At 63.6% G+C, this 57,671-nt stretch carries 35 protein-coding genes (2 of these 35 cut by a window edge); 16 read left to right on the plus strand and 19 right to left on the minus strand.

Annotation, left to right across the window (positions count from 1 at the left end; translation table 11 throughout):
- The 3 genes in view from JM946_RS16385 to JM946_RS16395 are tightly spaced (each overlapping or abutting the next) and all read right to left on the minus strand, a layout consistent with a single transcriptional unit that may run on beyond the window.
- Nucleotides 1-1,090, minus strand: the 5' portion of a protein-coding gene (locus tag JM946_RS16385) for a TRAP transporter large permease (protein WP_203168417.1). The gene continues 203 nt to the left of window position 1, outside the view; only the first 1,090 of its 1,293 coding nucleotides appear in the window; the start codon lies at nt 1,088-1,090; the stop codon falls past the left edge of the window.
- A complete protein-coding gene (locus JM946_RS16390; protein WP_203168418.1) occupies nt 1,087-1,572 on the minus strand; it encodes a TRAP transporter small permease in 486 nt (161 codons plus the stop codon). Before JM946_RS16390 ends, JM946_RS16385 begins: the two co-directional genes overlap by 4 nt.
- Nucleotides 1,560-2,678: a CapA family protein gene (locus JM946_RS16395; protein WP_203168419.1), complete on the minus strand. Its 1,119-nt coding sequence runs from the start codon at nt 2,676-2,678 to the stop codon at nt 1,560-1,562. The genes JM946_RS16390 and JM946_RS16395 overlap by 13 nt, the downstream gene beginning before the upstream one ends.
- Before the next feature lie 78 nt (nt 2,679-2,756).
- On the opposite strand from JM946_RS16395, the gene JM946_RS16400 reads away from it, so the two are divergent.
- Nucleotides 2,757-3,458 (plus strand): GntR family transcriptional regulator, encoded by a 702-nt coding sequence (locus JM946_RS16400; RefSeq protein WP_203168420.1) that lies wholly within the window; start codon nt 2,757-2,759, stop codon nt 3,456-3,458.
- 2 nt (nt 3,459-3,460) lie between these two features.
- On the opposite strand, the gene JM946_RS16405 is transcribed toward JM946_RS16400, so the two are convergent.
- Together JM946_RS16405 and JM946_RS16410 are read right to left on the minus strand one after the other, a co-directional pair.
- On the minus strand, nt 3,461-5,272 hold the full coding sequence (locus JM946_RS16405) for a CocE/NonD family hydrolase (protein WP_203168421.1): 1,812 nt from the start codon (nt 5,270-5,272) through the stop codon (nt 3,461-3,463).
- Nucleotides 5,273-5,276: 4 nt separating this feature from the next.
- Nucleotides 5,277-7,946 (minus strand): TonB-dependent receptor domain-containing protein, encoded by a 2,670-nt coding sequence (locus tag JM946_RS16410; RefSeq protein ID WP_203168422.1) that lies wholly within the window; start codon nt 7,944-7,946, stop codon nt 5,277-5,279.
- A gap of 546 nt (nt 7,947-8,492) precedes the next feature.
- Here JM946_RS16410 and JM946_RS16415 point away from each other — a divergent pair.
- The 4 genes from JM946_RS16415 (at nt 8,493) to JM946_RS16430 (ending at nt 12,161) form a co-directional block, all read left to right on the plus strand.
- Nucleotides 8,493-9,488 carry a sugar phosphate nucleotidyltransferase gene (locus JM946_RS16415; protein ID WP_203168423.1) on the plus strand — a complete coding sequence of 332 codons (996 nt, stop codon included), beginning with the start codon at nt 8,493-8,495 and terminating at the stop codon, nt 9,486-9,488.
- Nucleotides 9,489-9,712: 224 nt separating this feature from the next.
- Complete coding sequence (locus JM946_RS16420; protein ID WP_203168424.1) at nt 9,713-10,252, plus strand: DUF2087 domain-containing protein; 540 nt, start codon at nt 9,713-9,715, stop codon at nt 10,250-10,252.
- 62 nt (nt 10,253-10,314) lie between these two features.
- Entirely contained in the window at nt 10,315-11,313 is a 999-nt protein-coding gene (locus tag JM946_RS16425; protein WP_230979742.1) for an NAD(P)H-quinone oxidoreductase, read from the plus strand.
- Nucleotides 11,314-11,387: 74 nt separating this feature from the next.
- Nucleotides 11,388-12,161, plus strand: a complete 774-nt coding sequence (locus JM946_RS16430) for a type 1 glutamine amidotransferase domain-containing protein (protein ID WP_203168425.1) — start codon at nt 11,388-11,390, stop codon at nt 12,159-12,161.
- Here the strand turns inward: JM946_RS16430 and JM946_RS16435 are convergent.
- Entirely contained in the window at nt 12,158-12,562 is a 405-nt protein-coding gene (locus tag JM946_RS16435) for a YciI family protein (RefSeq protein WP_203168426.1), read from the minus strand. The two genes, JM946_RS16430 and JM946_RS16435, sit on opposite strands and share 4 nt — an antisense overlap.
- Nucleotides 12,563-12,826: 264 nt before the next feature.
- Here JM946_RS16435 and JM946_RS16440 point away from each other — a divergent pair, with 264 nt between their 5' ends.
- Entirely contained in the window at nt 12,827-14,185 is a 1,359-nt protein-coding gene (locus tag JM946_RS16440) for a DUF4403 family protein (RefSeq protein ID WP_218042900.1), read from the plus strand.
- On the opposite strand, the gene JM946_RS16445 is transcribed toward JM946_RS16440, so the two are convergent.
- From JM946_RS16445 to JM946_RS16455, 3 genes are all read right to left on the minus strand, one after another.
- A complete protein-coding gene (locus JM946_RS16445; RefSeq protein WP_203168428.1) occupies nt 14,118-15,233 on the minus strand; it encodes a glycoside hydrolase family 43 protein in 1,116 nt (371 codons plus the stop codon). The genes JM946_RS16440 and JM946_RS16445 overlap by 68 nt on opposite strands.
- Before the next feature lie 364 nt (nt 15,234-15,597).
- On the minus strand, nt 15,598-16,710 hold the full coding sequence (locus JM946_RS16450; RefSeq protein ID WP_203168429.1) for a YdcF family protein: 1,113 nt from the start codon (nt 16,708-16,710) through the stop codon (nt 15,598-15,600).
- The gene (locus tag JM946_RS16455) at nt 16,707-19,184 is read right to left on the minus strand and encodes a TonB-dependent receptor (protein WP_203168430.1); all 2,478 of its coding nucleotides are present in this window, start codon (nt 19,182-19,184) and stop codon (nt 16,707-16,709) included. The genes JM946_RS16450 and JM946_RS16455 overlap by 4 nt, the downstream gene beginning before the upstream one ends.
- Nucleotides 19,185-19,346: 162 nt before the next feature.
- On the opposite strand from JM946_RS16455, the gene JM946_RS16460 reads away from it, so the two are divergent.
- Nucleotides 19,347-20,138 (plus strand): response regulator, encoded by a 792-nt coding sequence (locus JM946_RS16460; protein WP_203168431.1) that lies wholly within the window; start codon nt 19,347-19,349, stop codon nt 20,136-20,138.
- A 14-nt stretch (nt 20,139-20,152) separates the two neighbouring features.
- Here the strand turns inward: JM946_RS16460 and JM946_RS16465 are convergent, their stop codons facing one another.
- Complete coding sequence (locus JM946_RS16465) at nt 20,153-21,391, minus strand: DUF445 domain-containing protein (RefSeq protein WP_203168432.1); 1,239 nt, start codon at nt 21,389-21,391, stop codon at nt 20,153-20,155.
- 162 nt (nt 21,392-21,553) lie between these two features.
- Here JM946_RS16465 and JM946_RS16470 point away from each other — a divergent pair, with 162 nt between their 5' ends.
- Complete coding sequence (locus JM946_RS16470) at nt 21,554-23,200, plus strand: SulP family inorganic anion transporter (RefSeq protein WP_203168433.1); 1,647 nt, start codon at nt 21,554-21,556, stop codon at nt 23,198-23,200.
- A gap of 19 nt (nt 23,201-23,219) precedes the next feature.
- On the opposite strand, the gene JM946_RS16475 is transcribed toward JM946_RS16470, so the two are convergent.
- Both JM946_RS16475 and JM946_RS16480 read right to left on the minus strand, forming a co-directional pair.
- A complete protein-coding gene (locus JM946_RS16475; RefSeq protein WP_203168434.1) occupies nt 23,220-24,248 on the minus strand; it encodes an FkbM family methyltransferase in 1,029 nt (342 codons plus the stop codon).
- A 1-nt stretch (nt 24,249) separates the two neighbouring features.
- The gene (locus JM946_RS16480; RefSeq protein ID WP_203168435.1) at nt 24,250-25,365 is read right to left on the minus strand and encodes a radical SAM protein; all 1,116 of its coding nucleotides are present in this window, start codon (nt 25,363-25,365) and stop codon (nt 24,250-24,252) included.
- On the opposite strand from JM946_RS16480, the gene JM946_RS16485 reads away from it, so the two are divergent.
- The gene (locus JM946_RS16485; protein WP_203168436.1) at nt 25,364-26,653 is read left to right on the plus strand and encodes a glycosyltransferase family 4 protein; all 1,290 of its coding nucleotides are present in this window, start codon (nt 25,364-25,366) and stop codon (nt 26,651-26,653) included. The genes JM946_RS16480 and JM946_RS16485 overlap by 2 nt on opposite strands.
- 123 nt (nt 26,654-26,776) lie before the next feature.
- A complete protein-coding gene (locus JM946_RS16490) occupies nt 26,777-28,186 on the plus strand; it encodes a lipopolysaccharide biosynthesis protein (protein WP_322110949.1) in 1,410 nt (469 codons plus the stop codon).
- A 101-nt stretch (nt 28,187-28,287) separates the two neighbouring features.
- On the opposite strand, the gene JM946_RS16495 is transcribed toward JM946_RS16490, so the two are convergent.
- The 4 genes from JM946_RS16495 to JM946_RS16510 form a co-directional block, all read right to left on the minus strand.
- Nucleotides 28,288-32,337, minus strand: a complete 4,050-nt coding sequence (locus tag JM946_RS16495) for a hybrid sensor histidine kinase/response regulator (protein ID WP_203168438.1) — start codon at nt 32,335-32,337, stop codon at nt 28,288-28,290.
- Between the two features lie 107 nt (nt 32,338-32,444).
- Nucleotides 32,445-34,313 (minus strand): S8 family peptidase, encoded by a 1,869-nt coding sequence (locus tag JM946_RS16500; RefSeq protein WP_203168439.1) that lies wholly within the window; start codon nt 34,311-34,313, stop codon nt 32,445-32,447.
- 182 nt (nt 34,314-34,495) lie between these two features.
- Nucleotides 34,496-34,714 carry a hypothetical protein gene (locus JM946_RS16505; protein WP_203168440.1) on the minus strand — a complete coding sequence of 73 codons (219 nt, stop codon included), beginning with the start codon at nt 34,712-34,714 and terminating at the stop codon, nt 34,496-34,498.
- 194 nt (nt 34,715-34,908) lie between these two features.
- Complete coding sequence (locus JM946_RS16510; RefSeq protein ID WP_203168441.1) at nt 34,909-35,814, minus strand: response regulator; 906 nt, start codon at nt 35,812-35,814, stop codon at nt 34,909-34,911.
- A gap of 169 nt (nt 35,815-35,983) precedes the next feature.
- Between JM946_RS16510 and JM946_RS16515 the strand changes: the two genes are divergently transcribed.
- Nucleotides 35,984-36,415 (plus strand): Hpt domain-containing protein, encoded by a 432-nt coding sequence (locus JM946_RS16515; RefSeq protein ID WP_203168442.1) that lies wholly within the window; start codon nt 35,984-35,986, stop codon nt 36,413-36,415.
- 78 nt (nt 36,416-36,493) lie between these two features.
- Here the strand turns inward: JM946_RS16515 and aqpZ are convergent, their stop codons facing one another.
- A complete protein-coding gene (gene aqpZ / locus JM946_RS16520) occupies nt 36,494-37,219 on the minus strand; it encodes an aquaporin Z (protein WP_203168443.1) in 726 nt (241 codons plus the stop codon).
- 220 nt (nt 37,220-37,439) lie between these two features.
- Between aqpZ and JM946_RS16525 the strand changes: the two genes are divergently transcribed.
- Nucleotides 37,440-38,525, plus strand: a complete 1,086-nt coding sequence (locus JM946_RS16525) for an OmpA family protein (RefSeq protein WP_203168444.1) — start codon at nt 37,440-37,442, stop codon at nt 38,523-38,525.
- Nucleotides 38,526-38,671: 146 nt separating this feature from the next.
- Here JM946_RS16525 and JM946_RS16530 read toward each other — a convergent pair whose 3' ends face one another.
- The gene (locus tag JM946_RS16530) at nt 38,672-39,841 is read right to left on the minus strand and encodes an OmpA family protein (protein ID WP_203168445.1); all 1,170 of its coding nucleotides are present in this window, start codon (nt 39,839-39,841) and stop codon (nt 38,672-38,674) included.
- Nucleotides 39,842-39,872: 31 nt separating this feature from the next.
- Nucleotides 39,873-41,387 (minus strand): sulfotransferase family protein, encoded by a 1,515-nt coding sequence (locus tag JM946_RS16535; protein WP_203168446.1) that lies wholly within the window; start codon nt 41,385-41,387, stop codon nt 39,873-39,875.
- Nucleotides 41,388-41,818: 431 nt separating this feature from the next.
- Between JM946_RS16535 and JM946_RS16540 the strand changes: the two genes are divergently transcribed.
- The 4 genes from JM946_RS16540 to JM946_RS16555 form a co-directional block, all read left to right on the plus strand.
- Complete coding sequence (locus tag JM946_RS16540) at nt 41,819-52,243, plus strand: autotransporter outer membrane beta-barrel domain-containing protein (RefSeq protein WP_203168447.1); 10,425 nt, start codon at nt 41,819-41,821, stop codon at nt 52,241-52,243.
- Nucleotides 52,244-52,319: 76 nt separating this feature from the next.
- The gene (locus JM946_RS16545; protein ID WP_203168448.1) at nt 52,320-53,153 is read left to right on the plus strand and encodes a response regulator; all 834 of its coding nucleotides are present in this window, start codon (nt 52,320-52,322) and stop codon (nt 53,151-53,153) included.
- 54 nt (nt 53,154-53,207) lie between these two features.
- Nucleotides 53,208-54,077 carry a mechanosensitive ion channel family protein gene (locus JM946_RS16550; protein ID WP_203168449.1) on the plus strand — a complete coding sequence of 290 codons (870 nt, stop codon included), beginning with the start codon at nt 53,208-53,210 and terminating at the stop codon, nt 54,075-54,077.
- Nucleotides 54,078-54,270: 193 nt separating this feature from the next.
- A protein-coding gene (locus tag JM946_RS16555) for an autotransporter domain-containing protein (protein ID WP_203168450.1) crosses the window boundary here: on the plus strand, nt 54,271-57,671 show its 5' portion. Its footprint extends 1,492 nt past the window's final position; 3,401 of the gene's 4,893 nt are visible here — the first part of the coding sequence; it begins with the start codon at nt 54,271-54,273; the stop codon falls past the right edge of the window.

The following is a 57,671-nucleotide window of genomic DNA, read 5'->3' on the forward strand; positions in this document are numbered from 1 at the left end:
GATAGATGCCGAACCAGATCGGCGACAACCCCAGATTGGTCACGATGGGCAGCAGAATGGGCGTGGTGAGCAGCATCAGCGCCAGCCCGTCGAGCACCGAGCCGAGCAGCAACAACAGCACGGTCATGATGACGATGGCCAGCAACTGCCCGCCTGGCAGTCCCTCCATGAAGGCGGCCACCTGATCCGCAAGCCCGGTGTAACTCATGAAGACGGCGAAGATCAGCGCGCCGATGACCACGACATAGATCATGCCGGTCGTGCGCAGCGTCTGCGCCAGCGCTTCCTGCAGCGAGGCGCGATTCAACTTCCGCCGCCAAGCACACAATAGAAGCGCCCCGGTCGCACCGACGGATGCCGCCTCGGTCGGCGTGAACCAGCCGAATGCGATGCCGCCCAACACCACCAGGATCAGCCCGCCAAGATCGAGAATTCGAAACAACGCCTCGCGCCGCTCGGGCCAGGGCGCGCGCGCCGTCGCCGGTCCGATGGATGGACGCCATCGGCACAACAGCACGATGGTGATGACGTAGAACAGCGCCTGCGACAATCCCGGGATGATCGCCGCCGTGAACAGCTTGCCGATGGATTGCTCAGCAAGAATGCCGAACACGATCAGCGCGCCTGAGGGCGGAATGATGGATCCCAGCGTGCCGCCGGCGGCGATCGCTCCCGTCGCCAACGCATCGGAATAGCCGCGCTTGCGCATCTCCGGCAAGCCGATCAATCCGATCGTGGCCGCGGTCGCAAGGCTCGATCCACTGATCGCGCCGAAGCCGGCGCAACCGGCGACGGACGCAATCGCCAGTCCACCGCGACGATGTCCGACCATGCGAGCCGCCGCTTCGAAGAAGTCGCGACTTGCGCCGGCCGCGAAGCACAGGTGCGCCATGAATAGAAACATCGGCAGCACGCCGAGCTCATAGCGCGTGATCGTCTCGAACAGCACCACGCCAGATTTGATGATGGCCGGCTCCGGCCCGAGCAGCAGGATCAGGCCCACCATTCCGACCACGCCCATGGCGACGCCAATGGGCACGCCCAGCGTCAGCAGGACGAGTAGGGCGAGGACGCCGAGCACGCCGTTCATGCGCGACCCCGCAGCGAGCGCCACATGTCACGCAGAAACACGAATGCGATGGCGACCGCGGCGAGAAACGACACGATGCGCAACGGACGAAAGGGGATGTGCAACAGCTCGCTTTGCTCGTAGTCGTTCCATGTCTCGAGGAGAAGCCACAGCGCGCCTGCGCTCAGGCCGATAAAGAACAACGCGGACAACAGATGGGCGAACGCGTGCAGATACTGACGGGCCCGCTCGCTGACGCGCGTCGTCAGCAACGTCACGGTCGCGTGGCCGTTATTCATGGTGGCGGACAGCATGGCAGCCGAGGCCATCAACAGGATGCAGGCCTGAATGAGTTCCAATGCGCCGAGCAGCGGGATGCCTGCATGACGGCCCAGCACCGCGAGCGTCTCGACGCCCATTGCCAATACCAGGCCCGCGGCGCCGATGTAGAACAACGGGCCACGCGTCTGGCCCTTGCCGGAAGCGTCGTTCAGCTCAGCCACACGCCCTCGCTTGTGATTTGCATGGTCAGTGGCGGCAAGCCTGCCTCGACGCCAATGGCTTGAACGTAGTCGGCGATACGCTGAGCGGCGTCGGGTGCGATCCGCGGCCGGCCGGGAGGATCGACGTGTACAGGAATGAATCCCGCTCGAACATTGCCGTGCGCATCGATTTGCAGTCGACCGAGTAGCGCGTTAACCGCTTCGGGATGGAATGGCGCGAGCACATACGCAGGATCCGGCTCGAAGCCAAACAACTCCTTGCGCTTGCGAGCCCAGGCGGCGCGCTCCGGGGATGCCTGATCCGGGCTCAAGGCACTTGTGACGACGCAACCATTTCCTAGTCCGTGGAAAATAGGAACGCCTCGATGGAACTCGATGCCTCGAATGATGTGGGCATGATGACCTACGACCACATCGCAGCCGGCGTCGACGGCTGCGTGCGCGAGTGGACGTTCATACGGCGCGAGCCTGGCGCGGGTGTGCACGATCCCTTTGTGGAATGCAACGACGACGAGATCGGCGCGCGCCTTCGCGGCCTGGATATCTTCTGCAAGCATTGTGAGCGAGGCCGGATCGATGCGCTCGAGCGCAGCCGCGGGGCGGATGGGGCCGCCGTCCACAGGCTCGACGCGAATATATGCACATCCGGCGTGATCCGTGCCTGCCCACGAACTTTCCGGCCCCACACAGTTGTAGCTCAGAATGGCGATGCGCTTGCCGCCGGAATTTACGATCGCAGGCTTACGCGCTTCTGCGAGCGTCGCGCCCGCGCCGGTGTATGCGATCCCCGCATCCCTCAATCCGGCGACGGTGTCCGCGATGCCGGTCGCCCCCAGATCCGCAATGTGATTTCCCGCCAGCGTCACGGCCCCAATGCCGGCCCGCGCAAGTGCCGGCAGATGCGCCGGATCGGCCCCGGGCGCAGGCACGTCATCGCGAACCTCTTCGACATGCGCGGTGTGGGGCACTTCCAGATGACCGATGGCGAGATCGGCGCTGCGCAGCGCCGGGGCGATGCCAGCGAGCCAGTGGTCTGGCTGCGGCTCATCGAGAATCAGGTCGCCGGTGAAGATCAGCTCCATGCCGCGCCCCCGGGCATCGCCCATCCGTAACACACTCGTTGATTGTCGACCAAACTATCGATCATATTGTCACCCACGCCGCCGCCGCGGCAGTGAGCCTTCATGCCAGCCAAGACTGACAGCCGACCCGTAACCAAAGCACGCGCCGCCGCTCGAGCCGAGCCGCTGGCCGCGACCGAAGTGATGGACTGGATCCGAGAACGGATTCGCCGTGGCAGCTTCGTGCCTGGCCAACGCCTGGTGGAGGCGGACATCATGCGCGAGCTGCCGACCGCCACGCGCAGTCGCGTGCGCGAGGCGTTACAGCGGTTGGCGAGCGAAGGGCTGGTCACCATCGAGGAATTCCGGGGCGCGTCAGTCAAACGTTTCACTCACGATGACTTGCGGCAGATGTATCGCGCGCGCATGGCGCTGGAAGGCATGGCTGCGGCGGACTTCGCGGCCGCCGACAAGCCCGAGCTGAAGCGGCGCCTGCAGAAAATCCAGACTGAATTGAACGGCATCGAGAACAGCGTCGACCACGAGCGCTTTGCGCGCCTCAATGAAGAATGGCATCGGCTGATCATCGAGGGCTCGGGCAACGAGTTCATTCGCATGTTTCTGGAGCGGCTGCGCATCCCCATCTACCGGCTGCTGATCGCGACCTTCTACAGCGCGCGGCGCATCGACAACGCAAACGCCGGCCATCGCAAGATCACCGAAGCCATCGTCAACGGCCGCGCCAGGGACGCCGAGCGGCTGATGCGCGAACATATCGCTGAAGGCCTGGAAACGCTGTCGGCGATGGATCTGGATATCAAATAGCCTCACTCGCCGCGCGCTCCTTCGGCAAATCGGCCGACGATGGGCAACGTCAGCTGGGAGGCGTGCTCTCGATCGAAATGGATGCTGAGGGTGGGCGGCGGATCGAACGTCACATTGCGCGAGCGCTGGCGCGGATCTGCTCCGGCCACCGTCAAGCGCAGGCGATGGCCGGCCTTGATGATAGTGGAGGTCGGCAACAGATCCAGTCGCATCCTGGACGGCTCGCCCGGCACGAGCGGTTGTGCATCGGCTCGCTCGCCGCGGTGATAGGGCAGGCCCATGTAGTTGCGGTACGGTGGTCGCTGCTCGCTTCGATGCGAAGCGCGCAGACGACCGTGAGTCACGATGCTCACTGCGCCGCTTGGATCGATGTCTTCGAGGTACACGAACAGGTCGGCGTCGTTGCGATCGGCGGAGATCCAGAGATCCGCGATGGGATGGCCGGCGATGTGCGTGTCAGCGCCCAGCGGAGCGGTGGCGTAGCTGAGCCCGTGCTTGTCCACCACGCAGGGCCACATCAGGAAGTAAAGATCGGTCTGCCGACTGCACTTTGGATCGTAGTCGACCACGAACCGATCGGGTGAGGTGGACTTGCCATCACGCTTGCTGCTGAGCTGTCCTGCAACGCCGGGCGCCGCGCCGCCTCCCAGGTGCAATGTTTGATTTCGAGCGCTGGCCGGCGGCCAACGATCAGTGCTGCTCCACTCCTGACCGGCGGAGGCATTGAGGGTGCGATAGTAGATGGGCGCTTCACGCTGCCAGCCATTGTCGATCTTTTTCAGGAAATGATCGAAGAAGCGCAGCAGCTCGGTGGCCATGGGGAAGTCGCCCACCTCACAATGTCCCCATTCGCCCATCCACAGCTTGCGGGGATTGCTCAGGTTGTTATATGCGAGCGTGGCCTCGAAGCTGCCTTCGTCCATCCAGTTGCCCCAGATGAAGATGCCCACGCCGGAGCGCTCGATCTGCCTCGCGTAGGTTGCGACGCTGGCCTCCTGCCAGAAAGGCACGCCGAGCAGCGGAGACACATCGTCGCGGTAGCGCATGCCTGCCCACAGCTCGGCCATCGGCGTGCCTTTGGCGTGCTCGGCGATTGCGGCCTGCGCAAGCTTGCCGTCGGTGTCCGACTCGACCGGGACGACGCCCTGGCCGAAATCCTGACCGGGATTTTCCGGTCGCGTGTTGAATTGCGCAGTGATGCCGCCGCGACTGACGAAGCCATATTTGTCGAAATCGGTGCAGCCGGGCGCGATGGCCTTCAGATGCGGCGACATCATGGTGGCGGCATGCCACGTCGTGCCGCCCAGATAGGAACATCCGGCTACCCCGATCGCACCCGTGCTCCAGGGCTGCCTGGCGAACCATTCGGTCATCTCATATGCATCGCGCGCTTCGGTGCGGTCCTGGAAGCCGCGGCGCGCGCCGAACGAGGCGCCTCGTCCACGCGTGTCGACGGCGGCGAGCACGTAGCCGTGTTCGAGCAGCGGCATGAGATTCAGCCGCTCCAGCGGATTGACGATGTGGCCCTTCGAATCCGTGTAGGCGCGGCGATACGGCGTATGGATCCAGACGACCGGCAGTTTCTCATCGACGGCGCGGCCGTTGACCGAAGGGCGATAGATATCCACCGCAAGCTTCACGCCGTCGGACATCGCAACGTATTGCGAGGCCTTTTGCCACTCGCTGAAACGCGCTTCAGAGTAGCCCCGGTACACGCCGGGGCGCGACTCTTTGGCTTCGGCGGCGATGCCTGGCTGCAGGGGCAACAGGCACAGGCTGGTCGCCAACGTTGCACGGATGAGCGAGGTCAGCACCGAATCACCACCGTTTGGAAACCACGAAAGAAACGAACCGGCCGAGCGGCGAGACGTTCTGATTGTCCCAGGACACCATGCCGTTCAACACCACCGGCGGATCCTCATCGAGCAGGTTCTGGCCATTGATCGACAGGCTGACGCCGCTCAGCGCGCCGCGTTCGTCACCGAAATCGTAGGTGACGGCCGCGTCCACTGTTTTGTAATCGTCCACCTCCACGTTGGGCGTCACCGCCGTATTGCGATAGCTGTCGATGTAGTTCAGATACAGATTCGCGGCCCAGCCGTTCATGCGCCAACCCGCCGAGGCGCGGGCGCGCAGGTCCACCGGATTGGAGAAGGTATCCAGCACATCGACGAAGGGCAGACCAGGTGCGATGGAGCGCGTCAGGTCGAGGATTTTCGCGACATCGAGACCGACGCGCCAGTCGCCCAACGAAGTGGGAACGCTGTAGCCCAGGTTCAGATCGACGCCCTGTTGTTTCATGCTGCCGAGATTGGCGCGGCGGCCGTCGATGATGGCGTTGATGTTGGTGACTGGCTCGGCCGGGCTCTGCAGATCCGGATTCGCCAGGAACTCCGCAACCAGCGCATTGAAGGCCGCTGTGCCCGCGACATCGCTGGCGGGTGGCCGGCGAATCACATAGGGGCCGTACACCGATGCGTTGGTGAGCGCCGTGTTGAGCACCACGTCGATGCGATCGGAGTAGTCGACATCGTAGTAGGTGACCGACGCCGTCAGGCCCTGCAGCGCGCCCATCGGGCGCCAGTCGAGGCCGACCGACCAGGTGGTCGCTTCTTCGGGCTGCAAAGTGGCGCGGCCGCCGTTGTGATAGATGCCGCGAGTCACGCCGCCCGGCCCGTTCGGATCGGTCAGGTTCTGGATGAAGATGTTGTGGATCTGCTCGCTGGTGTCGACCAGCGAGGGCGCGCGGAACGAGGTGCCATACGTGGCGCGTGCGGTCAGCGATTCGATCGGTCGCCAGATCAGGCCGATCTTCGGATCGGTGGTCGAGCCGAAGTCGGAATATTCCTCGCGCCGCGCCGCCACCGACAGGCTGAGGCTGTGTATGCCCGGCACGGCTTGCTCCTCGCTCACGATGGGCACGAACACTTCGCCAAACAACGAGGTGTTGTGGCGGCGGTTCAAGATGTTCTTGGTGGTGATCTCGCCCGAGGGCAGAACGTTGTTCGCCTTGAGCGTCTGGCGGAACTCGTTGTCGTGCCGCTCCACGCCGATGGCCACTCGCAGGTCGCCGCCCGGCAGTTGCCACAGCGGACCGTCGGCCTTCAACGCCAGATCGCGCGCTTCGCTGGTGCCCCAGGTGTCGCGGTTGGCGATGATGAGATCGACCAGCGCGGGATTGTTGGTGACATTGAAGCTGCCGTCGCCGAATGGATTGAAAGCGGTGGCCGGGTCGCTGCTGGCGAGCGCCGCGTTCAGCGCGGCGCCATTGGTGATCGCGCCTCGGCGCTGGAAGCCGCGGTTCTTGCTGAGGTTGGCATACCCTTCGATGCGCCAGTCGTTCCCCATGTCGAAGCCGGCGCCGATGGCATTCTGTTGCGCATTTTCATAGCCCTCCAGACGCGGGTCTGCGTCTTCGGCGAGGAAACGATATTCCACGTTGACGAAGGTCGCCGAGGGCAGCGCCGCCGGCGCCACGAACCAGGGATTCGTGTTCGGCACACGCAATTGCCCGGACGCCGGCGCCACGCGCTCATCGAACTCGCGCTCCGAATACCAGCCTTGATACCAGACGTCGAAGCGGCCGAACTCCTGGCGCGCGTCCACGAAGAAGCTGTCGCGCTCCTGATTGGGTAGCAGATCGGCAAACCTTCCTTCATCGAATCGGTTCGCGGCGCCCGCAGTGAGTTGGTCAGGGCTGAGTCCGGTGCCCGGACCGGCAGGCAGGGGATAGCGCGTGGTCCCAGAAACAATGTTGCCCGGGCTGGCGAGGTTCGGTCGTGCGTCGGATCCGCCTCGCGCGCGACGGTCCTGCGAGGCGAAGGCTCGATCGGCGCCGGACAGGTTGTCGCGCTCATTGTGCTCATATGCGGCGAACACACTGCCGCTGTCCCAGGTGAACCCGAAGTTCTGACTGATGATCTTCTGGCTCGTGCCATCCGCCACGCCATAGCGCGCCAGGGTCTCCGCGCCATCGAAGTCATTGCGGGTGATGATATTGACGACGCCCGCCACCGCGTCGGAGCCGTAAATGGCGGAGGCGCCATCCACGACGACCTCCAATCGCTCGATGGCGGCCGAGGCAATCACGTTCGGATCGTAGAGCGACTTGATGATGCCGGCAGGGGCAAGGCGTCGACCGTTGATGAGCAGCAGAGTAGCTTCGTTGCCAATGCCTCGCAGATTGATGCCCGAGACGCGCGTCGCATTGGCCGCGCCATCCTGCGCGCCGCCGAGGCGGCTTTCATCGGCGCCGAGGTTCAACACCTGCGGCAAAGCGCGAGCCAGATCGCTGCTGGTGGCGAGGCCGGTCGAGACGAGCTCCTCGCGATCCATCGCAATCACCGGCGCTCCCGCGCTCGCCACGCCACGGATGCTCGTGCCCGTGACGACCACCTGTTCCACGACTTGCTCGGTATTTACTTCCTGCGCCGTCGCCGTACTCACCGCGACCAATGCACAAGCGCCAAATAAACCTGGACGACGCATGGATCCCCCCCTTGCAGTCCCGCACCCGGGCGCAGCCGGGCTGTTATGGTGTGGCGGCAGACTAGGAAGTGCTGACGAAATTGTCAACAATCCGCGCGGGCGAATTTCGCCTTTATATGCAATGAGTTTGGGGCCATAAGGCGCGGATATGCCGCTTGCACGCGGGGCGAGCCGCGGGCACGAAGGTCGGGTTCGTGGTGCCGCCAGCGTCAGAGATCGAGTACAAGCGAACGCCACCTTGGATCGAGTCCACCTCGGCATCTTCGTCGCTGCACTCAGCGAGCGTCACGAAACACGGCCGCCATTTTTTTCGTCGGTCGCATGCAGTCGTGGACGGCGTGCGTATCGATCACGAGTGAGAATTGAAAACTAACATTTGTTAGCGAGCTATCGCGGTCGCGGTGATCGATCCACACCACGACTGAAAACAGGTCCGAAGAATCTCCGTTTTTCTACGTAAATCTCCGGGGGCAATCACATCTATTCAAGCTTCGGGACAGTGGACAGTCTATGCCGACCAGCAACGCAGCCGGAGGGGACCGACTCATGTTTCACGATCAGCAGCCCGTAGGAATGTTGTCGAACGCAGGCCACGACTGGTCGCTGGTTCTGGCCGGAGGAGAGGGAAGCAGGCTGCAGTCGCTGACCATGACGGCCGCGGGCGTGTCCGTGCCCAAACAGTTTTGTTCTTTCGGCGGCGATGTGTCGTTACTGCATGACGCGCTGACCCGCGCGAAAAGTGTGACAAAGGCCGAGCGCACCTGCGTCGTGGTCTCCGAGCACCACCGTATGTGGTGGCAGGCGCTGGACCTGCGCATTCCGGACCAGAACGTCATACGCCAGCCACGCAATCGTGGTACGGCCACCGGCATTCTGCTGCCGCTACTGCAGATACTGCATCGAGATCCGAAGGCGGGCGTGCTGGTGCTGCCGTCCGATCATTTCGTGCGGAACGAGGCAGCGCTGGCGGCGAGTCTGCGGGCCGCGATGCGGATCGTGCGACGGCATACCGATCGGATCGTGATTCTCGGCATCTCGCCAGACGAGGCGGACCCGGAGCTGGGCTACATCGTGGCCGAGACCGATGGCAATCCGGATCTGCGAGTGGTGACCGAGTTCGTGGAGAAGCCGAGTGTGGCGGTCGCACGTTCGTTGATCGCTCGCGGCGGAGTATGGAACTCTTTCATCTTCGCGGCGCCTGGCGCCACGTTGTTGCGAGCGTTCGAACAGCGTTGTCCCCGTCTCGTGACCGAGATGCGACACATCATCGCCACCTCCCGGCCGTCCGTGCAGTACGACCTGCTCACAGAACTGTACGAGCACGCGCCGGATCTGGATTTCTCACGCGACATTCTGCAGCGCTCGCCATCGATGTTGCGTGTCCTCACCGTGCCGCCATGCGGCTGGAGCGATCTCGGCACGCCGCGTCGACTCACCGAGGCGCTGATTCATGTCGCGCCGAGGTCGGAACATTCCGGACGGCGGCGTGCGCCGTTTGTCGATCTTACCCAGCTCAATCCACCCAAGTACGCGGCCGGCTGAGGCTCATCCAGAGCCCGCCCAACAGCACCGGCGCCGAGGCGGATATCGCCTTGGCGTCGCGTTGCCGCTATGATCGCGGCACGGTCTGCAGTTCACCGAGGCGTCGCCGCCCCGTCAGGGGAGCTAAACCTGCCCATTTCCCAATGACACGCACTTGTCCCGTGCCGTGGTCGAAAGTCGGCGACCATCGACGCTCCAAGAGAACGGCGCGAAAAGGATGAGTCATGTCCAGAGTCGCCCTGTCGTTACAAATTCCCGATCTGTCGGGCTTCGCCAGATCCCTGCGTGAGCAACTCGGCAAGCGGCCCGAGCCGCCCGGGCATGTCGAGATGCTCAACCTGCTGTGCCGCTCCGCCGGTTTCAGGAACTATCAGCACTGCAAGGGTGTGATGGAGGCCCGGCAGCGACTGGATGCGCCCGTGCAGGCGGAACCGACCGTCGACTACGAGTTGCTTGAAAAAGCGGTGCGTCTGTTCGATGCGCAAGGCCGACTGTTGCGATGGCCTACGCGCGCCGGTCTGCAGGATCTGTGTCTGTGGGTGATGTGGTCCCGAGTGCCGAGTCGGACCGGCCTCACGGAAAAACAGATCAGCGAGCTGATCAAACGCTGGCATGCGTTTGGCGATCACGCCCTGTTGCGACGTGCGCTGATCGGCTGGCGCCTGGTGCACAGAACCGTGGACGGCAGCGAATACCGGCGCATCGAGCAGAAGCCGCCGGCAGAATTGAGTCCGTTGCTGGCCCGGCTGTCCGGCCGGGCGTAGTTTCTGCACACGCAGACCCTGGGTAAGATCCAGCCTGGCATACAGGCTGGACGATTCGTTTCATGGCAGATAACACCATTCCTTCCACCATGCGCGCGATTGAGATCCGCGGCGGTAAAGGTGGCCCCGATGCGTTGGCGATCGAGCACATCCCGACGCCGACCGTGGTCCAAGGGCAGATCCTGATTCGTGTGCGAGGCGCGGGGGTGAATCGGCCGGACATCGTGCAGCGTCAGGGCTTCTATCCTCCGCCGGCCGGCGCATCTCACATCCTGGGGCTCGAAGTGGCGGGTGAAGTCGCGGCGATTGGCGGCGGCGTCACGAGGTGGACAGTAGGTGATCCGGTGGCGGCGCTGCTGCCCGGCGGCGGGTATGCAGAGTTCGCGGTGGTCGATGCTCGACATGCATTGCCGATCCCGAAGGGCCTCACCATGGTTCAGGCCGCAGCTTTGCCGGAAACGGTGTTTACGGTGTGGAGCAACGTGTTCGAACGCGGCCGATTGGTCGCCGGAGAAACGGTGCTGATCCACGGTGCGAACAGCGGCATCGGCGTCACCGCGATTCAGATGGCGAAGGCTTGCGGAGCGCGCGTGTTTGCAACGGCCCGAGGCGCTGAGAAAGCCGCGCGAGCCAAGCAGACGGGCGCGGACATCGCGATCGACGCCAGCGCCGGTGACTGGGTCGAGCCCGTGAAAGCTGCGGGCGGCGCCGATCTCGTGCTCGATATGGTCGGCCGGGATTACTTCGAGGGCAACATCGAAGTGCTGAAGCCGGAAGGGCGGCTGAGCGTGATCGCCACACTGACCGGTCATCGCGTCGAGCTCGACCTGCGCAAGGTCATGCTCAAACGGTTAACATTGACCGCCTCCACCTTGCGCGCCCGTGAAGCAGACGAGAAGGCCCGGCTCGCTCGCGCCATCGAAGAGCGCGTCTGGCCCTGGATCGAAGCGGGCAAGGTGTCACCGCTGATCGACAAAACGTTACCGCTGGCTGAGGCGGGGGCCGCGCATGCCTGGCTCGAAAGCGGCTCTCATTTCGGCAAGGTGGTGCTGACGCCCTGAGCGCATTCAAACCGTTTGCTCCTCGGGCGCATCCGAAGGTGGCCGACCGCTACGGTCGTTCACAAGGAGCTCGAATGACCACCGTGCGCGCGTGGCTGATTCTCGGCTTGCTCGTCAGCCCGCTGGCCTGGGCCGCGGAACACAAAGCCAGGGTGCTGATGATTCTCTCGAATGGAGCGACTCGAGGAGAGTTCTCGGCGAGAAACAATCTGTGGGAGTACGCCGAGCCGCATCACGTGTTCGTCATGCATGGCTACGAGGTGGACTTCGTTTCTCCCAAGGGAGGCGCGGTGCCGTTCTCGCTGGATGCCGATGAGACGGATCCGCCCGGCATGGTCTACTACACGCTCAGGTACGAGGGCTTTCGGCACAAAGCGGAGCGCACCCACAAACCGGAACAGATCGACCCTGACGACTACAGCGCCGCGTTCATCGGTGGCGGCGCCGGCAGCCTGTTCGATGTCGCCGAGGACGCGCGGCTGCTGTCCATCATCGCTCGGATCTACGAGAACCAGGGTGTCGTCGGAGGCGGTGGCCACGGGCCCGGCAGTTTCGCCAACGTGAAACTCTCGGACGGACGTTATCTGGTGACCGGCAAACGCGTCACGGGCTTTCCCAATTCCACCGAGGTCAAAAGCAAGTGGACCCGGGGCGGTGCGCTGCTGCCGTTCCTGGTCGAAGATCGGTTGCGTGCTCGCGGAGCGGAGTTCCTGGGCAAGAGCGATCTGCCTGACAAGCACGACCCGGTCATCGACCAAAGAATCGTCACCGCGATGTTCCTGCCGTCCTCAGCCATCGTCGCTCAGGAGATGGTCAATCTCCTGAAGCGACGCCGCCCGAGTCACTAGCGCGACGCTCTACGGCTCGCCGGTGTTTCGTTGGTCTGCTCGTACGCGGAGCATCTCTCGGGCTCGAGCGGACGCACTTCGTAGCTCAGGCCGCAGGCGAGGCAGGGGTTCTGCGCGGCGAGCGCGACGGCTTCTTCGAAACTGTCCGCGTAAAAAAACCAATAGCCGCCGATCACCTCCTTGGTCTCGGCGAACGGCCCGTCGGTGACGCCGTGCTTGGACACCAACGCGGTCGCTTGCTGAAGGCGCGAGCCCGACTTCATCTTGCCCTCGCTCACCAGCTTGTCGTGCCAGACATAGAACGCATCGATGGCCTGCTGGATCTCTGCTGGGGATTTGTCCTCGTCCCATTGGCCGCGGGACAGAACCAGATAGGCGGACCGGGTGCTGGGTTGGCTCATTGCTTTGTTCCATCAGCTCACTGTACGGATACACAGAATATCAGAGATGGATGGGAATGCCTGCAGCGCGCGAGGATGCCGCAACCAGTGAGACGCCCGGTGAGAGGTTGCTGCGAATGCTGACAGATAGCGGGGAGTCGTCCGTGAGTCATTCATCAGTGAGCGTGCTGCATGAAGCCTGCCCTCATTGTTTTATGTTCGACGCTCTCGCTCTGCGCGAGCGTCGGGCGCGGCAACGCACTCTCTGGTGGCGCTCCGCCTTCGATGATTTCGGTGCCGATCGCGATCAATCTCGCGGCCATCGAACGACAGCTGAACGAACGCATCCCTCAGCACCTCGAGACGATCGATCGCCGCGGCGAAGTCTGTATGGCGGCAAACTCGCTCGAGACCAGGCGCTCGCCGGAAATCAAATGTGACTTGCGCGGCTGGCTCAAGCGCGACGGCCGCATCACGCTGCGTGGCTCGGGATCGCAGCTCACGCTGAGCGTTCCGCTGGAAGCCGAGGTCACCGCGCAGGGGCGGGGCGAGATCGGCAAGAACGTCACGCAGACCTTGCGAGGCGGCGCCGTGATCAGCGCCGATGTCACTCCGGACATCACGCCGGACTGGCAGCCGATCATGGACATCGACACGCGCTTGCGCTGGACGCATCGGCCCGAGTTCAAGCTGTTCGATCTCATTCCCGTGACGGTGGGCGGCCAGGCGGAGCCCGAGTTGCGCCGGATGCTCGACGATCTGGAAGCGAGCATCCCGGGCTGGCTGGCCGAGGCCAGGATCAAGGAGCAGGTGGCGAAGGTCTGGCGCCAGGTGCAGACGCCGTTCGAGATCGATCCCGAGCGCAACATGTGGGCGAGATTCACGCCGACGAGCATCGGTTTCAGCGGTATCGAGACCACAGCCAACATCGCCAAGGCCTCGTTTGTGATTTCAGGAGTGCCGCAGCTGGGATTGGGCGAAACACACATGCAGGGGCGGCCGACGCCGCTGCCTGCGCTCGCGCGCATCGCCCGTGAGCGACCTCGATTCGAGGTCGAGCTGCCGGTGGATGTGCCGCTGGCTCGGCTGCAGAGGTTTGCTGAAGATCGGATCGAGACGCTGTCGCCCATTGCAATCAACATCGACGGCGACAGAGCCACGCTCGAGCTGTCCAGCCTCGAGCTCGCTTCGTCGGGACCGGGCTTGCGTGTGGCCCTCGATCTTGCGTTGGACAGCAACCGGGGTTTCTGGAATCGGATCGACCTCTTCGGTTGGCTGGATGTGAAGGGCCGGGTGACTTTCACGACGGCGCCGCTCGTGGTGGACGCAAACAACGTCATCAGCTTGAGCGCGCTCGACTTCGATCCCGCGACCAACGGCCGACTCGCCGACAGTCTCATCGACGTGGCGCAGCAGCCTGCAATACGTGAGCTCATTCGCACAGCCATCCGCTGTGACTTCACGCAAAACATTGCGAAGGTCCGCGCCGCGATGGGCAAGGAACTGAACCGGGAGCTGTCGGGCGATGTACGCCTGCTCGGGCGCATCGATCAGCTCTCCGTGCACGAGCCGCAAGTCAGCGGATCGGTGGTTCGCTTGTCGGTGCTGCTGCAGGGATCTGCCGAGGTGATGGTCGGCGGTTGAGCTCAGATCGCCGCGTGCCCGAGGGCACCGGCAAGGGCGTCGCTTCGGCCACGGGCTCACCGAAGGCTGGCCAGCCTTCGTCGGTCCAGCCGAAGCGCTGGATGTGCGGAGCGCGCTTCGACGTGCACTTCATGCCGGGGCCGGAATTGGCGTGATAGATGATCCAGTTTTCCTCGCCATCGGGCGACACGAAGAAGCCGTTGTGGCCGGTGGCGTAGACGCCGTTGGCGCTCTTCAATACGGGCTGCGGTGATTTGCTCCATGCAGCGGCATCGAGCGGATCGGCGCCAGGCGCGGCGTGCAACAGGCCTAGCGAATAATCGTCCGACCAGCACGCGCTGGCGGAATACGTTAGAAACAAATCGCCGTTGGGGCCGAGCAAGAATTCCGGGCCTTCGACGATCTGTCGGCCGCCTTGTTGCTCCCAGGGCCGATCGGGGCGGGCAATGATGGTTTCGCGACCCGCGAGCGTCCACGGATTTGCCATCTCCGCGATCGCCAGCGACGTGTCCGTGTCGGTGTACGGCGAATAAACGAAATATCGCTTGCCGCCATGACTGAAGACGGTGCCGTCGATGCCTGCGTAAGCAGTGTTGATGCGGCCGCGGTCGATCCATTGCGTGTTCATGGGATCAGCGGACGCATTCTCCAGTACGAACACGGCGCGATGCGCGTCATCCGTGAAGCCGCTCGCGGTCGCCGTGTAATACAGAAACCATTTGCCGTCGAGGCGATGCAGCTCCGGAGCCCAGATGGAATGCGCGTTGAGCCCGTTCTCGGGAGGAGTCCACACCACCAACGGCTCTGCCTCGGATAGCGTCGCGATATCGACCGTACGCCATAGAGCGATGCGATTGCCCAGCGTGTGCGTGTAGTAATAGACGCCGTCGACCTGGGTGATCCAGGGATCGGGACCCGAGGGCAGCAGCGGATTGGTGTAAGTCGCGCGTGGCGCCGCCATCGAATCGGCGCCGAGCCGTGCGCACGCCGCCAGCAGTGCGGTCAAAGCGACGGCCCAGGCCACCTTGTATGCGTTCCGCCATGTCATCCGAGATTGTCCTGCGGGATCTGTAAACCCGATTTATCTTATAATTCAGACAAGATGTGCAAGGGTAGCGTGATCGACCGCGGGCGATGCTGAGAAGGGCTGGAACGACAATCACAGGACTGCGCAGCTTGCGGGCGTGGTGCTGTCTGGTGCTCGCAAGCTGTGCGACGTCGCATTCGCCGTCGGGAGCGCAGTGAGAATGCGCGTTTGCCGGGAACCGGCCGGTCATCACACCGGCGCGCGAGGCCGAGCAGATCGGCGACGGCGCGGAGTACCGGGTGGACCGCCCATCCCCGTGATGCGGATCTACGCGAACACAATCACCCGTTTCAGCCCCGTGTGAGCGAGCTTCAAACTTCGTGAATCAGGGATCCAGAGGATCCAGCGGATCCACTCGCGCTGAATCCTGTGACGGCCGGAAAGTGACATCGAAGGGTGAAGTCCGCCGGCCGAGCTTGCCTGGCTGATAGCCCAGCTCGTTCTGGTTGCGCGTGGCGAACTCGGCGCTTTGCACATAGTCGATGTGCCGAGGGTTGCTCAGCACCAGCGCGTCACGATCCATCGGCGCATCCAAGGCCATCAGCAGTCGCGTGGCGTTTCGCAGGTTCGTCGTGGTATGCCGTGCGTAGGGCTCGATCACGATGGCCTGAGCCGGCACGTTGAACCGTTCGATCAACGCATGGCGCATCTGGACCGCTTCGACATAGCTCGTATCACGCGGATGTACGGCGCCGCCGCTCAGGATGATGAAGGGCGCCTGCCCATCGAAGTAGCGTCTCGCGGCGAGCTTGATGTGCAACTTGCCGCGCGCGCTGAGCGGCGTCAGCAGATCTTCCGGTCCTGCGCCGAGCACGATGATGGCGGTGTAGGGATAGCGTGACCAGTTCAGTGTTCGCGCGTGCTGAAATGCATCGGCATTGAGTCCGCCATCGATTGGCTCGAAGGCGATGGCGTCGAGATGATCGTTTACATCCAGAAGCGCGAGCGCAAAGCCGATGCTCGGATCCAGCGCGGCGACCGCTTCATCGCGGCCCACCTCGCTCATGAGTGCCGCCACAGCCACATCGTTGGCCAATCGCTCGCTGCCTGCTTTTGCGATGGGGCCGTCGATCTTCGGATAGCGCGCAACGCCACCCTTGCCGTAGACATCGAGGATGGCGTTCAGACCCGTCAGTTCGCGGCGGATGGCCTCACTGCGCTCGCGAGCCGTGGCCATTCCTGCCACGAGGCTGATTTCATCTGCGCTCCATCGCGATGCATCCAGCCTGCAAGGCGCATCCTCCGCGCATTCGGAGAGCCGACGATCCCGTTCGGTGAACATCGAGCGCACCTTTGTCGTCGTGTCGGCTCGATGCATTGACGAAACAACCGGAAACAGGCGCTGGCCGAGCGCCGCAATGACGCCGTCCTCCACGGTGGCCGCAAGGCTCGGCTGGAAAGCGGCGAGGGCGGCGCATACCCACAGCGCGCCTCTCATTCCCAGTCCCGCTGCACGACCAGACGGAAATTGCGGCCAAACAACGGACGGCCATAGATGGCCTCGCTCGAGCCTTGGCCGGCAAGCGCGTCGGTGCGCGTGTTGCCCTCGGTCAAGCCTTTCTCTTCGGTCAGGTTGTCGCCCACCAGTTGCAGGCCCCACAGTCCGCGCTTCCACGAGACGCCGAAGCCCAGCGTCTGGTACGAGGGCAGCGCCGTCTGGTTGAACAGGTCGACATAGGATTTGCCGACGAAGTCATAGCGCAGGTAAGCCTCGATCTGCGCGTCCCCCACGTCGAAGGCGAAGGTCGGGCGGACGTTCCCATAGAGCTTCGGCTCACGGACGATCTGGTTGCCGTTGACCGCGCTGGGGTCCGCACCGGCGCTGTTTTGCAGATCGTTGTACTCGGGATCGCTGAGCGTCACCGAGGTGGCCAGCCAGAACCAGTTCGTCGGCGCGTACAGGCCGTCGAGCTCGATGCCCTTGGAGACCGCCGTGCCGATGAACGGCACCGACTGGTCGTTGCGTCCGGTGGTGGGATTGAACGCCACGAACGACGCGTTCAGCGGATCGAACTTGGTATAGAACGCCGTCAGATACAGATAGGAGTTGTCGAGCGTAGCCTTCACGCCGAGCTCGTATTGATCGAGCTTGGTTTCGACGATGGTGGGATTGATGCTGCGGGCGATGCCGGACTGGGGCGCGATCTCCACGTGCGAGGCGCGGCTGTAGACGCCGAGATTGTCCAAGAAGTCGTAATTCAGTCCGACCGTCCAGTTGGTGATCGAGGGCTGGAGGTTGCGTGTCTGAGTGCCGCCGCTGAAGCGCTGCGTGGTGTTGTCGGCGAGCGTCGCGGCATCCCCGAGATTGGCGCTCTCGGTCTGCTCGGCGAAGCCGTCGTAATCATATCGTTCGTGGCGAACGCCTGCGTCCACACGAAACCGGTCGGTGAGCTCCCAGGTGTCGTTGGCGTAGAGCGCGAGCACCTTCGCATCGACTTCACCGGCGTTGAGCGTGGTCGTATAGCGCAGCACGCCGTTGTCCGTCACGGAGCCGAGCACCGCGCCGTCCGCCGAATAGGCCACCAGATCCAGCGTTCGAGGTTTGCCGGCGACTTCCAGCAGCATGTCCTGATAGGCGGTGAACGCCGTCGTTCCATAGAACGAGGTGTAAACGCCGAAGTTCACGTCGTGCGCGCCAAGACCGGTCTGGAATCGGCGCGCCGCGCTCAGGTCCGCCTGCGCCGAATAGAACTCCGATTCGATCGCGCGGTATTGGCCGGAGATCACCAGGCCGGAAGCCGAGTAGGGGTCGTAAGCGGTCGCGCCATCGGTGCCTGCCAATGCATAGCGCAGCGATGAGACGCCGGGGCCGAACGCGTTGCGCGCGGCAGTCATGAAGCCGTTCGCGAAGACATTGCCGTCCACTGGATTGGTCGTCGAGTACAGCGCATCGAAGCTGAGCTTGCCCTGCGTGTAGCCCGACTTGAACGACACGGTCCAGTCGCTCGCCTCGTTCTGGTACTGCAAGCCGACATTCTGGAAGCGCATGTGGCGGCCGTCGCCCAGGTCCCGGTGCAGGCTTTGCAGCGTGCCGGCGGAGTCGAGATATTTGAGCGTCACGTTGCGCAAGGAGGGCGAGTTCATCGTGCCCTCGAAGTAATCGATGTAAGGATCCAGGCTCACGGAAGGGTTGCGAGGATCGGCGACCGGAATCGGCAGATAGAAAACATTGTGGTCCTCGACGAAAGTGCCGCTGAGCTTCACCCAGCCGCTATCGAGCTGGTGCTTGATGTTGGCGCGCAGCTGACCGCCCTTGTCGTTGGGAAAGCCGTTGTCGCGATAGCCGTCGTGCTGGCGCATGAATCCGCCCACGGCATAGTAGGTGCGATCGGAAAGCGCGCCCGACTGGAAAGCTTCGGCGCGATACAGCCCGGTGTCCCCGATGGTCAACTGGCTTCTGCCTTCGGTTTGCTCGCCGCCTTCGCGCATGATGTTGTTGACGATGGCCGCGCCGCCGCTGGCGTAGATGGGCGCCGGACCGCCGCGCACGACTTCGACACGCTCGTTCATGACATCGAAGCGGTGCATGCCTTCGCCGGAATTGAAAAAGTGGCCGTCGATCTCGTGGAACAGCGGCAGGCCATCCTGCTGGAAGATGATGTAGCCGCGATCGGTCGGGATGCCACGCAGGCGAGTGATGTTCTGCACTTCGCCGCCGGTGGACTCGACGTGAATGCCCGGAACGTTGGCCAGCAGATCCGCGAAGCTCTTGGGCGCCAGCTTCTGCACGTCCTCCGCCGCCAGAGAATTGGCCGCGTAGGAGGCATCGAAGCGACGTTGCGCGCGCGCCGAGCCAGTCACCACGACCGAATCGATGACCTCTGTCGACTCCTGCGCAGTCGATAGCGCAGGCGTGCTCAACACGAGGGCAATGGCGGGCAGGGCGATGGAACGCTTGTACAAATACAGCATGATCAGAATCGTGAATCGCTACGACGGAGCAGGATATTCTGCGACAGGTTTGTTACAGAATATGGATAGGCGCGGGCAGCGAGCGGGATGGAAAAATTGCGAGCGTCATTCGTCTATACAGTGAGATGCAGATCGGCTGCCAGATGACGTATGAACGATGCAATGGATGATCGAACGGATTCGAGTGGCGCGACCCGCGGGGTGAGCGCCAAGGAAAGCATGGGATCGTCCAGCCTCGGGCTGCTGGGCGCAGAGGTCCTCATCGCCGACGCTGACGCCGCGCATCGCGGCACGCTGAGCTTGCTGCTGCGACAAAACGGTTGGCGTTGCCGGGAGGCGCACGATGCCGACGCTGCTCGCGATCGTCTGAGGCAGGCGAGTCCCAGCCTGATTCTGCTCGACTGGCAATTGCCGCATGTGACCGGGCTCGGCTATCTGCACCAGCTCAAGCGCGACCGCAGGACCTCCGGGATCCCCGTCATCATCATGAGCGCGCGGGCAAGCGAGCAGGACAAAGTGACCGGCCTGGATAGCGGCGCGGATGACTACATCACCAAGCCCATACCGTTACGCGAGCTGGTCGCACGCATGCAGGCGATATTGCGTCGGGTCGGCAGAATGGGCGACACACGCTGCGCGCTGTCGCTTGCCGGGCTCACGCTGGATCCGACCAGTCATCGGGTGCTCGCCAATGGCCTCAACTGCGCCCTCGGCCCGACCGAATTCAAGCTGCTGGAATGTTTCATGAGCCAGATCGGCCGTGTGCATAGCCGGCAACAGTTGCGCCGTCTGGTGTGGGCCCAACCCGAGTCGATCCAAGAGCGCACCGTGGACGTGTATGTTCGCCGGCTTCGGCACGCGCTGCACCCCTTCGGCTACGATCGCTTCGTGCAAACAGTCCACGGCGCCGGCTACCGCTTTTGTGAAACAGAGCGTCCCGGCCGGAGCGCTTAGCTGATCGGAACCGCTCACAGCAGGGTGGTGGTCACGATGTGAATGACCAGGCCGACCAGCCCGCCGATCAGGGTGCCATTCACGCGGATGTACTGGAGGTCGGGGCCGATGGCGTTCTCCATGCGGCTGGCGAGTGTGTCTGCATCCCACTGTTTCACCGTGTCGGCGATCAGGTGTGCGACCTGCATCCGTTGCAACTCGAACAGCCGGATCAACGTCGAGCGCGCCATGGAGTTCAATTCGGCGCGCAGCGACTCATCGGTCAGCACGGTCTGCGCCGTGTCGTGCAGCCAACGAGCCACCGAGGCGCTCGCCGCAGAGCCGTCCGTTGCGCTGGATGTGAGTCGATCGAGGAAGTCCCGGGCCGTCCGCCGCAAGTAATCGTCGAACGCGGCGTGTTCGAACAGCTGCTTCTTGAAGCGCTCGCCTTCGGCCAGGAATTGCGGCGACAGCATCAGCTGCTGACACAGCCTGTCGAGCGCCTCGTCGATCCGCAGGCGCAGCGTGTGATTCGGATCGTCGGCCGCCGTTCGAAATGTTTCATCGAGGGCGCTCAGCATGCTGTCGGCGATGCGTTGGTCCATCGAGAAGCGCCGCCATAGCCAGGAAGTTCGATCGCGCACCGCATCTCGCAACTGCGGCTCATACTCTCGAATCCAGTCGGCCGATCTGCGCAGCAGGGCGGCCACGACCGGTTTGTGTCCTTGTTCGGTCATGAGCACGGCCAGCATCTTGCCGAACAGCGGCGCCAGCTCGCGCCGCTCGACTGGTGTGAGCAGGTGTTTGCGGATGAGCCGGGCAAGGTCCTCGTCGGTGAGCGAATGGGCGACGACCGAGAGTGCCCGCATCACGCCCGCCGCGGCCATGCCGCTGTTGTCGGGCGTAGTCATCCAGCGCGCCAGACTGCCGGCAAGATCGGTGCTCCGGATCTTCTCGGCGACGATCTGGGGCGCGAGGAAGTTCTCCTCGACGAAGCGCCCGAGGCCCTCGCCGATGCGGTCCTTGCTTCTCGGGATGACCGCCGTATGCGGAATGGGGATGCCGAGCGGGTGACGAAACAGGGCGGTCACCGCGAACCAGTCGGCCAGCGCACCTACCATGGCGGCTTCGGCAAAGGCGCGAACGAAGGCGGCCCATGGGTGGGTCCGCTCCATGAGATGCGCGATCACATACAGAATGCTCACCGCGATGAGCAGCCCGGTCGCGACTCTGCGCATGGCGCGCAAACCTCCGGCGGTCGGGTTACGACTCATCGCATGCCTCTCGAGCGTCGCGAAGCCAGGTGCTTCGACGCGGAATCATAGGCCATGCGGCGGAGGCTGCGGGGCTGGCAGGCCGCGCGCCCGCGACGTTACGGTCAGCGCTCGTGATGGCGTATTCTTCAGGCGGTTCAAGGCAACGTCTTACCTCCCTCGATGATCGCCATACTTGAGGCACATCGCGCCGGATTGCTGGCGCGCGCGCATTGGGCCCGAAACATCGTTTCGGGGGTGATCGTCGGCGTGGTGGCGCTGCCGCTCGCCATGGCGTTCGCGATCGCCTCGGGCGCGAAGCCCGAGCAGGGGTTGTACACGGCGATCGTCGCCGGCCTGCTGGTGTCCCTGTTCGGCGGCAGCCGCTTGCAGATCGCAGGTCCCACCGGCGCGTTCATCGTCATTCTGGCCGGCATCACCGCCGAGCATGGCATCGAGGGCTTGCAGATAGCGACGTTGCTGGCGGGCGTGATGTTGCTGCTGCTCGGCGTGGCGCGGCTCGGCGCCATCATCAAATTCATTCCCGACCCGGTGATTCTCGGCTTCACCGCCGGTATCGCGGTGGTGATCTGGACGGGACAGTGGCGCGACTTTTTCGGGCTGCCGGCCGTGAGCGGGGAGCACTTCCACGAGAAACTCTGGCATACGTTGCAGGTACTGCCGCAGGCTCACCCCACCACGACGGCACTGGCGATGGCGACCCTGGCGATCGTGGTGTTCGCGCCGCGTGTGAGCTTTCTCAAGCGTGTGCCCGGCCCCTTGTTGGGGCTGCTGTTCGCCGCCATCGTCCAGGCGCTGTTTCATCTCGACGGCGTCGCGACCATCGGCTCAGCTTTCGGCGGCATTCCTCGCGGGCTGCCGACCTTTGAGCTGCCGAACATCACCGCCGACCGGGTGATCGAGCTGATCGGGCCGGCGTTCACCATCGCCATGCTCGGCGCGATCGAATCGTTGCTGTCCGCCGTGGTCGCCGACGGCATGGCGGGCACCCGGCATGACTCGAATCAGGAGCTGATCGGGCAGGGTATCGCCAACATCGCCGCGCCGCTATTCGGCGGATTCGCCGCGACCGGCGCGCTGGCGAGAACCGCGACCAACGTTCGCAATGGCGGATCGAGCCCGCTCGCCGGCATCGTGCATGCGGTGACCCTGGTGCTGGTCGTGCTGGCGCTGGCGCCATTGGCCGTGAATATTCCTTTGGCGGCGCTTGCGGCCATCCTGTTCGTGGTGGCCTGGAACATGAGCGAGGCGTTCCATGTCGTGAGGATGGTGCGCCGGGCGCCGCCTGCCGACGTGGTGGTGCTGCTGGTGACCTTCGCTCTGACGGTATTCGTCGATCTGGTGGTGGCCGTCAATATCGGTGTGATCATCGCGACGCTGCACTTCCTGCGCCGGATGGCGAGCAGCGTGGAAGTGCAACAGCAGACGCATCAGGAGTTGAGCCGCGAGTTCGCCCACCGTGGTCTCACGTTTCCGCCGGGCGTGCTGGCGTTCGCCGTCGAGGGGCCGTTCTTTTTCGGCGCCGTCGAGAACTTCGAGCGAGCCCTCGCCAGTACGCGCACCGATCCGGAAGTGCTGATCATCCGGCTCCGATGGGTGCCGTTCATCGATATCACAGGCCTGCAGACCTTGGAGGAGGTCATACGCGACCTGCACAAGCGCAAGGTGCGTGTGATGTTGACCGGCGCCAACGAGCGCGTGAAAGGCAAGTTGCAGCGAGCGGGCATTGGCGAGCTGATCGGCCCCGAGAATCTTTGTGAGAATCTCGAGCAGGCGCTGGCTCGACTCAATGCGCCGGCCACTTCGTGAGCTGCGTCCGAGGTTCCGACTATCTCACGTCCTCTGGCGTCATCAGCGCCGCGTGCACGCACTCACTGGTGCACACGAGATCGATCGCATCCTCGGTGCGCACGTTTGTATAGATCGCACGACTGCCAACGTCACGAACGATGTGTCGTTCGGTATAGCCATGGCGCGCGAACACGTCGCGTCCGCATTCGACGTCGGCGTTTCGGCGCGAGCCGTGCTGGAAATCGGAGATGAGGTATTCGAATCCGTAACCATGCGTAACGCACAGCTGCTCGAGCGCCCCACGCATGTCGTTGGCGGTGCAGTCGTAGAACTCAGGATGCGTCTCGAACAGTATCTTCATCCTGTGCCTGTGCCCCCGGGGCAGCTCGCTCAGGCTCGTGAGAATCTGGACTTCATAGCCTTCCAGATCCATGCGTAGCAGATCGATCGATTGTTTATCGGCAAGATAGCTGCGCAGCGAGCGCGTTCGCACCGGCATCGAGCCGACCATGGTGCGTGCGTATTTCGCCAGCCACGGAATGCTCGCGTTCAGTCGCGGCGCATGCAGGCTGTGCCAGTTCGATTTTCGGGCGAGTTGCAGTTGCGCTTCGCCGTCCTCGGCGCCGATCGCGATGTTATCGGTCGATACGTTATCGAGCTCATTACGCCGTACGTTCTCTTCGAGCAAGTCATAGCTTTGCGGGAAAGGCTCGACCGCGTAAACACGCCCGCCGGCGCCGACGAGCTTCGCCATCATGATGGTGTAGTAACCGACATTCGCGCCGAGATCGAACGCCACCTTCCCAGGTGCCAGCGTGCGCTCGACGATGAAGGCCTGCTCGGGCTCGCGACCTGCGCGGGTGAGAAGCTGTCGGCCGATGCCAGGATCGTCGGCGTCGAGCAGCAGCCGGTAGTCATGAATGCGCTTTTCGATGAAGCGCCGGCCCAGCAGGTGCCTTTGCAGCGCCAGTGAGCTCGTCTGCGCGCCGCGTTGTGCGATCGTCGCCAGCAACTGCCAGGCGCCGTGCTCATGCAGCGCCGCCGAGAGTCGTTGCGTCACGCTCATGTTATGCCGTCATATATTTCTGCCGCGTGGGCGCGTGGCCGCTCACCCTGTTGCCGTACGCGCAATGGCAGTTCGGGCAGTTGAGCTTGAACGCGTCGCGTGCGGCGTCGATATGCGTCTGAGTGAACAGCATGTCCTTCAGTCGCTTCTCGTGCAGGTTGCCGAGCTTGAATGTCACGTAGCACATCTGCACCGTGCCGTCGGCACCCACCCAGATGAGACGATGCCGATCGCACGGCACGCGCATGTTCGGCCCTTTGATCAGCCAGTCCGGAATCGAGCGCAAGATTGCCGGCGTCGACTGCAGCAGGTGCGGATCGCGGTGCTGAAGTCGCATGAATTCCTCGACGACGGCGTCGAGCGCCGGCCGGTCCGCTTCCGAGAACGCAAGCTCGCGATCCTGGCCTTCGGTGAAGTAGGGCAGCGAGTGATGTATGAGGTTGATGCAGATGGGGGCGTTGTAGCGCGTGGCGAACGCCCACGTCTCGCGCACGGTATCGATGCTGCAGGTGGGCTTCATCAGCAACCAGTTGAGCGTCAGCCGCACCTCGTTGCCATAGCGCTCGCGCACGTAGGCGATGTTTTCTTCGAGCTGATCGAACCGATCCTTACGTTGCACGTACTGGTTGTAGTCTTCGCCGATGCCGTACATTCCGACCTGCACGACGCGCAGCCCCGCGGCAAACAGATCGTCGATCTTTTTCCTGAGCAGCAGGCCGTTGGTGGTCAGATAGGTGCGCAAGCGCAGTTTCGTGCAGTATTCGACGATCTCGGCGATTTGTTTGTGCAGTAGCGGCTCGCCGCCGTAAAGGCGCACGACCTCGAAGTTCAGTGCCTTGACGTCATCGAGCAGATCGCGCACCACCGGCAGGGCGAGCTGCTGCCCGGGCATGAAGTCGCGGCCGTAGCGGCAGGCCTTGCAGCGCAGGTTGCAGTTGGCGGTGAGCACCAGATAGATGTGCTCCGGATGCGGATAGATCAGTTGTGGGAACCGTTCCCAGGCGCTGGTGCGCAGGCGGTTGAGCTGCGCCTGAGCGGCGCGCAATTGCTCCTTGAGCGATGGCCGGTCCCGGTATACCGGCTCGAGCAACTCTCGTAGTATCGAATGTGTGCTCATGAACGTCCCCCTTTATTGTTACGGCACCCGCATGGCGCATGAGGATCGTATGCAAGATGCGTGCATGGGCGCAGGTGCGGCGGCTCCGTGCCGAGTCACTTTTGTGGCCGCGGGCCTGCGCTGTGGCGGCATCGAGCGTGCGCTGGTGTCGCTCGCCGGCGCCATGCTGGAGCGCGGCCACCAGGTCACGGTCATCACATTCGCCCCCGAAAGCACGGATTTCTTCCGGCTGGCGCCAGACGCCCCGCGTGTATCGCTGAATATTCGCCTCGGTGCGCCGACGCCTTTGTTACAACTGTGGTCGACCACGCGGGCCAGACTACAGGCGCTGCGGGCAGCCATCGATGCGAGCCAGCCGGACGTTGTGATATCGCATGCGCCGCAGATCAACGTGCCGACCCTGCTTGCGATGCGAGGCTCTGTGGTCCCGGTGATCGTCACCGAGCATGGTGACGTCCCGGTGCGGCCCGAAGCGGACCGGCCATGGCTTTGGAAGAAATGGATCTGGTATCGGCTGCGTCGGTATTGCTATCCGAGTGCGTTCAGAATCGTCAGCGTGAGCAGGGCGATCGATCGCAGCTTTGCGTGGCTTCCAGCAGAACGCCGGGCGGTCATCCACAATCCTGCGCCATCCATTCCCGCGCATGCCTCGACGCACTCGGCGCTGCCGGTCGGGCTCGATCCGCATCGGCCGTGGATGATCAGCATGGGGCGGCTGTCGCACGCGAAAGGCCATGATCTGCTGCTTACGGCGTTTGCTCGTATCGCGCCGCAGTTCCCGCAATGGCAGCTAGTGATCATCGGCGACGGCGAGTTGCGTGAGTCGCTGCATCGCCTCGCAGACGAGTTGGTACATAAGAATCAGGTGGTCTTCACCGGTGCGCTCGCATCCCCGTTCGCGCTGCTGGGGCGCGCGCAGTTTTTCGTTCTGGCCTCGCGTTACGAAGGCTTCCCGATGGCCGTTGCCGAAGCGCTCGCATGCGGTCTGCCGGTGATCGCCACCGACTGTCCGAGTCGGCCGCGCAAGTTCGGCGAGCGGGGCCGGGTGGCGGGCGGCATCCGCGAGTTGGTCCGGGATGGCGTCGATGGGTTTCTGGTTCCACCCGAGGATCCGGACGCACTGGCGGATGCGATGGCGCGCTGGATGCAAAGTCCGCAGGAGCGAAGCCAAATGGCGCAGCAGACAGCGTCCGGAACGACGCGGTTCTCGCGCGAGCGCGTTATCGAAGACTGGGAGCGTCTACTGGAGCAGGCAATGGCGGGGCAGCGGCGGGGCATCGCGTGCTAGTAATTTCTACATCGCATTGCTGTAGTTTGTGTAATTTGGTGACTGGAAGCGCCGGCCCCACGTCCGCCGGGCCCACCTCAGCGGAGTAGCGCCATTCGCGGTCTCGGCAGCCGCGCAGCGGTCATATCTATCACGCGACTGCTCAATCACGGGCTGATGCTGATCAGCCCGGTGGTGCTGGTGCGCCTGCTTTCGGTGCAGGACTTCGGGCGCTACCGCGAATTCCTGCTGTACACCACCGTGCTGTTGAGCTTCGCCGCGCTGGGCATCAGTCACAGCCTGCTGCGCTTCATTCCCAGCCGGCCGGAGCTGAAGTGGCGTTACGTCGAGCAGACCGTCGCACTGACGTTTGCGAGCAGCGTGCTGGTCACGGGCGTGGCGCTGCTGCTGGATACGGTGCTTGAAGGCAGGGTGTTGGGCGAGTTCGCCTGGCCTGCCGCCCTCTATGTGCTGCTGTTCGTGAACTTGGATTTCTGGGAGGCGCTTTGGCTGGCGGAGCGGCGCAGCTTCGCCGTGCTCGGCTACACCACCGGGCGACTGATTGCGCGCATGCTGACGGTGATCACCGCGGCGGCGTTGAGCGGGCAGGTGAGAGTGATCGTGTGGTCGCTGGTCTGCATGGAAGCCGTGCGGCTTACGATTTCGTTCATCAGCTGGCGTCGTCGCGTGCAGCCTGTGACTGCCGATACCACCGGCGCGCTACGCGAACAGTTGTCGTACTGCCTGCCGTTCGGCGGCTCGATGGTGATTGCTTCATTCAACCGTTCCATCGGCAGTCTGTTCGTCGCCAAGATGATGGGCCCGGTGGCGCTGGCGCATTATGCGATCGGCACGTATCTACAGCCGGTGATCACGGTGTTGAGGAATTCACTATCGGATGTGCTGCTGCCCGAGATGGTCGCGCGTCATCGCGAGCCGGACGAGGACAGGCTACTGCTGTTCCGGCGTACCACCGTTGTGATCGCGATCCTGCTCATCGGCGCGGCGATCTTGCTCGCGCGCTTTGCGGAGATCCTGGTGATCACGCTGTTCTCCGAGGAGTACCGGCCGGCGGTCGCCATCCTGCAGATCTATGTGCTGGTGTTCGCGCGTGAGAGTTTGGATTTCGGCGTGCCGCTGCGGGCGATCAATCGCACGACGCCGATCCTGCGGAGCAATGTGGTTGCAATCATCCTCAACGTGGGATTGGTGCTATTGCTCCTGCCGCTGTGGGGATTGATGGGTGCGGTGATCGCATTCGTGCTGTCGCGGCTCATTGAGGGCGCGTATCTCGGATGGCAGACCATGCGCGCTTATCAAGTGCCGCTGAGCCAGCTCGCGCCTTGGAAGGATCTCGGCAAAGTCGTGATCGCCGCCGCGCTGGCTGCCGTTGTTCTTTACGGCGATCTCTGGACCGAATGGCTCGGCTTGCTCGGCGCGCTGCTCGGCGGCGCGACCTTCATCGTTGCGTTTGCCACGATGTTGTTGCTGTTTCGAGTGCCGGAAGCGATGGAGTTACTGAGACGTATACGGTCGCCGTCGGCTGAGTCTTGAAGCGGGAACAAAAAGCGGACGCTGCCTGGCGCCGGCCGCTGACGGTGCTGCAGTTGTGACATTCGACAACACAGGGACGGCGCGATCGGCCGAGGACCGATTCAAATTGAATGTAGCGCGGCGGCTTCGTCGTGCGAGGACGCCGAGACACGAGCACGCGACAGCCACGGCTCGATGGCGGCATGCAGGCTCGCGCGGTTGAAGGGCTTGCCCAAGTAGTCGTCCATGCCAGCGTCGAGACATGCCTGACGCACGCTGCTGGTGGCGTCGGCGGTGAGCGCGATGATGGGAACGCGGCTGTGCGGAGCTTCGCGCCGGCGCCATTCGGCAGCCGCGGTAAAGCCATCCATCACAGGCATCTGGCAATCCATCAGCACTATGTCATAGGAGTTCACGGCAAGCATCTCGAGCGCCTGCTGTCCGTCGGCGGCCCCCTCGACCTGCAGGCCGATCGCTTTGAGCATGCCTTCGGCCACTTCTCTGTTCAGCGGCTGATCTTCGACCACCAGCACGCGCCCGTGCATGCGCGTCAACTGCTTCGCCTGCGTCTCGGGTGCGGGACGTCGATTCGCCTCGCCGACACTTCCTATCAGCGCTTCGTGCAATTGTCCGATGCGTAACGGCTTGGTGAGCTGCGCGTCCACAAGCCGCTCCTCGAGCACCTGTTTCGCCACACTCGCGAAGCTGGTCAGAAGGATCACGCGCGGTTTGGCAGGCCGAGCCGCAAGCAAGGCTGCCAGCGGTTGCGCATTCCATCCATCCAGAGTCGACTCGTCGATGAGGACACAGTTGTATGGAGCTGCGCGCAGTTTCTCGAGCGCTTCCGACGCCTGTGCCACGCCGGTGGGGATCGCACCCCATTGCGAGAGAGCGTTGACAATGAGAGCACGAGCAGCGTCGTTGTCATCCAGCACGAGCACGTCGAGGCCGTAGAGTTGCGGCAGGAGAGTCGGTCTTTGCGCCTGCCGATCGGCCAAAGGCAGCGACAGCTCGAAGAAGAACGTGGAGCCCACGCCCGGCGCACTCACCAGGTTCAGCGTCCCTCCCATCAGCTCGACCAGCTGGCGCGCAATCGCAAGGCCCAGGCCGGTGCCGCCGAAGCGTCGTGTGGTCGAGTCGTCCGCTTGCGAGAACTCATCGAAGATGCGCGACTGATTCTCCGGCTCGATGCCGATCCCGGTGTCGATCACCTCGATGCGCACGCGTAGCGCATCCGCTTCGCTGCGCAGCGGCGCCACTCGCAATGTGACTTCGCCGCGATTGGTGAACTTCACGGCGTTGCCGCCGAGATTCACCAATATCTGACGTAGCCGGACCGCGTCCGCAAGTACCAGCGGCATCGGCTCGGGCGGGCAATCGCAGATCAGCTCGATGCGTTTGGTCGCGGCTCGCGACGCCAGCATCTCGGCGGTTTGTTCCATGAGTTCGGCGAGGTCGCACTCGGCGGCCACGAGCTGCAGCCGGCCCGCTTCGATCTTGGAGAAGTCGAGCACGTCATCCACGATTGCCAGCAGCGAATCGGCCGAGCGATGAATGCCTTCGACGAACCGACGCTGAGTCGGATCCATGCGTGTATCGAGCAGCAGCTCGCTCATGCCGAGCACGCCATTCATTGGCGTGCGCAGCTCATGGCTCATCCGTGCGACGAAGTCACTCTTGGCGCGACTGAGGACCTGCAGTTGTTCATTGCGCTCCTGGAGCTGCGCGGTGCGCAGGCCGATCAAATTCTCGAGCGCGCGATGATGCCTCAGCCGGCTCTGACGGAGCCGGTGCTGACTGCGCAACACATACACCAGAACGCACAGAGCGAGCAGGGCGTAGCCGACGTGCGCCGCTCGCGTGTTCCACGGGGCCGGTGCGACACGCACCGGCACTTCCAGAGCCACGGTACTCCAGACGCCATTCGCGTTCGCGGCGCGCACTTTGAAAACATAGTCCCCAGCAGTGAGGTTGGTGTACGTCGCACGCGGCGAACCTTTCGCCTCGACCCAGCGAGCGTCGAAACCCTCGAGCCGGTACGAATAGCGATTGGCAGCTGGCGAAGCGTAATCCAGCGCGGCAAACCCGAAGGTCACGAGCTTGTCTTGATGCGACAACTGCAAGGGGCGCTCGGGCCCGGGGAGCTCGCCGAAACCCAGCGTCCGGTCGAGAATCGTCACGGCCGTCAGCGCCACGCGAGGAGGCCTCGAGCGAGCTGCCGTCGCCTGCGGCTCGAAGACATTGAAACCGTTGTTGCCGCCGAAATAGAGCTTGCCGTCACGCCCTCGGTAGTGCGCGTTGAAGTTGAATTCTTCCTCTTGCAGCCCGTGCGCCGCGTGAAACACCTTGAACGAGCGATCACGCGTGTGGAAGCGTACCAGACCGTTGTTCGTGCTGAGCCAGAGCGTGCCCTCGGGCCCTGATTCGATCCCATAGACCACTTCGTTTACGGAGGCGTCTCGCAACTGGCTCTCGAAGCGAATCGACTCGGGGCGCTCTGAGGAGCCCACCATGAGATCGAGTCCGCCGCCGGCGGTGCCGACCCACAGCTTGCCGGAGCCGTCGACGTGCAATGCATAGATGGTGTCGTCGCTGACGCTGTTGCGATCGTTGTCGTCCCGTCGGAACTGATGGAAACGACCGCTCGAGCGCTCGAGCAGATTCAGGCCGCCGCCGATCGTGCCGATCCAAAGATTGCCGTGCCCGTCCTCGACGATCGCGCTCGCCCGTGGACTGCTCAGTCCGCCTTGCTCACTGTGCGGATAGCGATGCAGCTCGCCGGTCGCACGTTCGATGCGTGCGACGCCGCCACCGAACGTTCCAATCCATACATCGCCGCCACGATCCTCGTACAAAGCCATGATGCCATCGGCAGGCAGCGAGTGTGGATCCTCGGCAGAGTGTCGAAACGAGCGCAGCGCGTTACGGGCAGGATCGAAACGGGCGAGTCCGCCGGACATCGTGCCGACCCATAGCGCACCATCGCGGTCATACAGCAGCGCCATGACACGATCGTCGGGAAGGCGGGGAAATGTGTCCGCTGAGGTTCCGTATCGCCGCTCGCGGCCGGTACTCGTTTCAATCTCGACGAGCCCCTCGGCGGTGCCGACCCACACCGTGCCGTTGCCATCATCGGCGAACGCATTCACCGCTTTGTTACGAATCGAGGCGCTGAGATAATGACCGAACGCCCAGCCGTGCGGGTTCCAGTGACTGGCGCCACCAGCGCGCGTGCCGACCCACAGCACGCTCCCGCGATCCTGATACAACGACATGATGTCGTCGTCACGCAAGCTGTGCGCGCTGTCTGCATCGCGTCCGTAGCGTACAAAGGTTTCCGAAGCACGGTCGAACAAGCCGAGCCCGCCGGACGTGGCGATCCAAAGCCGGCGCTCATCGTCTTCCAGTATCGCAAGCACCCGATCGGCGGGCAGCGAGCTGGCATCGCCAGGCACGTGGCGAAACGAGACCACGCGGCCGGTATCCGGATGGAACCGATTGACACCGCCGCCCAGCGTGCCGATCCACAGCGCGCCGGTATGGTCTTCCTCGATGGCGCGGACTCTTACGTCGCTGAGCTCGGCGCCGCTGCCCGCCAGACCATAGTTGACGAACCGGCCCGTCGCAGCGTCGTACCGGCCGAGGCCGCCATCGCTGCCCACCCAGAGTCGACCGGCACGATCCAGATACAGTGCGAACACCGAGTCCGATGCGAGTGAACCGGGATCGTCCGGATGGTGGCGAAAGTGACGTACGCGGCCGGTGCGTGGATCGAGCACATCCAGGCCGTGCTGCTGAGTTCCCACCCAGATCTGGCCTGTCGCGTCGATGAGCAGGGTACGGGTGGCATCGCTCGCAAGCGTATTCGGGTCAGCGGGATTGTGTCGGTACTGCTGGAAACGATCGCTGTCGCGATCCCACCGTGCGATACCGCCGCCCACCGTCGCCAGCCACAGGTCGCCCTCGCGATCCTCCGCGATCTTCCAAATGTAGTCGCTTGCAAGCGCCTGTGGATTCGCTCGCTCGCGGCGGTACTCATGGATCGATGAGCCGTCGTACCGGTTCAGGCCACTCTCGGTGCCAAGCCACAGGTAACCGCGCGAGTCCTGCAGGATGGTCATCACCGTGCTCTGCGAAAGCCCTTCGCGCATCGTCAGATGCTCGAAGAACATGGGGCGTGGTTCGGATGCCTGCACCTCGAGGAAGCCCGCTGCAAACGCCGCGAACCAAGCCAGAAAACAAGAGAAGGCGCGCACGCGCCTGCGCGTAGCCAGTCTGCTTACTCCTGCCGAGCGGGAGCTGCGCTCGCGTCGGCGCTATGGTTGCTCCATGTATAACCGTTGCTCCACGTGTAGCCATTGCTCCAGGTGTAGCCGTTACTCCATGTGTAACCATTGCTCCACGTATAGCCGCTGCTCCAGGTATGGTCGGTGCTCGCCGGCGCGCTGCCGTCCCAGAGCAGTCCGTCGAGCGTCGAGGCGAGCCCGACGACGAGTTGCTCCACCAACGGCAAGGGCCGCAGCAACTGCGCAAGTCCGCCGAGCAGGTTGGCGATGGGACCCTGCTGCACTTCCATGACGTAGAAGTTGCCGTTCGCATCCTGGTTCGCGCGGCCGCCGTAGTGCTGCAGGCCGGCCAGATCGAGCGCCACGTTCAAACCTTGATTGGCGCAGTTCGATGCGGTGTTGTAGACAGCGTCCTGCGCGTTCACCAGTCCGGCGCCCTGTTGGAAGACCGTGTACGCGAGTCTTCCATCCGGGCTCACCGCCGGCCGGGCGCTCGACATCAAACGACACTTGACATCGTCCGGACGCAGTCGGGGATTCGCATCGAGCATCAGCGCAACCACGCCGCTGGTGACAGCCGCAGCTTGCGAAGTGCCGGAGAGGGTGAGTTCGTGGGATTGCGCATCGACCCACTGAGGGAAGCGCTGCGCGAGCGTGCCGGCGTCCGGCGCATATGCCCGGATGTGACCGCCCATCGCGACAACTTCAGGTTTCACGAAGCCTTCGTGCGTCGGGCCCGCGGAAGAGAACGTCGCCAGGCCGTACTCGCTTACGTTGTAAGGCTGATAGTTATCGGTCACCGCGCCCACGGTGATGACATATGGAACGTTGCCTGGCACGCCAATCGTCATCGGGCCAGGCCCGCCGTTGCCGGCAGCGGCGACCACGACGATGCCCGACGCCCAGGCGCTCATGACCGCCTGGTTGAGCGGATCGTCCCAATAATGGGAGCGGGGCGGGGCGCTCAACGACAGGTTCAGAACGCGAATGTCGTACCTGGCGCGGTTCGCCACCACCCACTGAATACCGCGAATCACGTCGAAATAGCGGCCGGCGCCTTCGGCGTCCAGCACGCGCACCGACACGAGATTCACACCGGGTGCGACCCCTTGATACTTCCCGGTCGCAGCGGCGCTGCTGCTGGCGATGATCGAAGAAACATGTGTGCCGTGACCGTTCGGATCGTCGATGTCACGGCGATACCGTTCGGCATCGGCCGCGTCATAGGCATCTGGCTGCTCACGCGCCAGGATCGTGTCGTACTGCGCGAGGATTCGCGGCTCGCGCCCGTAAGAGGTCCGCTGCAAGGGCCCCTTCTCCCGCCACAGTCCGGTGTCGAGCACGGCGACGGTGACTCCGCGGCCCATCACGCCGCCCTCGTGAAGCGGCGCGGCGGCGACTTGCGTTGGATAATACGTTTCAGCAGAAGCAGCAGCGCCGCTGGTGCTCACCATGGCGTCATCGTAAAGACGCAGACCGTCGACAGGCGCTTCGATCAGCGCGGCGAACTCACGGTCATCGAGGGCCGCGCCTACGGCGCGAATGATGGTTAACTCGCCCGTGACGACACCGCCGGCGCGTTCAACCGCGCTACGCGCCAGTTCCACGCTGGATGCTTGCACGATGTAATCGCGCCGAATGCCTGGGAGCGGTTTGGTCGTGACCGCCTGCTGGAGCTGGCTTGCCGCGCTGATGGAGGCGGGTACGGCTGCGACCGGCGGTGGTGCTGTTGGCGTGGACTTGGCAACCTCGGCGTCGATCGGGGCAGGTTCGGGCCACCGCGCCATTGCGAACGCAATGAGCAGAACGCTGATCGTGATGGCGGGTAATCTCCAGCGCGTGCCTTGCGTGGTCTTCTCCATCGAAGCTCTCCCTACCGTCTGGGCGTCATGCCTGGTCCATTGAACTTCTACCGCACGAGGTCATCTCGGCACAGATGGCAGCCGCCGCAAATGTGATGAGTCTCGCAGCCTGCGGATCGACTCAGGGAAGGTCTGATGGCAGCCCGGGCGCTAACCACGATGCATTGCTTGATCAGGCGCCATCACCCCCCGAGCGAGGCGTTGAGAAGCCAACCGAGTACGAGGCCAGTGACGAACAGCGTAGTCTGACGGCGCGAACCCTGGACCAGGCCGCGCTCGTAAGCCGCGCGCACTCGGACTTGCAGTTCCCGCTCGAAATAAGTTGCGAAACGCATCGGCCGCGGAGGCAGATCGTCCGTATGCACATCCGCAGGCGGCTGGGTTCTGTCGAGAGATTGCATCGCCCTGCTCGTGATCGTGGTCGCGGCGACTGTACGTGCGTGCCGAGCTGCGCTCACCCCGATCGTGTGCAGAAAGCATGCAATGTCGGCGAAGCATCGAGCCCACGCCGGGCGCTGTCTGCAAATTGAACTCTTCTCCGGTTACCAGGCGCCGGGGCCGGCCGCTATCTTCAACGCATGGGTTGCCAGCATCGTCAACCGCCGTTAGCGACGGCGGCGAGCTCCTGACCGACACGTTCCAGGTATTGATCGAGGACTGCTTGAGTAGCGGAATCCAGTGTCACGAAATCGCGGCGCGCGTCGGCGGGATCCGGAACCCGGGTGATGTGCCCGCCCTTGACCAGATCCTGAACACGGCGCAGCGCCGTCGTCGAGGACACGTTGTCGATCGACACACACAACGCGGACACCGAAAGTCTTTGGCCTCGTTGTTCAGCGCTGGCGAGCTCCAGCAACAGATGCCATGCGACATCGTCGAGCTCGCTCAACGGCGGAAACGACCGGCGCAGGCGCCGGACCTGCTCCATGCCGAGCAGAGCGAAATCGCGCGGATTGTCGGCGGCGGCTTTGCGCCCCGCGGGCGCGATGGGCTCGGCTTCCTTCTGCACCGGCAGTTGCGACCATCCTTTCAACGCAGCGGCCAGGGCTTCGGCCTGCTGAGCCAGATTGACCAACTGGGGCGATTGGGAAGCGCGATTGCGCTGTACCCGATCGACTGCTCTGGAGACTGCTTGCAGCAGCTCCTTGGGTCGCACGGGCTTGGTGAGAAAGTCGAGCGCGCCCAGCCTCAGCGCGGCCACCGCGAAATCCATGCGGGCGTGTGCAGTCAGGAAAATGACTCCCGGAGTGGCCTGCGCGGACACTTCGGTGCCGAGCCGCTCCAGAAACACGATGCCGTCCATTCCCGGCATGTTGATGTCGCTGATGACAAGAAGAACGTCGGGGGTCGCGCCGAGAATGGCGAGCGCCTGCTCGGCGCTGGTCGCCATCAGGGGCGCGTGGCCATTCGCGTCGAGCACACTGTGCACCAGTTGCAACGTGGAAGGATCGTCGTCGATGACGAGGATGCGTGGCTTCACGGGCGGCGGTTTGGATTCCATGAGGGCGGAATGACTCGCGCAAAGATATCCGCCTTTCGTGGCGGCAGTCCGGTGTTACAGGCGCGCAGTCTAGTCACCGTACCTCCCGCACGCCAATACAAGGTACGTTCATTCAGTGAATCCCTGAGCGCGGGCGTAAGGCGCGAGCAGATCTGCGAGCCGAGGAGGCATGATGGTTGCGCCGCTGCATGAATCGCGAAGCGTCGCTCAAACGAGCGATGGCAGTTCGGCCGATGTGCTCGAGCCTGCGGTGCTCGATACCGCATTGTTCCGGGAATTGCTCAACTCGTTCGCCGGAGATGTGGACATTGTCATCTCCATCTATCGCACCTTCATCGGCACGACGATGAAGCTCATCGAGTCGCTGGCAAGCGAGGACTGCGCAGCGCAGGCCAGGACGTTACACACGCTCAAGGGCAGCGCCGCGATGGTGGGTGCGGATCGTATCGCAGTCCTCGCGCTTCGCTTGCAGCACGTCGCCGCGAACTCGATTCATCCCATCGTGAAGACCCGCATCGATGAGCTCACTGGCGAACTGGTCATGTTCCGCAGCGCCTTGCGGGCCCAGGCTGACTTGTTGCAGTACCCCTCGGAGATCTGAGCTCGATAAGAAGCGGCGCGATCGATGGATCGCGCCGCCTGTCACGTTCCCGAAGTGTGGCTGTAGCGGACCGACTGCTCACCCGCCATTGCGGCCGGTGATGGCAGGTTCGGCGGCATCAGGCTCGAGGATGCCTCGATAAGCAAGGCCTGCGATGAGTGCGCCCAACACTGGCGCCACCCAGAAGAGCCACAGCTGACCGAGGGCCCAGTCGCCGACGAATAGGGCGGGCGCCGTGCTGCGTGCCGGATTCACGGACGTATTCGTGACGGGAATGCTGATGAGATGAATCAGCGTAAGCGCCAGGCCGATCGCAAGGCCTGCGAACCCGACCGGTGCGCGCCGGTGGGTCGCGCCGAGAATGACGGTGAGAAATACGAAGGTCATCACGACCTCCGTCACAAATCCGGCGGTCAAGGAATAGCCGCCGGGCGAGTGTTCTCCATAGCCATTCGAGGCGAACCCGCCGGCGAGACTGAAATCCGCGCGACCGCTGGCGATGAGGTACAACAGAGCGGCGCCTGCAATGCCGCCGGCAACTTGCGCCACGACGTAGGGAAACAAATGCGCCGCCGGGAAACGGCCGCCCGCCCACAAACCAAGCGACACGGCCGGATTGAAATGCCCGCCGGATATTGGCCCGAGCGCATAAGCGCCCGTGAGCACTGTCAGGCCGAAGGCCAGCGAGACGCCCAGGAAACCGATACCAAGCTCCGGAAAGGCCGCGGCGAGCACCGCACTCCCGCAACCTCCAAGTACCAGCCACAACGTGCCGACGAACTCGGCGGTCAACTTGGCGAACATACGTCCTCTTTGCGCTCGAAAATCGAATGAAGAACCGACGATCCGGGCCGAAGCCGCGGAATCTAGCCGCGCCTCGTGGATGAGACAACGACACATGGATGCAATTTGTACTCGTATCTTGTGCGGGCAAGGGTGCGGTTCCCTAGGATGCGCGCGGTCCTGGACGATGGGCTTCGTGCGAAGGCGGCCCATCGATGGCTTCAACAGCTTTAGAGATCCCATGAAGAACAGAATCTTGTTTTGCGCGATCAGTCTGGCGCTCGCATCGAACGCGCCTGCGGGAGAAGCGGGCCGCTGGTATGTGACGCCACAGGTTGGCGGGCTCATCACCGACGACGATAGGAATATCGAGGATGGTGACACGCTGGTGGGCTTGAGCGTCGGCAAACATGTGAGCGAGCGATGGAGCATCGAGCTCAATGCGAATGGCGCACACCTCGATGCGTTCGATCCGTACGCCGCCTCGCTCGATGTGCTGCGCGTGTTTCGCCGCGACGAGTCGTTGTCTCCGTATTTGACGGTGGGTGCCGGCGGCGTGCGCAACGATGTGAAAATGGGTCGCGACAGCACCGATTTCATCGCGCAGGCCGGCGCGGGCCTGATCTGGAAACTCGGCGAGAATAGCCGCGGCACCGGTTCCTTCAGCCTGCGCCCCGAGATCAAAGCGCGCTGGGACGATGTCGGCCGCCAAGGCCACTTCACGGATTACATCGCCACGCTCGGATTTCAGTTCGCATTCGGTGGAACGCCGCCCGCGCCGGCGCCGCAACCGACGGTGCAAGCACCCCCCGCGGCTCCCGCTCCCGCGCCAGCCCCGGCACCGGCTGCGCCGGCCGATAGCGACGACGATGGTGTGATCGATTCTGCCGATCGGTGTCCGGGCACGCCGCGCGGCGTCGCCGTCGACTCTTCCGGCTGTCCGCAGCAGGGCGAGATCACATTGGTGGGCGTTGGTTTTGAAACCAACTCGGACACGCTCACGGCCGAATCGCGTGCGGTGCTCGATCCGGTCGCGGCCAATCTGAAGAAATATCCGGAGCTGCAGATCGAGCTGCAAGGCCATACCGATAGCGTCGGCGCCGACAAATACAACTTGAGCTTGTCGCAACGGCGTGCCGACTCCGTGCGTGCTTACCTTCTTTCAGAAGGAGTGTCCGCATCGCAGGTGATGGCTCGTGGCTATGGCGAGTCGCAGCCGGTGGCGAACAACGGCACGCCCGAAGGGCGGGCTCAAAATCGCCGTGTGGTGATGAAGGTGCTGCGCAACCCGGGCAGCGTCGAAGTGAAGGGTGAGAGCCGGAACTAATCAGCCGTGGGAGACAACGACCGTGCGGCATGGATCTGCCGCACGGTCGTGAGTTGCTCGCGAGTCCAAACAATTGGATTCAAACTGAAGTCATTTCGCGAAGCTGGGGCGCGAAGAGCCGCGCCCCCCGCATACGAGCGCCGTTGCTATTGCGGAATGATCCGCAGCACCACGCGACGATTGCGGTCCCGGCCCGCTTCCGTGCCGTTGTCCGCAATGGGTTCGCTCTCGCCGTAACCGCGAACCCTCAGTTCGTTGGTCACTCCTTTCTCGATGAGATAGCGACGGACGGTCTCGGCGCGTCGCTGCGACAGGCGAAGATTGTAGGCTTCGGAGCCCAGCCCGTCGGTATGACCCGCCACCTCGATGCGCAGGTCTGGATTCAAGCGCAGCGTTGCCGCCGCTTGATCCAGTGTCGCGAACGCCTGCGGCTGCAAGCGATCGGAGTCGTGATCGAACGCGACCAAGGGCAGCTCGATCTCGCTGTTCAGGTCGCAGCCGCGCGCGTCGACTCGCGCTCCGGGTGAAGTATTCGGACAAACGTCGGGGGTGCTGTCCGGCACTCGATCGTTGTCGCTGTCGCGCTCTATCTCACAACCCTGCTGGTCGACTGTTTCGCCGGCGGGCGTGCGTGGGCAGCGATCGGTGCCGTCCGGTACGCCGTCGTGGTCTTCATCGGTCGGAGCAGGTGCAGGCGCGGGCGCCGGCGCTATCGGGGCGTGAACTGGCGCCGGCCGCGCGGCCGAGCCAAAGGCATATTGCAGACCCACGCCGAACAGATAGTCGACGCGGCCGCTATCGTCCATATCGTCGTAGCGGGCGCGAGCGTCCATTCGCAGGAACAGAGCCCGTCCGTCTTGGTTGGATCGATGTAATGCTCCGAGCAACCCGAGGCCGGCGTCGGCATAGGCATCGGTCGATGAGTCGGAGAGGTGGCGGTCCTTGCGTTGCGCGCCGAGGCCCAGGAGCAAATAGGGCGCCAGGCGCGTGTCGCGCCGGAACACTCGTAGTGCATCGAGCCCGGCGGCGTCCATCGTCAGATCGTCGCCACTGGAGCTGTCGAAGCGGCCCCGGAACAGGTTGAGCTCGAAGTTCCAGTCTGGATGGACCTCGAATCCCGCCGCAAACGTAAACGCGGCGTCGTCGTCGACGGCTCGATCGTCATCGAGGCGAGCGGCATTGAGAATCGGTGCGACATAGAAGCCCGAGCTGGGCCGGGCTTCCTCGGCGGCGCAGGGCTGTGCGAGCGCCACGACTGCACTGACGGCGATTCGAACCGGGAGGCGCGCGTTGGTAGTTTTGATGGTGTTACGCATAGGTTATGAAAGAGACGAATGCAATTTGAACTCAACTGTTGTCGGGCTCGGGTGCATAGCCCAAGGCGGTGAGCCAGGGCGTCAGTTGCGCCATGTAGGGCGCGAGCTGTTCCAGGTAATGTCGATGGCGGAAGACGGAACGCTCATGGAGCGCCTCGGTCACTTGCGCATAGCTCGGTGTCGCGGCGTAGCGGCGCTTTTCGTGGAAGCTCAGGCAAGCAGGCTCGAAGGGCAACTCCAGATACTGCAGGAGCTGACGGACCTGCTGCTCGGGTTGTCGCACGAGGTCCTCGTATCGCAGCGTGAATTCCTCGCAATCCAGTTCGCGACGATAGTGCTGGGCGAGATCGAACATCGCGCACAGGTGCTGTGCGATCGTTTCGATCCGATAACCGCAATTGAAGCCGTGCGTCAGCTCGTGCGATAGCATCGAGACACAGACATCGAGCGGATGGCGCACGACCCGGACGATCCTCGCGTTAGGGAACGCCAAACACATCAATGGCAGCCACATCTCGTTGAACGGCATTTTGTCCGTGAAGAAGACGGCGCCCGGTCGCAGTAGGCCCCGGGATTCGGCGCGAGAGAGATAATAGTCGCGCAGCAAGGTGACCGCGTGGCGATAGTCGGCGCTCCACATACGCGCCAGATTTTCCGGAAAGGGGGCGGCGTCCGGGCAGATGCGCTGCAGGAACTGCGACCACTCGCCGACGAATGTCAGCTCCCCTCCCGCCTGCACGGCGGAGTGACAGGCCAGGACCTGTTCGACGAGTGTCGTGCCCGAGCGCGGCAGGCCTATGATGAACACCGGCTGCGCAGTATCCCAACGCACCGTGGCTCGTGGCAGCAGTTCGAGATTCGCACGCACGAAAAACTGCTTCATGCGTGCGACGAACGTCTGGACGAGCTGCGCCTGATACTCGATGCTGCCGGCTTGCCTGGCGAGCTTGGACTTGCCCTCGATCCAGTCATGCCATGCTTCGCCATGGCGGCCGAGCCGATCGTATAAGCGTCCTCGTTCGAGCTGCGCGCTGCCGTTGAGATCGGGCGCTCGTTCGAGCAGCGACAGCGCTTGCTGATGCTCGCCGTCGCGGATGAGATATGACACTCGCAACAACTCGACATCGCGAGCAGAGGACACCGCGGCGGCTCGATCCAGCAGCTCGTGGGCTCTGCGCAGATCGCCTTGCATCTCGTGCAGCTTCGACCATTGCGCGAGCACTTGAAGATTCCCCGGAGCCAGCGCATCGGCGCGCTCGAAGCAGGGCCCGGCTTCTTCCGCACGGCCTTGCCGAATCAAGTTGATTGCAAGATTGGTGAGCCAGGCCGCGTGCGCAGTGTCGAGCTCGAGCGCGCGACGCAAGTGCCACTCGCCGGAGGATAGGTCGTTGAGCTCGGACAGGACGACGCCGAGCAGCGCGTGCGTTTGCGCATCTCGGGGATTGGCGCGCAAGGCGCTTTGCGCGGCGAGATAGGCGCCGGGCAGGTCGCGGCACGCCAGGGCCTCACGTGCACGTTGGAGCGAAGAATTCAGCGCGTCCGACATGGCCGCTATAGTGCCGCGTTCGTGGGCTGTTTGTTGAGCATCCGCTCGCAGAAAAAAAAGCCGTCGGCGCAGCCTGCGGAAGATAATAGATGCAATTTGAACCTTTCTCGGTCCCGCAACGTCGCAACACTTGATATATCGCCAGATAAAAGCGGGCCGAAAACATTCTGAGTACGATCACCCGAACATTCGTCCAACGCCTTGAGCGAGTTTGCCGAGACGTGATGGATGCGCGCCTGCTCGGTCTATTGCACCGTCAACTACACCGCTGCTTCTTGGTCGCACGTTGTGATGGAACACAGGGAAGCTGTGTCGCGCGTTCCCCTAATTTCGACGCCGACGCATTGTTTCATCAGTGCTCGATTGCGTAGGCAAGCAGATGAGGGCGCGCCGCCGAGCGGTGAGATGAGGGCGCGGAGTAGGAGAATGCAATGAATCGAATCTATCGCGTCGTTTGGTCCACAGTGCGCAATGCATGGGTAGTGGCGTGCGAGTTGGCGACCAGCCGCGGTAAGAGCCGCACCGCCGTCAACGGATCGAGCGCGTGCGAGCATCGGTGGTCGCGGCGGGTTTCTCCGCTGCGCTTGGCGGTTCTTGCTGGGCTGTTCGGGGTGCAGGCGACATCGCACGCTGCCGACCGCTACTGGGATATCAATCGCACCTTGCCCGGCCTGGGCGGCGCGGGCACATGGGATCTGTCGACGACATTTTGGGGAGCGGACGACGACGGCGTCACCGGCCCGTACGCGGCCTGGAGCAATGCCGCGCTCGACGACGCGTACTTCACCGGCACTGGCGGCGCGATCACGCTCAACACGCCGATCACCGCGCACAGCCTGTTCTTCACGGCCAACGGTTATTCGCTCACCGGAAGCACGCTGACACTCGCTGGCGTCAATCCCACGATCACCACGAACTCGAACGTCACGGTATCGATCAGCTCCGCGCTCGCCGGCACGGCTGGCTTGATCAAAAACGGAGCCGGGGCGCTCATTCTCACGGGCACCAACACTTTCAGCGGTGGAATCACCGTCAACGCCGGCAATCTCAGCGTCGATGACAATGCAGCGCTCGGCGCGCTCAGCAACGGCATCACGATGGCGGCTGGCACATCACTCAGCAGCAGCACCTCGTTGAGTGGCCGAACGGTGACCTTGAACGGTGGTTTGATCACCCTGGCCGGTGCGACGGGCACGGCCCGCTTTACCGGCGCCGGTGGCCTGGACGTGACCGGCGGTGGCGTGAGCCTGACCGACGATACGAACGACTACACCGGGCAGACTCGATTTCGAGGCAACGGTTCCCGCTCGTTCACTTCCATTGCGGACCTGGGGGTCGCAAGCTCTCTCGGGGCGCCGACGGACGCCGCGCTGGGCACCGTTGTCTTTACCGCGCAAAGCAACTACGGCGACACGCTGAGCTATCTCGGCGACGGTGACAGTTCCAACCGCAACTGGCAGATCGCCAGCGGCGGCGGCGGCGCTTTTCCCGCCGTGGCGACTTTGATCAACTCGGGAACCGGCACCCTGAGAATCACGGGAAACATTGCGGGCGTCGGCGGCATCACCACGATCGGCTTCAACGCCAACACGGCGGATTTTGAGCTGCTCGGCGTGATCAGCGACACTTCCACTCGACCGTTCAGCTTCGCAGGCAGCAGCACAGCGCGCAGCATCACGCTCGGCAGCGCCAATACCTACGCTGGCGATAGCAGCATAGGCGTCGTGACGGTGCGCGCTCCGGTGCTCGCTGACGTAGGACTGAGTAGCTCCTTCGGCGCGGGCACCGGTGGCGGCGGCGGAAGAATCAACGTTAGCACCGGCATCCTGAGTTATACCGGTGCGGGCGCGAGCACCAACCGCCCGTGGACATTCAATGGCGGCACGATCCGCAACGACGGCACTGGCGCGCTGACGCTCACCGGCAACCTCGACCTGCTCGGCAATGGAGCCACCTTCGGCGGCAGTTACACCGGAGGCGACAACACCGTTTCAGGCGTCATCGCCGGCACCGGCAATCTCACCAGTAACGGCTCCGGCACATGGGTGCTCACTGGAGCCAACACCCGTAGCGGCGCCATCAACATTCAGAGCGGCACGTTGCGTGCCGGCAGCGCTTCCGCGTTCGGTACCACCACCGGCATCACCATCAACAACGGCACGCTCGATCTCAATGCCTTCGATCTCGAAACACCCAATCTCGACGGCGCGGGTGGCACCCTGGCGCTCGGCGGCGCAAATCTCACGTTCAACGGCGCCTCGGCTGTCACAGGCGCGTACGGCGGCAGCATCACTGGCACTGGCGGCATCGTCAAGCTCGGCGCCAGCACGCAGACGCTCTCCGGCTCGAATCTATATACCGGCGATACCACCATCGGCGGGGGCACGTTGGCGCTGAACTTTTCCGCGACCGGCGCTCCGACCGCAGACATCCTATCGAGCCAATCGACGTTGAATCTCGGCGGCGGCAATCTCGTCGTCACTGGCGCTGCCGGCGAGAACAACGTGCAAACGTTCGACGGCGTGAACATCACGGCCGGCAACAACAATATCAGCGCGACCTCCGGATCGGGGGGCAGCATGTTGCTCAATCTGGGCGCGATCAATCGCAGCGGCGGCCTGGTCGACTTCGACCTGCCGACCGATGGCTTCATCACCACGACCAGCGATGCGCTCGGCGGCTGGGCCACCGTCAACAACGGCAGCAGCTACGCCAAGATCGACGAGAACGGCCGCATCCTCGCATTCACCGAGTCGGACTACACGATAGCGAACAACCCGGCCGACTGGGCCGACGGCCAGTTCATCAGCGACGACAGCACGGGCTTCAACACGCCGAGCACCGTCGACAGTCCGGATGGCACGTTGCAACTCGGCGGCTTGCGCTATACGGCCGCGAGGTCCACGACGCTGAACATTGCAGGCGGCGACACGTTGGGCATCGACGGCGCCATCCTCGTAACGCCCACCGTGGGAGCATTCAATCAAACCATCCAGGGTGGATCCCTGACCGGCATGGCGGGCGGCGGCACGCTCGGCATCCAGCAGAACAGCACCGGCCGGTTCTTCATCAACTCGCAGATCGTCGACAACGGCGGCGCCATCGGTTTCACCAAATCCGGCGGCGGCGAAGTCGTGCTCTCCAATACAAACAGCACGTACACCGGCGCCACCATCGTCACGCAAGGCACGTTGGAAGTGGCCAGCATCGCCAACGGCGGACAGGCGAGCAGCATCGGCCAATCCTCGGCGGCTTCCTCGAACCTGGTGCTGGAAGGGGCGGAGCTGCGCTATGCCGGCGGCGGCGAGACCACCGATCGCGGCTTCACCGTCAATCGATCAGGCTCGGTGGCCAATAGCACCATCGGCGTCGCCAACGCCGCCGCCAATCTGGAATTCACGGGCGTGGTGACTGGCGGCGAGGGGGCGGGCCTGATCAAAACCGGGGCGGGTACGTTGACGCTTTCGAATGGCGCGAACGACTACACCGGCATCACCAGCGTCAACGTCGGCACCCTCTCGATCACGACGCTTGCGAATGGGGGCGAGGTCAGCAGCATCGGCGCATCGAGCAGCGACTCCACCAACCTGGTTCTCTCCGGTGGCGGTCGATTGCAATACACCGGTGGCAGCGTGACCAGCGATCGCGGCTTCACGCTCGCAGGCAGCGGCGGTGTGATCGAAGTGACCGATCTCAACAGCACGCTTACCTTGGGTGGCACGGCGACGGGAACCGGCGCCTCGGCGCTGCGCAAGGAAGGCGCCGGCACGCTCGTGCTCGCGGGCACGAATACATACACTGGCGCGACGACGGTGAACGCCGGTGTCCTGCGCGCCGGCTCGGAAGCAGCCTTCGGCGGCCCGAGTCTGATGACCCTCGCAGACACCGCGGGAGTGACGCTCGATCTCGCCGGCTATGACAACAAGGTTGGCGGACTCTCGGGCGGCGGGGTCAGTGGCGGCAACGTGCTTCTGGGCGATGCCACACTGACGATCGGAGGCGCGAACGCCAGCTACAGCGGCACCATCAGCGGTGACGGTGGACTCTACAAAGAGAACAGCAGCGTTCAGACCATGGTGGACTGCAATCATTCCTACCTTGGTCCGACCACGATCTGGGCTGGCACGCTCAGAGTCGATTGTCTGGCCGATGGCGGAGCGCCCAGCGGCATCGGCGCGTCCAGCAGCGATGCATCCAATCTCTTCTTACGCGGCACGCTCGACTACACAGGCGGAGACGTCACGATCGACCGCGGCTTTCAAGCGGCCACGGGAACATTGAGCGTGTCCAACGCTGGCGCCACGCTGCAGCTCGACGGGCAGGTGACGGGCACGAACTTCTGGAAGGACGGCGCCGGCACGCTCGTGCTCTCCAACAGTTCCAATGCCCAGACGGATTACACAGGCATGTCCGGCGGCACGCTGCGCGCGGCGGCCAGCGGCGTCTTCGGCGCCGGTGGTCTGCGATTCAACGGCCCAAACGCGACCGTCGATCTCGATGGCTTCGACAACAGCGTGCGCTACCTCCACACCAATGTGGAGGTAGCGAACCAGCGCATCCTTCTCAACGGCGCGAACCTCACGATCAGCGAGGGTGGCGGCACGTTCTCGGGAGCGATCAACGGCGCCGGCACCCTGATCAAGAGCGGCGGCAGTGTCCAGGCGCTCAGCGGCTGCGCATCCAACTACAGCGGCAGCACCACCATCAACGGCGGCTGGTTGCGAGTGACGTGCCTGAACGACGGCGGCGTGGACAGCTCGATCGGAAGATCCAGCTCGGCCCCGACCAATCTCATCATCAACGCCGGATTGGAATACAACGGCGCGGGCAGCTCCAGCGACCGGCAATTCACCGTCGGCGCCGCCGGCGCGACTCTCTCGGCGGCCGGCACTGGTGCAGTGAATTTCACGAGCACTGCGCCGATCACGTTTACGGGCACGAATGCTCGTACTCTGACGCTGCGAGGCTCCAACACGAACGATAACACGCTCTCCGCCCAGATCACGGACGCAGACTCGGGCGTGGTTCGGGTGACCAAGACCGACGATGGCACCTGGGTGCTGGGCAACGAGACCAATACATACACGGGCATCACGCGCATCGACGGGGGCGTGCTCGCGGTGACCAAGCTCGCCGACGGTTTGCAGGCAAGCAGCATAGGGGCATCCTCCGGCGCCGCCACGAATCTGGTCATCGGCAACGGTTCGACACTGCGCTACACGGGCGCGACCGAGAGCAGCACCAATCGTCAGTTCACGTTGTCGCAAGGTGTCACCTACATCCAGTCGTCGGGTCTCGGCGCACTCAAGTTCACCAACACCGGCAATGTGACGCTCGCTGGCAGCGGCGATCGCACCATCGCGCTCGGCGGCACCAACACCGGCGACAACACCATGGGCGGAACCATCGCCGATGCGAGCGCCACCGGCAGGACCACCCTGGCGAAGAACGATTCGGGCACCTGGATTCTCACCGGCAACAACACCTACACCGGCAACACCGTCATCAACGCCGGCAATCTGATGATCGGCAATGGCGGCAACACCGGCAATGCCGGCGCCGGCAATGTGATCGTCGACTCGGCTGCTTCAACCTTATCCATCAACCGTAGCGACACGTTCGACTTCAACGGCACCCTCAGCGGTCCGGGCCGGCTCGCGCAGGTCGGCGCCGGAACCACGCGTCTCACGTCTACCAGTAACAGCATCGGCGCGACGACCGTCAGCGCCGGCACCCTCGAGGTTGACGGCGCGCTCAGTTCATCGACGTTCGCGATGAACGGCGCATCGACGCTGAACGTGGATGGCACGGTGCAGGGGGCGAATGGCGCGGCGTCGACATTCACGGGCGACTCCGGTGCCAGCACCATCAATGTGAGAACCGGCGGGACGCTGGTTGCGAGTGGCGATCTCGGCGACGGTAGCGACGTACTGAACCTGACGGGCACTCTGAGCACGACCGCTGGTGTGCTCAACCTCGGCGCGGGCAATGACACGTTCACGTTGAACGACGGTGCCATCATCAACGGATTGGGTGTGAACGCGGGCGCGGCGACCACAGGAGACGTCCTGCTCTTGAACAACGCGGCGGCACTCACGTTCAACGGCGGCACGACCATCGGCTTCGAGACGCTGCTCAAACAGAACAGCGGCGTCGCGACCATGACGGGCACTCAAACCTTCACCGCGGGCACGACGATCGACGCCGGCACGCTCGATGTGGATGGCACATTGCAGACGAGCACCGTGGCAGTAAACAACGGCGCGACGCTGAACGTCGACGGCGCCGTGCAAGCAGCCACTGCGGCTCTGAGCGATGGCGCGATCTTGAACGTCGCTGGCACCATGCAGGCCGCCGGCGGAACGCCGACCGCGATTACCGGTACGGCCGGCGCCAACACAATCGTGATCGAGCAAGGCGCAATCTTGCGTGGCAGCGGCGATCTTGGCGACGGCAACGACGTGCTCGATGTCGCTGGCACTTTGAACACAGGCGGTGGCACGTTCTCGCTCGGCGCTGGCAACGATACGTTCGTCGTGCACGACACCACGGCTGTGATCGGCACGCTCGACGCCGGTGCTGGCGACGATATGCTCAACGTGAACGTGAGCGCCGGAAGCGTCGTGCCTCTCGGCAGCACGACAGGGTTCGAATCGCTCGGCAAGTCTGGCTTCGGCCAGCTTGCGATCAATGGACCGTCCGACTTTGTCGATGTGCAGGTACAGGCCGGCGTGCTCGATGTGACATCGACCGGCAGCATCGAAACCCACCTGGCGACAGTGAGTTCGGGAGCAACGCTGAACGTGGATGGCTCGTTGCTGTTCACGGCAGGCGCCGACCAGTTCACGATCGCCGGCAATGTGACAGGCGGCGGCAACGTCGACATGCTGGATGGCGATGACGTCCTCACCATTCAGGACGGCGCGGCCATCAACATTGCAATCGATGCCGGCAGCGCCGTCACTGGCGACATCGTGACGCTCGACAGCGCGGCCGCACTCACGTTCGACGGCACGAACGTTACCGGCTTCGAACAGTTGGTCAAGCAAAACGCAGGCACAGCGACGCTGGCAGGAACTCACAACTACGACGTCGCCACGATCAACGGCGGCACGCTCGACGTCGATGGGACTCTCGATGCGGGGACCGTCGCGTTGACGGATGGCGCCACGTTGAATGTCGACGGCGTCGTGCGGGCGAGCGCTATGGCTCCAACCTCACTCACCGGCACAGCCGGAGTGAATATCGTCGCGGTCGGCGCCGGCGGCAACTTGCTTGCGACGGGCGACCTTGGCGACGGCGCCGATGTGCTCGACGTCTCCGGCACGCTCGACACAGGCGGCGGCACGCTGTCGCTTGGCGACGGCAACGACTCGTTCGTGATTCATGATGGCACGAATGTCATTGGCACGGTCGAGGGCGGAGCCGGTCTGGACACGCGCGTTTACGACATCAACCTGACAGCCGATGTCGGCGCGCTTTCGGGATTCGAAGGCCTGACGAAGACCGGCACTGGTGTGCTCAACATTAATGGCCCCGGCACGTCGGTTTTCGAGCAGGTCGAAGCGCTCGGCGGCACGCTGAACGTCGCGGCCGGCGGCGCCGTGGACGGCGTATCGAGCACGAGCGTCGGTCCGCAAGGAACGCTGCAGGTGGACGGTACATACAGCGGTACTGCGGGCAACGACACATTTACGGCGGCGGGCACGGTCAGCGGCGCCGGCACGATCGATCTTGGCGACGGCGACGACGTGCTGACCATTCAAGACGGCGCCGCATTGAACATGGTGATCGATGGCGGCGCTGCGAATGACACTGTCGCACTCGATAGTGCGTCGGCACTGACGTTCGCAGGCGCAGAGGTCTCAGGCTTCGAGCGACTCCTGAAACAGAACGTGGGCACAGCGACGTTGGTTGGTGTGCACAGCTACGACAACACTACCGTCGAAGGCGGTACGCTCGATGTCGAGGGCGTCGTCGAGACTGGCACGTTGTTTGTAAACGACGGGACGACGCTCAGGATCGACGGCACGGTGCAGGCACTCGGCGCGGCGCAAACGGCGATCACGGGGAGTGCCGGTGTGGATACAGTCGTCGTGAACGCGGGTGGCAGTCTGCTCGCCACCGGCGACCTCGGCGAGGGTGACGACGTGCTCGACGTTGCCGGTACGCTCGATACCGGCGCCGGCGCACTGTCGCTAGGCGACGGCGATGATTCGTTCGTGATCCATGACGGCACGATCGTTCTTGGTACGGTGGCGGGCGGCGCAGGTGTCGATACGCGAGTTTATGACATCACGGGCACGGCACAGCTCGGCGCGCTTCAAGAGTTCGAAGGACTCACGAAGCGCAACACGGGCACGCTCACGATCACCGGCCCTGCGGCCACGACAGGACTGCTCGAAGTCGCCGTCGAAGGCGGCACGCTCGGCATCGAAGCGAATGGCAACGTGACGGGCGTGCAGACGGCGACCGTCGCGGCCGGCGCGACCCTGAATGTCGATGGCGATTTCGGCTTTACCCTGGGCGGCGACACGTTCACCGTCGCCGGAAACGTCGCTGGCCGCGGCTCCATCGACATGCTCGACGGCGACGATCAGCTAACGCTGCTCGACGGCGCGGACCTGAGCGGCCTCGCGACCGCGCTGGAAGGTGGGGCCGGTCACGACACGCTGACCCTCGATGTCGACTCGGCCGCAAGGTTGGGTGGCGCAACCGGCTTCGAAACGTTGATCAAGCAGGGCAACGGAGCAGCAACGATCGCCGGGCCCGCCGGCTCTAGATTCGATACGGTGCTGGTGCGCGCAGGCGTGCTCGAAGTGGCGGTCGGTGCAGTGGTGGATCCGGTGACGACCGTCGTCGACGCGGGTGCGACGATGATGGTAGATGGCATTTATAACGGCACCGCGGATGCCGACACTTTCACGCTGTCCGGCACGCTCGCTGGCAGCGGCACGATCGACCTGCTCGCGGGTGACGACGTTCTGACGATCAACACCGGCTCGGACGTGTCGTTTAGCGGTGTGTTCGATGCGAACGCCGCGACCGCGGACCGGTTTGTGCTCGCCGGCGCCGGCGCCGATGCGTTCGACGCGAGCCTCATTGGCGCCGTGTTCCAGAACTTCGACGAATTCCGCAAGGAAGGAACAGGCACGTGGCGCTTGACCGGCAGCGGCGCGCAACATTGGACCGTTGCGGAAGGAACATTGATCGGCGACAGCACCAGTCTCGCAGGGGACATCGACAACGCTGCAACGGTGATCTTCGATCAGGCGACCGACGGGTCGTATGCAGGAGTGCTGTCTGGCAGCGGTACGCTGATCAAACAAAACACCGGCACGCTCGCAATGACGGCCACTCACGCCTTTGCCGGCGATACGCAGATCCAGAGCGGAACCTTAGAGGTCGACGGCGTGCTCCCGGGCACTGTTACGGTGGGATCTGGTGGCACGCTATCTGGTGTCGGCATGGTGATGGATGTGAGATCGCTCGCGGGTGGTTTCGTCGCACCCGGCACGTCAGCGAATCCGTTCGGTACGCTGACAATCGCGGGCAATTACGATGGCGCGGGCGCTGTGCGCATCAACACCGAGCTCGGCAACGAAAGCTCCCCGACGAGCCGGCTGGTCATTCAGGGAAATGTGAGCGGCGCGTCCACGGTTGTCGTCAGTCGCGCTGGCGGAAACGGCGCGGCCACGGCCGGCGATGGCATCGAGATCATTCAAGTCGACGGCGCGAGCGCGGCCGACAGCTTCCGACTGGCGCGGCCGGTTCAGGCGGGAGCGTATGAATATTTGCTGTATCAGGGCGGCGCGGCGGATGCGAACGACTGGTACCTGCGCTCGGAATTGATCGATCCCGACGCGCCCATCGATCCGGAGCAGCCGCCCACGCCCGCGTTCCGACCCGGGGCGGCGGGCTATGTGCTGGGGCATCAGGCCAATCTCGAGTATGGCTTCTCGGCATTGGGCAACTTGCGTGCGCGCGTGGGCGATCAGGGGCGTGTCACTGGCGCTGAATCTGACAATCATGCAGCGGATGCATGGATGAGGGTGTACGCGCACGAGCTCGATATCTCGGGCGCACGCTTCGAGACGGAGGATCTGAAGATGTCAACAGTGCATTTCGGCACCGACGTTTACTCGCATCAGGTCGGCAAGGCGAGCGTGCACCTGGGTGTGATGGCGAGCGTTGGCGAGAGCACGGCCACGTTCTTCGACGCCGCTCGCTCGGCAGCAGGCCTTGCGCCGCGCGCCGGCGAAGTAGAGAGCGATGTCATCGGTGGCGGCCTGTACTGGACGCGTCATGGCGGCGGCGGAGGCTATCTCGATCTAACGGCACAGCTGCTTCACTACCGCAACCGCTACCAGGATCAATATCTCGCGGCCAGCCATCAAAGCGGCTGGGGCGGCACGTTGTCGGCAGAAATCGGCAAAGCATTCGCGCTCGGTGGCAAGTGGCTGCTGGAGCCGCAGCTGCAGCTTGCGTATCAACGCCTCGAGTTGGGCGATTTCACGGATGAGGTTTCAGCAGTGTCGGCAGTTGACGAAGACGCGCTGCGTGGGCGCGCGGCCTTGCAGTTGCTGCGTGCTCCGAGTCGCTGGCTCGGAATGGACGACGCATCGCCTTACATCGGTGTGGGTGTCCAGCGGGATTTCAGGGACGCGGACTCGATCATGATAGGCAGCACGACCCTTGGCGAGGAGATTCCAGATACCACTGGCGATGCGAGCGTGGGTTTCACGGGAAGCGTTCGTCCCGGCATCGAGCTGCATCTCGACCTGCGTTATCAGAAGTCGACCGAGGGAGAAAGGGACGGCGTGCGCGGCAACTTCGGATTCCGCATGACGTTCTGAGCCCTGGATGCTTTTCGAAGCGCTCGGGGTCCCGAGCACTTCCGCTCGTCTGCAGTTTGAATCAACTAGATTCAAATTGAATCCATCTCAGGGCATGGCGGCCGGCATCGGCGGCCTCATCGTGACCGCCGTCTCATTTGGAGAGAATTCCTCCGGCTACCCTTTCAGCGTTGGTTCGAGAGAGAGCAAATTGCACAGTCAGCAACGTCGAGGTTTGCAGCAGGGCGCGGGCGGGCCAGCGCCGGCCACGGGGCCCAATGTGCTGGTCGCGCAGTCGCTGCCCGACCGTGGCCTGCGATTCGCCTCGCTCTTGCGCCAGGCTTTTCCGAAAGGATGGGTCATGGTCAGCGGCTCGGTGCGGGATGCCGTGGCCGTTCTGGAGCACCAACCGATCGATATGGCGGTGATCGATCCCCGTCTGCCCGATGGCTCGGGCTTGCACGTGGTACAGCGATGCTTGCGGACGAGCCAGTTGACCCGCAGCGTCATCACACTCGCCGAGCACGACGAGATCTACTTCATGGAGGCGCTTGCGGCGGGCGCGTTGGGTTACCTGCTCGAGAACGAGCCCGACAGCGTGGTCATCCGCCAGTTGCAATTGCTCGCTGAAGGGATACCGCCGCTTGCGCCTGCCGTGGCTGGGCGGCTGTTGCATTACTTCACGGCCCGGCCAACCTCGTTCAAGGCGGGTCTTGCTGCAAATGATCAAGCCGAGGAAGTCCGTCTGTCGGATGCAGAAGAACGAGTACTGACGCTCATCGCCGTAGGCAGATGGATCGGCGATGTCGCTCGATTGCTCGAGATGTCCACCGATGACGTGTGCGGACACGTGAAGAGCATCTATCTGAAGCGCCACCTGGCCTCCCGCGCCGAGACTGCGCTCGAATTCAACTATCCCAGCGTGGCGTGACATCCAGCTCGCATGCAAACGCCATCCTGGTCAGAAGAAGGAACGGTGTTGATCATGGAAACCCTGAGCGCAATCGATCAATTCAAGAGCACGGCGGTGGATCTTTCGGTGCGCTTCGGGCCGAAGCTGCTCGCCGCCATGGTGATCTTCGCGATCGGCGTCACCGTCAGCCGCTGGGTCGGCGTCATGTTGATGCGCGGTCTGGAACGAATCGAGCTGGAGCCCCCGGTGCGCTCGCTGCTCTCACGCATCGCTCGCACGATCGTGCTCGGCCTGTTCATGATCATGGCCTTGCAGAATCTGGGCGTCGAGTTGCTGCCGCTGATTGCCGGCCTCGGTGTGCTCGGCGCGGGCATCGCGCTGGCCATGCAGGGATTGTTGAGCGACGTGGCCGCCGGACTGTCGATCATCTTCTCCAGGCCGTTTCGCGTGGGCGAATACATCTCGGTCGTGGACGAGGAGGGTACGGTCGAGGACATCTCATTGTTCAGCACCACGCTTGCGCATCCGGATGGCTCGCGCGTGGTGATCCCGAACCGCAAGATCGTCGGCGAGATTTATCACAACTTCGGCACGACGCGAGAGCTGGAAATCTCGGTCGGCGTGGCCTACGACACCGATTTCGACCGCGCCGTGGCTGCAATTCAGGAGGTGCTGGCTGCGAACACACGCGTTTTGCCGGAGCCAGCGCCCCTCGTGCAAGCAGTGCGGCTTGCGGACTCCTGCGTAGAGATGGAACTGAAGTGCTGTGTTGGCGTCGACGACTACATTCCGGCCCGCGGTGAGCTGACGAGAGCCATCGTGGAAATCTGCCGCGAACGACGCATCGAGATTCCATTCCCACGTCGGGACGTGCACGTCATCGGTGACGCGCTATTGCGTGATGCGCTTGATGAGCATCGTGCCCAGCAACGAAGCGCGTAGGCAAGCGAATGTGCTTTCGTTGCAAGCGCGCTTATTGTTTGTTTTTCTGGCGCGGCCTTGCTGATCCAGCAGCGGCCGTGCATGGTCGAGAGGAGAGAATAAGATGAGCATCGAGCGGCAGCCCTTGCAGGCGGCGATCAGACTAGCATTGCATGATGCTCGCGTGAGGGGTCCGAGATCGAAGGCAAGTGCCATGGCGCTGCTGGCGTTGTCTGCGGCGGCCTGGTCGCCGCACACGAGAGCCGCCGACTACACAGCCGCGAACGAAACGGAGCTCCGCGATGCCATCGATGCTGCGAACGCCCACGCGGATGCGAGCTCGACCATCACGCTGACAGGCGACATTACGCTCGCGAGCAACATCGCTTTTTCTGCGCTGACCAAGCCGATCACGATCAACAGCAACGGGTTCGCGCTGAACGCTCAGAGCGGCACCATTCCCGGCGGCACTCTTACGTTCTCCGGCAGCCCCCTGACCCTGATGGGTAGCGGCCAATTCCGAGGTGGCGACAGTGCCGATGGCACTAGCGGGATCAACGGCGGCGCCGCGCTCGCTCTGAGCGGCGGTTCCCTGATCAATCAAGCCTCGATCACCGGTGGCACCGGCGGCGATAACAGTGTCACTTTCGGCGGTAACGGCGGGGCAGGCGTGTTCGCCACGGACCTCACATTGAGGAACGACGGCTCGATCACGGGAGGTATGGGAGGCAACAAGACGGCCGGCGCTACTGGCCTCGGGGGTAATGGCAATAACGGCGTACTGATGACGGGTGGCGCGTTGACGAACAACGGGACGCTCACCGGAGGACGCGGTGGCGACTCTAGTACCACCGCTACTCCGGGGGTCGGCGGTCATGGCGCCGGTCTGAACGGCGGCGTTCATGTCAACAACGGGGTCATACGCGGCGGTATGGGCGGATTGAACGCGTCGAACGTCGGCGGTGGCTCTGGATATGGAGTGCAGCTCCAGGGCACCGCGGAGCTCACAAACAACGTCAATGGCCTGATAGAGGGTGGCGCCGGCAACCCCGCCGCCACCAACACCAACAATGGCGGCACCGGCGTCATGCTCTCGGGGAACACTCGGCTGATCAACCATGGAACGATACGAGGAGGCAGCAGCCCGTTCTTCAACAATACTCTTTCCGCGTATGGCAACGGCGTCTATCAGAACACCACCGGCACATCCACGATCGAGAACACCGGCACCATCGAGGGCGCGCCTGGGGCGCGCGCGATCGGGGCTCCCAATGTGTCCTTTGTCAATATCAGTCTGACTGTCATCAACAGCGGCACCCTCCGCGCAGGCGCGGGCCAACCCAACGCGATCGAATTCGGCACGAACGCGGCCGCCGTCAGCATTCTGGAGTTGCATCCGGGCTCGGTGATTGAAGGCAACGTTGTCGCGCCGTCCACGAACGTCAACGACACGTTCCGGCTCGGCGGCGAGGGCGAAGGCAGCTTTGACGTCTCCACCATCAACACGCAGTACTCGGGCTTCTCGAGGCTCGAGAAAACCGGCACGAGTGTCTGGACCCTGACGGGCGCCAGCTCGGGTGCCACCGTCGGTTGGCATCTATTGGGCGGCACCATCTCGGCATCGAACGCCGGGCAATTGTTTCCCAGCTTGAACTTCTACAATGGCGCAAGCCTGCGAAACACCGCCGCCTTCTCGTACGGACGGCCCACCTATTTCAACGCCGGCGGCGGAGTGATCGATACCGAGGCCGATCTCACGCTGACCAGCAGCCTTCAGGGAACGGGCAGCTTGACCAAGAGAGGCGCCGCCACCCTGATCATCTCCAGCACGTTCAACATCTACAGCGGCGGCACCGTCATCGAGGACGGCACTGTGCAGTTCGGCAATGGCGGACCGGGATTCAATACTGCGATACCAGCCAATGGCAATATCACGAACGACGGCGTGCTCGCCTTCAACTACTCGGCAGCCCGCGCTTACAACAACCTCATTTCCGGCACCGGCAGCGTGATCCAGCGCGGCACGGGCGCGATGACGCTGGCCGGCAACAACACCTACACGGGCGCGACGAACGTCGATGCCGGCGCACTGCTCATCAACGGCGATCAGTCCGCTGCGACGGGCCTCGTCACCGTGGCGAACGGCGCAACGCTGGGCGGCAGCGGCATCATTGGCGGCGCAGTCACCGTTGCCGACGGCGGCCATCTCGCACCGGGTAACAGCCCCGGCACGCTGACGATGGGCGCGCTCACGCTGAGCAGCGGTTCGGTTCTCGATTTCGAGCTCGGTGAAGCCAATGCGGTCGGCGGCACGTACAACGATCTGATCAACGTCAACGGCGATCTCACGCTCGATGGCACACTGAATGTTGCTCTCTCGGCCGGCGGTACGTACGGCGCGGGCATTTATCGCCTCATCAACTACACCGGCACGCTGACGGACAATGGTTTGGACCTCGGGTTGATGCCCGCGAGCTCGGCCAACTACGTGCAGACCTCGGTCGCCAATCAAGTGAACCTGATCAACACGCAGGGTCTGGTGCTGAACTACTGGGATGGCGCCGACCACGCGCGCAACGATGGAGAGATCGGCGGCGGCAGCGGTGTTTGGCAAGCCGGCGGCAACGATAACTGGACCACGGCGGACGCAGCGATCAACGCCGATTATCAGGACGGCGCGATGGTCATCTTCGGTGGCACGGGCGGCACCGTCACGGTCGATGACAGTCTCGGCGGCATCATCGTCTCGGGAATGCAGTTCGCAAGCGATGACTATCGCATCGAAGGCGATGCGATCTCGCTCGGCGCCGGTTCGAACACCGTGCGCGTGGGCGACGGCACCGAAGCTGGCACAGGCTTCACAGCAACCATCGCAAGCGCGCTCACTGGCAGCGGCACGCTAGACAAGACGGATCTCGGCACGCTCGTGCTCACCGGTGAGAATACCTACACCGGCGGCACCACGATCTCCGGAGGCACGTTGCAAGTGGGGGACGGCGGAACATCCGGCAGCCTCACGGGCGATGTCACAAACAACGCGACGCTCGCGTTCAATCGTTCCGATGCGCTGTCGGTTGATGGCGTGATCTCCGGCACTGGTGTCGTGCGCCAGGTGGGCAGCGGCTCGACCGTGCTCACGGGCGCCGGCTCGACCGTCAGCACGCTCGACGTTCAGCATGGCTCGCTGGAGCTGGCCAGTGGAGCCAGCCTGTCATCGAATACAACCACGATCGCGGCCGGCGCGACGCTGCGCAATGCGGGTACGTTCGAGGGCACGGTCGGCGATGACACGCTCGCGCTCGGCGGAACATTGATCGGTGCAGTGAGCTTGCTCGATGGCAACGATCAGGTGCAGATCGCGGCAGGCGCGGATTTCTCGCAAGCCGCATTGGACGGTGGCGCCGGCGTCGACACCATAGAGCTGGTCTACGACAGCGCGCTCACGGTGCCGGAGAACTTCGCGGCGACCGCGTTCGAGCAGTTGACCAAGCGTGGTCGCGGCGAGCTCACGTTCTCCGGCACCATGGATGCCTTCAGTGATGGCATCACGGTTGCCGAAGGCGACGTGCAACTCTCCAACGCGACCATCGTAACCAACGAATTCCGGATCGAGCA

It is taken from the genome of Steroidobacter gossypii, from assembly GCF_016801985.1.
In the GTDB taxonomy this organism is placed as follows: Bacteria; Pseudomonadota; Gammaproteobacteria; order Steroidobacterales; family Steroidobacteraceae; genus Steroidobacter; species Steroidobacter gossypii.

Coding starts and splice junctions, on each gene's coding strand:
- JM946_RS16415 (WP_203168423.1), top strand. CDS start 8,493: ATGTTTCACGATCAGCAGCCCGTAGGAATGTTGTCGAACGCAGGCCAC.
- JM946_RS16420 (WP_203168424.1), top strand. CDS start 9,713: ATGTCCAGAGTCGCCCTGTCGTTACAAATTCCCGATCTGTCGGGCTTC.
- JM946_RS16470 (WP_203168433.1), top strand. CDS start 21,554: ATGATCGCCATACTTGAGGCACATCGCGCCGGATTGCTGGCGCGCGCG.
- JM946_RS16455 (WP_203168430.1), bottom strand. CDS start 19,184: ATGCTGTATTTGTACAAGCGTTCCATCGCCCTGCCCGCCATTGCCCTC.
- JM946_RS16430 (WP_203168425.1), top strand. CDS start 11,388: ATGACCACCGTGCGCGCGTGGCTGATTCTCGGCTTGCTCGTCAGCCCG.
- JM946_RS16425 (WP_230979742.1), top strand. CDS start 10,315: ATGGCAGATAACACCATTCCTTCCACCATGCGCGCGATTGAGATCCGC.
- JM946_RS16500 (WP_203168439.1), bottom strand. CDS start 34,313: ATGGAGAAGACCACGCAAGGCACGCGCTGGAGATTACCCGCCATCACG.
- JM946_RS16445 (WP_203168428.1), bottom strand. CDS start 15,233: ATGACATGGCGGAACGCATACAAGGTGGCCTGGGCCGTCGCTTTGACC.
- JM946_RS16395 (WP_203168419.1), bottom strand. CDS start 2,678: ATGGGCGATGCCCGGGGGCGCGGCATGGAGCTGATCTTCACCGGCGAC.
- JM946_RS16550 (WP_203168449.1), top strand. CDS start 53,208: ATGGAAACCCTGAGCGCAATCGATCAATTCAAGAGCACGGCGGTGGAT.
- JM946_RS16530 (WP_203168445.1), bottom strand. CDS start 39,841: ATGCGTAACACCATCAAAACTACCAACGCGCGCCTCCCGGTTCGAATC.
- JM946_RS16505 (WP_203168440.1), bottom strand. CDS start 34,714: ATGCAATCTCTCGACAGAACCCAGCCGCCTGCGGATGTGCATACGGAC.
- JM946_RS16515 (WP_203168442.1), top strand. CDS start 35,984: ATGATGGTTGCGCCGCTGCATGAATCGCGAAGCGTCGCTCAAACGAGC.
- JM946_RS16435 (WP_203168426.1), bottom strand. CDS start 12,562: ATGAGCCAACCCAGCACCCGGTCCGCCTATCTGGTTCTGTCCCGCGGC.
- JM946_RS16480 (WP_203168435.1), bottom strand. CDS start 25,365: ATGAGCACACATTCGATACTACGAGAGTTGCTCGAGCCGGTATACCGG.
- JM946_RS16460 (WP_203168431.1), top strand. CDS start 19,347: ATGGATGATCGAACGGATTCGAGTGGCGCGACCCGCGGGGTGAGCGCC.
- JM946_RS16440 (WP_218042900.1), top strand. CDS start 12,827: ATGATTTCGGTGCCGATCGCGATCAATCTCGCGGCCATCGAACGACAG.
- JM946_RS16540 (WP_203168447.1), top strand. CDS start 41,819: ATGAATCGAATCTATCGCGTCGTTTGGTCCACAGTGCGCAATGCATGG.
- JM946_RS16475 (WP_203168434.1), bottom strand. CDS start 24,248: ATGAGCGTGACGCAACGACTCTCGGCGGCGCTGCATGAGCACGGCGCC.
- JM946_RS16535 (WP_203168446.1), bottom strand. CDS start 41,387: ATGTCGGACGCGCTGAATTCTTCGCTCCAACGTGCACGTGAGGCCCTG.
- aqpZ (WP_203168443.1), bottom strand. CDS start 37,219: ATGTTCGCCAAGTTGACCGCCGAGTTCGTCGGCACGTTGTGGCTGGTA.
- JM946_RS16485 (WP_203168436.1), top strand. CDS start 25,364: ATGAACGTCCCCCTTTATTGTTACGGCACCCGCATGGCGCATGAGGAT.
- JM946_RS16410 (WP_203168422.1), bottom strand. CDS start 7,946: ATGCGTCGTCCAGGTTTATTTGGCGCTTGTGCATTGGTCGCGGTGAGT.
- JM946_RS16465 (WP_203168432.1), bottom strand. CDS start 21,391: ATGAGTCGTAACCCGACCGCCGGAGGTTTGCGCGCCATGCGCAGAGTC.
- JM946_RS16450 (WP_203168429.1), bottom strand. CDS start 16,710: ATGAGAGGCGCGCTGTGGGTATGCGCCGCCCTCGCCGCTTTCCAGCCG.
- JM946_RS16495 (WP_203168438.1), bottom strand. CDS start 32,337: ATGTTCTTCGAGCATCTGACGATGCGCGAAGGGCTTTCGCAGAGCACG.
- JM946_RS16510 (WP_203168441.1), bottom strand. CDS start 35,814: ATGGAATCCAAACCGCCGCCCGTGAAGCCACGCATCCTCGTCATCGAC.
- JM946_RS16400 (WP_203168420.1), top strand. CDS start 2,757: ATGCCAGCCAAGACTGACAGCCGACCCGTAACCAAAGCACGCGCCGCC.
- JM946_RS16525 (WP_203168444.1), top strand. CDS start 37,440: ATGAAGAACAGAATCTTGTTTTGCGCGATCAGTCTGGCGCTCGCATCG.